The following is a 45,816-nucleotide window of genomic DNA, read 5'->3' on the forward strand; positions in this document are numbered from 1 at the left end:
TGTCTCGGCCGCCAGATGGACGATCGCGCGGGGCTTGTATTTGGCGAGCAACTCGTCCATTGCGGCGCGGTCGCATATGTCGGCACACACGAAAATATGCATTGGATTGCGCTGCAGTGATTTAAGCGTGCGCAAATTGCCCGCATAGGTGAGCTTATCGACATTCACCACGGGTTCATCGCAGATTTTCAGCCAGTCAAGCACGAAGTTTGCGCCGATAAAACCGGCGCTGCCTGTCACGAAGATCATGGATGCCCTCTGGAAGCCGCCCTCGCGCGATAGCGCGGAAGGGTCGATTGGAATCTGGCTGACATCCAGTGAATACTGCGGCCACAGGATGCCGATAAGCAGCGTTGGTATAGCTTTCATCGCGACTTCCATCGTCGCGGAGAGATGCACCAGCGCAGTGTAGGGTTCTAGAAATTTTGTTTCAGTGCGGAAAGCAACACAGGTGCCTTCGTGCGCGCTGACAGGTTCAGGAGTAAGGTTGAGGCGGTCAGCGCACGCTTGCCGTATTAGCGTTGCGCGCATCAAGACTACGCGATGCCGACATTATTCGGCCGCAAAGAAAGAACTATTTATCGTCTCGTGGCGTTCTGGAGCGTGCAACACATAATGCGCATACGAAAACGCCAATGAGTACGCCAAATAGGAAGCATAAGAAATGTGTCAAAACGCTGAACATTTGCCTGGTCCTTTCAATTGAGGCGAGATTGAATTTATAACGATTCACCTCCTTGGCAATTGACGGCGCACCATCACAGCCAAATGCAAAAACGTACAGGCAACGGCAATGGTATGACTGGCAGTCGTCGCGCCAAACATCATACTTTACTAGATTCGTAACCAGGGCGAAAAACAGGCACGACTGAAGCAGCACGCGAATGGCGTGGTATCGGATGCGACATCGATCTCATAGAGCGCGCGTGTGATTTCGCGGGCTGGGTCACTGCGTGGGACTGGTGGCCCGTATGAGCATGGCTAAGACGGACAACGGCGCGCTGCACTACGACGAGACGCGGAACCTGCACGCCGTCGCGGAATGGCAATTTGACAACCTGAAAGACGGCGAACGGTGGCATCCGCTCGCGCCATCCACCGGCGCAACGCCGGCCGGCCAGCAAGTCCCATTCGAGCCTTCCGCGCGACGGGCACTAACAGCATCACGCGAGCTGCTTTCTGCAAGGGGGAAAACACACGCTCCCCCCAATGCTCCCGGACTGGTGAGCCTGCTCAATCGTTCGCCAGCGCTTGGCCTTTTATCTCCAGACGCTCCTTCTTCTTTCGCTCCATGCGCCGCGGGTAATCGATCGCGGGCTTCTCGATGAAGCGATACGTCAGGCACGAGAGCGCCAGAGTTGCCGGCCAGAGAATCGCCAGATGAGCCCAACCTTCGATATTGGCCAATCCGATCAGATTCTGGACGGTCGGGTGCACCAGATACAGCGAATAACTTATCGTTCCGAGCCCGAGCAACGGCTTGAGTTGCATGATCGACTGCTCGCGTGCTGCGTAACAGCCGATGAACAGCAGATAGGCAATGCCCCACGAAACGAACACACATTGGACCGTTGTGATCTCAGGGCGGGGAAATACGCCAAAACCGACATAGATCCCCAGAACGATCGAAAGGATAATCGCTCCTACAAGAGCCAGAAACGCACGCTCGCCGAGTTCACGCGTATGCCGGCGATAAAACAGTAGACCCACGACGCAAGTCGCCATGATGCCGAAGCGGCCAAGCGGTATCCGCACGTGCAACACATACGACGCCACAGACAATGCGAGCATGCCCGCAACTGTGAGCATAGCCAGCAGGACACTGCGTCGATTCGCTCCCACTGCGAACGCGAACGACAACAGAATGTACCAGGCAAACTCCATGGACAACGTCCACGACGCGCTAACGAAGTTCGGTAGATGCGCGTAGTCCTGCAGAAAGAAAAGGTGCAACAGGAAGAAGTAGCCGAAGTTGTGCACGGAGCCAGGCGGGTAAGCGCCGTCGCCGATCAGATAGAGCGCGAACTCAAACGCGAAGATCGCGAGATAAAGCGGATAAATCCGGAAAATACGATGCTTCCAGAATCTACCCAGCGCATTCGCGCGTTCAAGGCTCAGCGGTATGACAAATCCACTGACAAGAAAAAATGTTAGAACACCGACCTGCCCAAAATTGACCCACGGACCAAATCCGGTTGTGACTGAAAACCAGCCGGCGCCCTCGCCGCCATGCTGAAAAATCACGAGAAGCGCGGCTACGCCGCGGAGAACATCGATGAAGGCGTAGCGGCCACTAGAGGTCGCGGCCCGTCCCGCGTTCGGCAACCTTACTTTTTCCGGCGTGGGCATCAGGTTTCCTCAAGACGGGTTGTCGCCGCAGTTTATCTTTGTGGAAAGTCGAGCAATGTACGCGAGCACACAAATGCGTCGCTACCCACCGCAGCTGACGATTCGGCCGGCCGATATATCCCCTCTCAGCGCGTCACTTCCATCGCACTGATACGCGGCAATAATCGGTCGAATTCCCGTCTGACGATCGCATAGCATTCGCAAGCCCGCGCCTCGAGTCCGATCCGATCGAGGATCTGCACGCGGCCGCGACTGTGATGGATCAGATCGGCATCGCAGAGCTTGCCAGACGCTTCAGTCACGCCTTCACGTCGCACACCGAGCATATCGGCGATCAGTTGCTGCGTGACCTGCAAATCACTTGTGCCCGAGCGGTCGATATCGACCAGCAGCCACCGGCACAGTTGCTCGTCCAGTCGATGGAGCCTGTTGCAGGCCGCGGTCTGCGCGACCTGGGTAAGCAGCGCCTGCATGTACAACAGCATCAGCGAGCGCAGAGAAGTGCAATTGCGCAACGCGTCGCGCAGGGCCGCTGCGCTGATTCGATACGCGAAACCGCGGCATTGCGCCTGAACGCTGGCTGGCATGGTGTCGCCGCCCGTCAGGATTGGCACACCTGTGGTACCGTCCCTGCCTATCGCGGCGATTTCCACTGAACTGCCATTTTCCATCGTCTGCAGCAAAGATACGATCGCCGTGGCGGGAAAATAGACCGTTCGTATGAGTTCACCGGATTTCGATAGCAATTGCCCCGGACTCAATTCGACAAGTTCGAGATGCGGAAGCAGTACTTCCCATTCATGGGTGGGGAGCGCTTCGAGCAGACGGTTACCACGGCGGTATGACTGAAATGTCGTCATCATTTCCCTCACGTAAGTATTGCAGCCGGCCAGGGTACGGCAGGCCTCCGCGCGATCCTAGGAGACAATGGCGATGCATTGCCCTGACTCACGCGGTGAGCAAACTGAAGCGGTAATGGAGACGATCAAAGCATCGCACTGGTCATCGCGTTGCGTTCGATGTCGCAGTGCAGCATAACCGGCAAAGATAGGCGCGCCAATAAGACTGGCGGAATTGCCCGCACGATCGGCGGAATTAAGAGGACTTATTTGCGATGAACGTTCGCTGGAACGCTGGACGCCCACGTCGCTTTGCTACACATCAAAACACAGTCGATATTAGTTGAAGTTACAACGGACAATAGTATGAAACCGCTATATGTCCAGTTCATTAAGGATGTCTATTTGACTGAATAAATCAGGCGAAACATGTCGGCTCAGCGGATAGGCTCCGGGCGTCAAGGTGGCAGTCAGACGATTTCGCGTCAGTCAGCGACGATGGTCGACTCGACCGAGACGGGGCCGCCCGCCGGCACGTCCTTCGTCATCCGCCGTTCCGATCATTTCAGCTTCCTGCGTCACGGCCCTCTCGGCCAGCGCCTTCAGAACACCCGTCAGAATCCGCTTGCCGATCTCGTGGTGAAAGATCCACACGCCATAGATTCGTCCGGTGAATGCGGCCTCGCTCCCGATCTCCGGGTCAGGTCGAAAGCCGGCACCGAGCCCGAATGTGAAGAGTCCGCTGACGACTTTGCCATTTAAATCGAGTGGACGGCCGAACTTGTCGACCTCGATGCCGCCCTGGCCAGACAGTAGCGGAATCGTCACTCCTCGATGATCCACCAATGCGGACATGTTGGGCCCGTAGCCTGCACTATGGACCACGCCACATGAGTGCATGAGACAGTTGCCGGCGTGAGAGCGTTCGGCTTCGCCGGACGCGGCATCGATCAGGGCAACTCTCGGCATGGTTCCGGCAACTCGTCCGTTTGACATCACCTGACACGCGATTTCGAATGCGCGGTAGCGCAGACCGCTCGAACGATTGACGCGCCGAGTGATTGGGCAAATATCGTTGATTGGATCGACCGTATAGCCCCATGCACGCGCTTCGTCCTCCGACTCGAAAAACAGCCGTATCGGCGAGCGATGAACGATGGCGATTTCATCGAGTCCCGCGCCGCCGAGATCGGTCGCAAGACGTTCTGTCATTGTGAATGCGCTGTGCGAACCGCCGATGATCGTGATCCGGTTCGTACGCCGTGCGGCCGCCGGGGCAAACATGGGCGCGAAGGTGTCGACGAGTTGCGTGCTCGTGAGGCGCAGCAACTCGTCCGACGTGCAGGCGATGACGCCACTGCCCGGCAAGGGAATGTCCAGCGTGCGACACAGATCGTCGACCTCTTCAACGCGCTGCGTCCCACCCAGATTCATCACGACCGTGTCGCTGATCACCTTGCGGCGCGCCGCCGGTCCGCGCGTGTCGTGATAAGCGATTTCGAAACGGCCGTCTTGCCCGCGACGAATCGCATCGATTTCGTGCCCACGCAGGACATCGACATCGAAATGTTCGACGACGTGAGCGATGAGCCGCTCGGCAGCCAACGTGAGCAGCTCGCCAACCTCCGAAAGTAGTGGCGCGCCGTCCGGATCCGCAGCCAATTTCCGGTGCAACTCGTTATATTCCCGGATGTCGCCGAACACTTCATCGAAGCGTTCGTGCTCGAGGCACGCAAGAAATGTTTTGGCAACCGAATTGCCCGTGACGTTCACATAGTCGCCGAGTTTGCCTGCACCGAGGCTCACGCGTTTGTCGATGATCAGCAAGCCGTTACTCGCCACTTCGGCCAGCTTGCCGCTCTTGAACGCATAGAACAAGAAGCCCATTCCTGCTGGGCCGGCGCCGCATAACACACACGAGTAATCGCTTGGCACGCTCCCGGAGCTATCCGGAGCTTCGGCTGAAAACCTCTGCATGACTTTGGGGTCCGATAGTTGTCCGCTGTGACTTGATCCGCACCATGCGCGGTGCCGGCGCCAACGCGTTTCTCGTGCGTCGGATTCAACACACAATATCCCTTAATGGGAACAATGGCTCTGTGCGCTCGCGCACGGACAATATTTCGCATCCTTACCGCAGGCCGCTGTTTTCCAAATATTTGGCTCTACGGAAAGATTTGCCGAACTCAATCCACATCGGGAGAAAGTTCCGCAAATCAACAGCCGACATACTATGAGGAAACACGAAACAGGAACGAGATCAGCTTATTTTACAAAAAATAACAATTAGGATGGCTGAATTAAATTTCCATCTCGCTTTTTATCCAGACCGGCGCTCTCGGGCAATACGAGCGCGGCCCCTTCTTCATCAAGCCATCTGAAATACCGCCACTGCGTCGCGCAATATCGTCGCCTGCTCCTCCAGCGATTTCGCCGCAGCAGCAGCTTCTTCGACAAGTGCCGCATTGTGCTGCGTGACTTCATCGATCTGCGAGACCGCTTTATTGACCTGCTCGATACCATCACTCTGTTCGAGCGCGGACGCCTCGATCTCGTTCATCACGCCGGTCACGCGTTCGACGGCGCTCATGGCTTCGTGAATCGTCTTTTGCGCGTCCGACACAAGCGAAGCGCCCTCCTGAACCTTGGCGGCCGATTCCCCGATCAATTCCTTGATTTCCTTCGCTGCCGCTCCCGAGCGCTGTGCAAGGCTGCGCACCTCCGAGGCCACCACGGCGAATCCGCGCCCCTGTTCGCCGGCCCGCGCCGCTTCGACCGCCGCGTTCAACGCCAGAATGTTGGTCTGAAACGCAATGCCTTCGATCATGCCGATGATTTCCGTCACCTTGCGCGACGACTCGCTGATTCCATCCATCGTTTCGGTGACTCGTGACACCACGTTACCCCCGCGTGTCACGGTGTCGAGCGCGCCATGCGCCAACCGGTTGGCCTGCTTTGCATTGTCGGCGTTCTGTTTCACCGTGGCCGATAACTGCTCCATACTCGCAGCGGTCTGCTGAAGGGCCGCCGCCTGCTGCTCCGTGCGCGAGGACAGATCGGCGTTCCCCGATGCAATCTCGTTCGCCCCCTGCGTGATCGCCGTCGTGCTGCCACGCACTTTCGACACTGTCTCGACGAGGCCGTCGCGCATCTTCGTCAGCGCTGACAGCAATTGACCCATCTCGTTGCGCGATTTGACCTTGATGGCAACCGTCAGATCGCCGGCCGCGATACGTTCGAAGTGCTTGACAGTCGCGTTGACCGGCTTGATCAGCGCCGCTGACAAACCGATGCGCGCCGCCACGCCGATCACGATCGCGATTGCGCCGATCGCGGCGAACAGCAGCGTCGCGATCTGGAACCGCTGCGCCGCCGTTTCAGCTTGCTGATGCTCGCTGTCTACCTGGGAACGCTCGAGCGCGTCGATCGCTTTCGAATAGGTGGCGTAAAAGCCGTTCGCCGTCTCGCCCTGAATGTTGCGGAAGGTATTGAAGTCGAAGTCGGCCAGCGCCTTGAACTCGGGCTCGATCGCCTTATCGACCAGCGCGCTGCGCGCCTGCTCCACGCTCTGCGCGAGCTTCCGTTCGTTGTCGTTGGCAAACGGACTGGACATGTAGGTGCGGAAGTCCTTGTTCGATTCGACCAGCACCTTGTGCGCGGCCGGCAACAGTTCATCAGTCTGCTTGCCGACGCTAAAGAGCGTCTGATAAGAACCCAGCGCAAGCTGGACTCGCAGCAGCTTTTCGGAACTGGCTTTCAGATGAGACAGCGCGGCCGCGCTGCGCTGCGTGTCGTCGAGGCTGCTGTTGGCGAGTTTGAGCGCGCCGTAGCCGACACCGATCACTGTCAGCAGGAAAGCGACAAATACGCTGATCACCAGCGTCAGGCCGCCACGAATTGTGATGTTATTAAGCATTGGGTCTCCGGAACGTCTTGCGATCGGCGGCGAAAAACAGGTTGGCAGGTGCATGCGCTGTTTTTTTACGCGTGAATGACACTTCGCCGCATCCAGGTTAACGACCTCCTGCAGCCCCCGCTAGATAGGTGAAATCCATGACTGGCGGGCGTTTGCGGGCAGTTTGCGCCTCACTATCTGGGATCGTCGCGCAATCGTGCCGAGCCGCCGCTTTTCAAGGCAGCGGGCGTTTCGTTTGTATAATTCGGCGTCTTCGCTCAGGCCCACTTTCATGCTTAGTTTTGCGCTCGGCTTTCTCGTTTCACTGCTGATCACGCTGTTGATCGTGCGCTATGCGCATCTGCATGAAAAATTCTCCACCGATACCGATCTGGCCGGCGTGCAGAAATTCCATGCGCGCCCGGTGCCGCGCATCGGCGGGACCGGGATTCTGCTCGGGCTGATCGTCTCCGCCGTGCAGTTGCATCACGCCTACCCGGCCGTGTCAGGTGGCATTCTCGGGTTGATTGCGTGCGGCATGCCGGCCTTCGGCTCCGGGCTGGTCGAAGATCTGACCAAGCGCGTGTCGCCGCTCGCGAGGCTCGTCTGCACGATGGCGGCCGCCGCGCTCGCCTATTTCCTCCTGAATATCGCCGTGACGCGCATCAGCGTGCCGCCGCTCGACTTCCTGCTCTCGTATGCGGTGATCTCCTGCGCGGTGACGGTGCTGGCGGTTGCCGCCCTCGCCAATGCGATCAATATCATCGACGGCTTCAATGGCCTCGCCTCGATGGTCGCGTTCATGATGTTCGCCTCGCTCGCCTACGTGGCGTTCCAGGTGTCCGATCCGATCGTGCTGTCCGCGTCGTTCATGATGATGGGTGCGGTGCTCGGCTTCTTCATCTGGAATTTCCCGGCGGGGCTGATCTTTCTCGGCGACGGCGGCGCTTATTTCATCGGCTTCATGCTGGCCGAACTGTCGATCATGCTGGTGATGCGCAATCGCGACGTGTCGGCCTGGTACCCCGTGCTGTTGTTCATGTATCCGATCTTCGAGACCTGTTTCTCGATCTACCGCAAGAAGTTTATTCGCGGCATGTCGCCCGGCATCCCCGACGGCGTGCATCTGCACATGCTGGTGTATAAGCGGCTGATGCGCTGGGCAGTGGGCGCGAGGACCGCGCGCGAGTTGACGCGGCGTAACTCGCTGACGTCGCCGTACCTATGGCTGCTGTGTCTGATCGCAGTCGTACCGGCCACGCTGTTCTGGCGGCATACGCTGCATCTGTTCTGCTTCGTGGTGGTGTTTGCGTTGACGTACGTGTGGCTGTACATGAGTATCGTGCGCTTCAAGTCCCCGAGGTGGATGGTTGTGAGGAAGCGAGGTCGTGACCGCAGGTAGCATGCCCGCTAGAAATCGCCCCGGCATGCTTACCTGCAGTTAGTGTCTTCCGAAGGCTCACCTTCGCCGTGATCAGGGGCGCGACTTCAGCGTCGCCATCCTTACTAGCCGGCAGCAAAAGGCACTTTGTAGCGGCCCCGAACTCAGATCGGCCGACAATTCGGATCACCCTTGACCGCGTGCGCGACCTTCCCGAATGCGTTGCCGGTGTTCTGCGAGGGCTTGTGGTCGCATGTCTGCATGCTGCCGAACCTTGTCGGCGACCGTGCGCACAGGCAACCGCCCCGTTCCAGTATGTGCAAATCGTTTCTGGCATATCCTCAGATGCCTGTAAAGTTCGCCACGCTCAAGCAATGCGGCGGGAAGCGCCGGATTCACCGTTCCTGCTTCGTGCGAAAACACGCCGAGACCTTCGACGTTCCACAACCGCGGCGGGAGCAACCCCCTGAGAAATCGCACCTTTGCCGCATTCTGCTTCATCGGCGATGTGCGGGCGAGTCGCTGTCCGTCAATCGCCGCGAGCATCAGCTTATCGTCGGTTTCACGCTGCATCTGTTCTATTTCGTGGTGGTTTTCGTTTCGGGCCATATGTCTGGCTCAACATGACTAACGTAAACTTCGAGTCACGGCCGTGGACGATTATTTGGACGGTCAAACGGCATCGAGTAAGCACTTGAAGGCGTGCTTTTCCTTTCACGCTGCAACGGGATAGCCCAATTTCCGTATGCGCTACCCTTGAGCCATTCGCCAATGCGCCGCACTTGGGCAACCGGTTATGCTGTCGGCGAAGATTAGTTCGCTGCACTTTCGACCGTTAGACTAGGACACTATTGCCAATGCAGGACTTCCATCAAGGCACAGTCGCCATCGTAATTCCCTGCTTCAACGAGCCGGCGACGATTGCCACCGTGATCCGCGATTTTCGATGCGTGCTTCCTGAGGCATCCATCATCGCGTTCGACAACAATTCGACGGACGACACGGCACGAGTGGCGCGAGAAGCGGGCACAGAAGGCATCGATGTGACATTGCAAGGCAAGGGCAACGTCGTGCGCCGCATGTTCGCGGACGTGGAGGCCGATGTCTACGTGATGGTCGACGGAGATGCAACGTACGACGCGTCCGTCGCCCCCGCCTTGATCGGCAAGCTGGTTGAGGAGCGACTGGACATGGTTGTCGGCTCGCGCGTCGCCGACGAACAGAGCGCTTATCGTCTTGGCCACCGCTTAGGAAACCTGATGCTGATGCAATACGTGGCTACGAGTTTCGGCCGCACATTCAAGGACATGCTGTCGGGCGATCGAATCTTTTCTCGCCGGTACGCGAAGTCGTTCCCGGACCATGCATCAGGCTTTGAGACCGAAACGAAATCGACAGTGCACGCGCTCTGCATACGGATGCCCGTCGCCGAACTGCCCACCCGCTACATCTCGCGCCCGGAGGGTTCCGAGAGCAAGCTCAACACCTATCGGGACGGCTTCCGCATCCTGATGACCATTCTCAAGCTGGTGAAAAACGAGAAGCCGTTTGCGTTCTTCACGGTCGGCTTCACGATCTGTGCACTGCTGTCCATTCCGGTGTTCAGAACCTACATGGAAACCGGGCTCGTACCGCGCGTGCCCACCGCGCTCCTCAGCACTGCATTGATGTTACTCGGCCCCATCCTAATGTTCCGCGGCCTTGTTCTTGACACCTTGACGCGTGGCCAAATTGAGGTCAAGCGACTGGTGTACCTCGTTATCCCCGCGCCACAAAAGCGGGAGCGAGCTTAGTCCATGCGCGCCCAATTTTTCAGGTTCGCCATCGCCGGCTCTATCGGTTTTCTAGTGGACGCCGGCGTGCTGTACGCGGCGTTAGCGATCGGACTTGGGGCTTACGCCGGTCGCGTCGTCTCGTTTCTTTGCGCGGCCTTCACCACCTGGCAGATCAATCGTCGGCTGACTTTCGAGGTCAATCGGACCGGCTCGCTCTGGCGTGAGTGGTTACGCTATCTCGCCGCCATGTCCGTAGGCGGCGTATGCAACTACGGGAGCTACGCGGTCGCTCTGCTGTTCCTGCCGAAGGTGACGATCGCCCCACTCATCGCCGTAGGCGCAGGGGCAATCGCCGGGATGTTCGTCAACTTTGCCTTCGCGAAGCTGTGGGTATTTCGTGCACAGCATTGACGCCAAGGCGCGGGCCGCCATACGACTTGCGCGTAGCCTATCGCCTATACTGCGTCTTGCTGCGCCGAGCCGCCGTCCAAACATGGCGGCGAGCCCCGTCGAGACGGGCACAACCTAGTCCAACACGGATATGGACTTCAAAATGGAGACTATCTGCTCGGCCGCAGTGCCGTCGCCGAACGGATTTTTTCGCACGGACAGGGCGTGATAGGCCACTGGGTAGCAGAGCAACCGCGCTGTATCGCCGAAAATCGTGCCGACATCAGTCCCGGCAACTTCGTTGACGCCGGACGCGACGCCGCCCCCCGTTCGGTCACGTCGCACATGGACAGAGCCGGCTTGTGCAAAGCCGGTCCCTCTACATTATTGCCGAGTGGATCCGGCAGGATGATATGGCTCGCGTTCGTGAGCGGCAGGAATGGCTTTAAGGTCAGCGGCTTTTCCGGATAAATCCTCGAGTGATGCCCGACACCCAATTGACCACTTCCCGGCCCCGCGGATTCACGTGCACCGGATGGACGATGCGCACGTCCGGGCGTCCGGGCGCGCCTCGGCGATCTTCGGCAGCGCGGATCAGTTGTTCTCCGATCCGGGCGCTAAACTCTCGCGACGATGCCAAGTCACCAAAGCGATCCGCTGGCCTCCGGCAAGCGCAGCCTCACCCCGCTACGGCAATGCGACAGGTTCGCTCTTCAGGCGCTCGAGCATCAGACACAGCACGGCAACCACAGTATTGCCCGTGACGAAAATACGCTGCGCAGGCACCTACTCGTTCAGCATGTTTTTCTGCGAAAGTTCCATGGATGCGAAATCGAGGTGAGCGACGAGACGCCACAAGTAAGTTCAGTTCTTCGGAAAACGCGGCGGCCACGCCATGACTGCGGAGCCCCGGCTTCGATATGCCCGCCCCGAACGCATTGGTAGAAGCCCGTCAATGCGCCCACCTGAACCGTAATCATTTCGCCCGAACGGGGACGATGTCGGGTGACCGCATGGCAAGACAGTCGTCGATCACGGCGAACAGATGGACACTCAGTTCCTGCAGCGTCGGATCCCGCGACATTACGTCGACAATCGCACCCGGCATCCTGCCGAAGTCGGCGAATCCCACATCAGCATCTCACGGAGTTGCCCGACTAAGCAAAGGCTGATGCCGAAATGGTCGTGCGCCGCGCGCAGCGTCTGCATCACCGAAATGACCTTGATTGCTTCCGGCCTCGTGTCGGCAAACATCACGACTTATTTGCTTTGCCATTCAGGAAGCCCGCGTTGCCGGTGCCACGCTAACCAACGCCGGCGCCGCCGCCGGCTGATACTCCGGCACCCAGCGCCGCAGATCGCGCCGGACCTCCTGGTCACTCGGCACGCGATGCTGCATCAGCCACGGAAGCAGTTCGTCGAGCAGGTTATCGGGCGCTTCACGCGCCTGCGCGATGCGCAACTTCGGATGCGGTGTACGCGTGGTTGCCTCATCGTCGGCGAGCAGTTCCTCGTAGAGCTTCTCGCCAGGGCGCAGCCCCGTAAAGACGATGCGGATATGTTCCTCGCTGAAGCCATACAGCCGGATCAGATCGCGTGCCAGATCGACGATCTTGACCGGCTCGCCCATATCCAGAATAAAGATCTCGCCGCCGTGACCCATGCTCGACGCCTGCAGCACGAGTTGCGACGCTTCTGGGATCGTCATGAAAAAGCGCGTGATCTCCGGATGCGTGACCGTCACCGGGCCACCCTTCGCGATCTGCTGTTGAAACTTCGGAATGACGCTGCCCGCACTACCAAGCACATTGCCGAAGCGCACGGTCTCGAACTGCGTGCGCGTACTGGTCTGCTGCAACGCCTGACAAGCCATTTCCGCGAGACGCTTGCTCGCGCCCATCACGTTGGTCGGATTGACGGCCTTGTCGGTGGAGATCAGCACGAAGTGCTTCACGTCATGACGAATTGCGGCGCGCGCGACACGGTACGTGCCCAGTACGTTGTTGCGCACCGCCTGCCAGGCGTTCAATTCCTCCATCAACGGCACGTGCTTATAAGCGGCCGCATGAAAGAGAATGTGCGGCGTGTAACGCGACAGCACCTGGTCGAGCAGCAAGGAGTCTTTTGCGTCGCCGATCACGGGCACGACGGAGAGCTTGGGAAAGCGCTCATGCAGTTCTTCGGTGAGCCGGTACATCGCGTATTCGGACAGATCGAAAGCAATCAGCTGGGCCGGTTCGAAGCGCAGAATCTGGCGGCACAGCTCGGAGCCGATCGAGCCGCCCGCGCCGGTCACCATCACCACGCGGCCGCTCAACAGCGCTTCCACGTGCGGCATGTCGATGCGCACCGGTTCGCGCCCCAGCAGGTCTTCCAGATCGATCTGACGAACACGCGAAAGAAACGCTTCGCCTTGTGACAGCGTGGTCAACGCGGGCAGCACCATGGCGCGCACGCCAGCGCGCACGCACAGCGTGGCTACACGGCGCTGCGCGTCGACCGACGCCGAAGGGATCGCGATGATCGCGTGCTCGACCTTCATATCCGTGGCCCAGTGCTGCAGGTCGCTAATCGGTCCCCAAACCTTGTAGCCGTAGATTTCGCGGCCCTGCTTGGCCGGATCGTCATCGAGCAGGCCCACCAGCCGCCATTCGCTCGAGCGAGACAGCTCGCGAGCCAGGTTCGCGCCCGCGTTGCCGGCGCCGAGCACCACCACGGGCTTGCCCTGCCCCACGAGGCCGCCGTAGAGATAGAACTCCTTGGATGCGCGATAAAGCGCGCGCGAACCGCCCATGGCAAGGAACAGCAGGAGCGGAGAAACAGCGAGTACCGAGCGCGGAATGATGGGATGCGGCTGGGCCATCACGGCCACCATCATCATGACGAAAGCGCCGGTGAGCACGGCTTTGGCGATGCGCATGAGGTCCGGCAGGCTCGCGAACACCCACATGCCCCGGTACAGACCGAAAATGCGGAACATCACCCCGTAGACGGGAAGGACCCAGATGAGTGTTCGAACGGCACCGGACCAGAACTCGACCGGTACGTAGCCATTGAAGCGAATCAGGTACGCCGCGAGCCAGGTGCCCGCGACCGCGCACAGGTCGAAGGCGAAGGCGCTAAATGATAGCCATGAGGCTTTGTGTCGAAACATCGGCGTCACACCTCAGGTTGTTCGGAATCTGCTATCCGGAATCGACGCCAGCGTGAATCGACTCCGATACCAATCAATACCAGCACGATCACCCAAGCGGCAACGCTACACCATTGAACGGCTAAAGGCCAGCCAAGCAGACTTACAGCAAGTACTATACCAGCCGCCATTACCGCGTACCACAGCAGGGCGGTCTTCGAATGCCCGAGCCCGTACTGGACCATGCGCTGGTAGTAGTGTTCGCGGTGTGCCTGCCAGATTTTCTCGCCGCGCAAAAGCCGTCGCAGGAGCGTGACCGACGCGTCGCCGATAAACGGCGCAAACACTAGCGCCGGAAACCAGATCGGCCAGACGCCCTCGCTCCATCCCCAATAGCCGAAAGCGCCAGCCAGAAAGCCGAGCGGAATCGATCCGGCGTCGCCGAGGAATATTTTTGCGGGGTGAAAGTTGAAGATCAGAAACCCCGCGGCGGCACCCGCCGCGGCGGCGGAAGCCAGGCTGAGCTCCGGCGAGGGATGGACGGCGATCGCGGCGCCGACCGCGTAGCCCGCGAAGCCGAACAGCGTCATGCCGCCCGCCAGGCCGTCCGCGCCGTCCATGAAATTGTAAAGATTGACGAGCCACAGCAGTAAAAATGACAGGCCTGCCAGCAGCCAGAGCGGCGCGGCCGCCGGGTGCGCCCAGACGAAGATCGCCACGGCGGCGAGGTGTGCCGCGAACCTGACCCGGGCGGGCAGTCCGCGCCGGTCGTCGACCTGGGAGACGGCGGCCAGCAAAGCGGCGCACAGCGCGGCAAGCCAGAGGTGCGGCGCGACCATCAGCGTCGCCACGACCACTACCGGGACGATGCCCCAGCCCCCGACGCGCGGCGTAGGCCGGGTGTGCAGCGAGCGGTCGTTGGGAATGTCGGTGGCAAGACGCCAGGCGAGGCCGGTTCTGAGCAGCGTCCACAGGATCGCCGCGCAGACGCAGGCGCAGCCGAACGCAATCAGGATCACGGTCGTCCAGTTCGGCAACGTGGAAAGGGACATCAGCATGCGCGCCTCAATGCGTGGATCGGTACCAGCGGGCTGTCGCGGCCAGCCCTTCATCGGTGGAATGGGGAGCCTGCCAGTCCAATACCGCGTGAATGCGCGCCGTATCCAGCCGCAAGGAACCCACCAGACGGTCCACCTGCGCCGTGCGGCCGCTCACGCGGCCGGCGAAGTGCAACCAGCTCGCGGGCACCGGCAACAAGCGGGCAGGTTTCTGCAGATGCCGCCCGAGGGAACGCGCGAGTTCCGTCACGGTGAGGGTGTCGCGATCGGCCACGTGGAACACCTGACCCGCGGCGCGGGGGTCGGTCGCGCAATGCATCAGCGCGTTCGCGAGGTTCTCGACATACACGAGGCTGCGGCGCGCGTCGATCGCGCCGAGCGGCAGCGGCACGCCCTTCCAGATCGCGTCCATCAGGCTCAGGAAGTTGGCGCGCACATCCGGGCCATAGACCAGCGGCGGGCGCACGATCACGATCTCGAGGCCGGTCTCCAGACCCAGGCGGATCAGCGCTTCTTCGGCAGCGCGTTTCGAGCGGCCGTAGGGGTCTTGCGGCGCTGGCAGATCGTCTTCACGCATCGGGCGACCCGGATCCGCTTCGGTCATCGCCTTGATGCTGCTGACAAAGACAAAGCGCCGCACTCCGTGCCGCCACGCGGCTCGCGCGACACGCAGCGTGCCATCGACATTGGTCGCACGGAAAGCCGTCTCCGGATCGGCGGCGTCCTCGAGTACGACATGCACACGCGCCGCCAGATGCACGACGCAGTCCACTCGCAGTGCGGCGGGCCAACCCACGTCAAGGCCGGTGAAATCCACGCTGGCATCGACCCATTGGTCAACATCGCGTTCTCGCTGCCACTCCCGCCGCACAAGGCCGGTGACCGTGTTTCCGGCGTCACGCAACGCACGGCACAGCGCGCGGCCGACAAAGCCGTTGGCGCCGGTAACGAGTACCCGGCTCATAGCCACTTCCAGCCGAAACGGTTAAAGAACTTGTACGCCGAAGACATGAACATACGGATATGCGCAGAGCCCTTGCGCGCGGCGCCGCCGCCGTGATGCAAAACGCGCACAGCGGGCGTGTAGACGACGCGGGTAACCTCATGCGCGCGAAGACTCAAATCATAGTCCTCGAAGTAGAGGAAATAGCGGGGGTCGAAGCCTGCGAGCTGTTTCAGCGCCGTCATGCGAAACAACATGAAACAGCCGCTGACGATCGGCGGATCCCACACGGTGTCACGCGCATTGATGCGGTCTCGCATCTCATAGCGCGCGAGTCGATGAACAAACAGCCGACGCAGGCCGGAAGGCAAAAAGCCGCGCACGAACAGATCGAGCAACGTGGGGTATCGTCGGCACAAAAACTGTTGCTCGCCGTGCTCGTCACCGATCCATGGGGTGATGAGACCCGCTTCAGGGTGCGCTTCGAAGAAGTCGAGCGCTTCGCGAAGCGCGTCGCTTGCCAGATCGATGTCGGGATTCAACACCAGGTGATAGCGGCTGGCACTGCTTTCGATTGCCAGATTGTGGCCCCTACCGTAGCCTACATTGCCCTGCCCCGCGATGATCGTACAAACGACGTTGCCGGCTCGGAGTGCGTCCAGCGAGGCCGAGATGTCGGGCAGGCCGCCGTTGTCCACCAGATATAGCGTCACCGGCAATTGGGGGCGGCCGATATGCAACGCATCGCACGCGGCCGTGAGCCCCGTGAGCGTAGACAACAACTGTTCTGTATCCGGGTGGTAGACCACCACCGACACGGACAACCCGTCGGACTCGGGATGCAGAGTGCGCGTTTCTTTCATGTGTGGAACTGCGTGCCTTATGGCGGGCACTTCGGGTGAGCACTTCAAAAAGCATTACGTTGCGTGCGCGCAACAAGCACGCAGTTTGCTCAAATTTTTGTTGTTCGGCAACCCGTCTTTCCCTTTGTTACGCTGGACGCGATTGAAGCAAGCCCTATTTATTTTGCTTTGCTTCCAATTATGTGCCCAACAAGGCGGACACTTCGTCTGTAAGGTTGTGCGCATTATCGCGGAATAGTAAAGTAACGCCGCCAAACTCCGACCGTTCGGTAATCGGGCGAAATCTCGCGCTTCAGTGCAGCGCCGCAAACGGCAGCCGTCCGCTCTCCACTTTGACAACAGCCCTCAGGGCAAAATGAATGCGCAGCAGACCACTCGTCGTCGACCTAGATGGCACATTGATTCGCTCAGACATCCTGATCGAGTCTGGATTTGCCTATCTGAAGGCAGCCCCGCAACGCTTTTACGAGCCGCTGCTCTGGCTCGCGCGTGGCGGCAAGCCAGGTTTGAAAGCGGGCCTCGCCGACGCGACGAACGTGGACGTCGCCGTGCTGCCCTACGACGCCACCGTCCTGCAATGGCTGAAGGGTGAACGCGACGCCGGTCGCTCGCTGGTGCTGGCCACGGCAAGCCACGAACGTTACGCGAAGGCCATCTCCGCCCATTTAGGCCTGTTCGACAAGACGTTTGCGACGAACGGCAGCGTGAATCTGTCCGCTCACAACAAGCGCGACATGCTAGTCGCTGAGTACGGCGAAAAAGGCTTTGACTATGCCGGCAATTCGCATGACGACATAGCGGTCTGGCAATCCGCCGACCGCGCGTACGTTGTGAATCCGTCCAACGGAGTGGAGCGCGCTGCACGTAAGATCGGCAATGTGGAGCGGGTGATTGAGTCGCGCCCTCCCGCAGCTAAAACGTGGGCCAAATCGTTGCGCCTGCATCAGTGGCTGAAGAATCTCTTGATCTTTTTACCGCTCCTGGCCGCACATAAGCTGTCTTCCCCTGAACTGACCATCGCTGCCCTGCTGGCGTTTCTTACGTTCGGCCTGTGCGCCTCAAGTGTCTATCTGCTCAACGACCTGCTCGATCTCGAGGACGACCGTCATCACCCCGTCAAACGCAAACGGCCGCTTGCGTCCGGTGCGCTGCCGCTCACATGGGGACTTGCACTCTTTCCCGTCTTGCTGGTGGGCGCGTTCGCCACGGCGTGGATTTTCCTGCCTTGGCAATTCTCCGCGGCACTACTCGGCTATTACGCATTGACGCTGGCGTATTCGATGTTCCTGAAACGCCAGGTCATGGTCGACGTGGTGGTGCTGGCTATGCTGTACACGATGCGCATCATCGCCGGCACGGCGGCGGTCGACGCACAGTTGACCTTCTGGCTGCTCGCTTTCTCGATGTTCATCTTCCTGAGCCTCGCGCTCGTCAAGCGATACGCCGAACTGCACTCGATGAAAGCGCGCGGCCTCGTCAAGACGCGCGGGCGTGGCTATGTCGCAAGCGACCTGTCGCTCATCTCATCACTCGGGACCTCTTCCGGATACCTGGCCGTGCTCGTGCTTGCGCTCTATATTCAGGACGCGAAGACCACCGGCATGTACCGCCATCCGCAGGTCATCTGGCTCGCCTGTCCGTTGCTGCTCTACTGGGTAAGCCGCACCTGGATCATTGCGCATCGCGGACTGATGCACGACGATCCGATCGTTTTCGCGGCACGCGACCGGGTCAGCCTCGCCGTCGTCGTGCTTTGCGGCCTGATCTTCTGGGCCGCGATCTAGGCGATGAGCAGAGTTCTGTCATGGGGACGTTACCCGCCTATACCGCAGGAAGCGCATGCAATTGCTTGGCGTGACGCCGCGCACGCCACGTGGTCGGACGCGGCCCGGGCACACGGCACCACGCTTGCCTTTGGTAATGGCCGCAGCTACGGCGACAGTTGCCTCGCCGCTTCGGGTCACGTCGTGCAAACGCTGCCGCTCGACAGGCTCATTGCTGCTGACTGGCAAACCGGTGTCTTGCGCGCGGAACCCGGCGTCACCCTGGAGCAGATTCTCGACGTCGCCATTCCAAGGGGCTGGATGCTGCCAGTCACACCGGGTACGAAATACGCGACTTTGGGCGGAGCAATTGCTAACGACGTCCATGGGAAGAATCACCATTTGCGAGGCACCTTCGGCCGGCATGTGCGCCGCTTCGCTCTTGCGCGCAGCGACGGCTCGCAGTTCGAATGCTCGCCGGACGAGCAGTCCGGGTTCTTTGCCGCCACGATCGGTGGGCTCGGGCTCACTGGGCTGATCCTGTGGGCGGAGATCCAGTTGATGCCGATCCGGTCGAGCCTGATCGACATGACGAGCATCCGATTCGCCAATCTGGATGAGTTCTTCGCATTGTCGGAGCGGCTCGACCCGTTGCATGAATACAGCGTGGCCTGGGTGGATTGCCAAAGCCGCGGCTCGGCGCTCGGGCGCGGCATCTTCATGGTCGGCGACCATGCGACAGACGGCCCGCTTGAAGTCACACGGCGAAAGAAACGCACCGTCCCATTCACGCTGCCGATTCCCGTGTTTAACCGCTTCACCTTGCGCGCGTTCAACGAGCTCTACTATCAGAAGCAGCAGCGCGGCGAAGTATTTGTGCAGGTCAATTACGACGACTATTTCTACCCGCTCGACAGCTTGTTGGAATGGAATCGAATCTACGGGCGAGCGGGCTTTCAGCAATACCAATGCGTGGTGCCGTCGGCCACTGCGCGTGACGCGACGCGCGCGATTCTCGACGCGATTGCCGAGAGCGGTACTGGCTCGTTTCTCGCAGTACTGAAACGCTGCGGTGATTTGCGCTCGCCGGGCCTTTTGTCGTTTCCGCTGGAGGGCACTTCCCTGGCTCTCGACTTCCCACAGCGTCACGCATTGAATACCCAGCTCTTTGCGAGACTTGATGCGATCGTGCGCGAAGCCGGCGGCCGGATCTACCCGGCCAAAGACGCGCACATGCCTGGCGCCGATTTTCGCGCCGCCTACCCTCAATGGCAGCAACTCGAAGCGCTGCGCGACCCCGCGCTACTTTCGCGTTTCTGGGAACGGACCACTCGAACATGAAAAACATTCTCATCGTCGGCGCTACGTCGGCAATTGCCACGGCTTGTGCACGCCAGTGGGCCACACAAGGCGCTCGCTTTTTCCTGGTTGCCCGCAACGGCGAACGCCTTCAGCAGGTGGCTGCGGATCTAACGGCGCGCGGAGCGCAACTGGCCGCCTGCCATGAACTCGATATCGATCGGCTGGATCTCCATGCCGGCATGCTCGAAAAGTGCGAGAAAGAACTCGGCGCGTTCGATATCGTGCTGGTCGCACCCGGCACGTTGCCGGACCAAGCCGCGTGCCAGGCGGATCCCGCGGTAGCCGTACGCGAATTCAACACGAACGCTGTTTCGGTGATCGCGCTACTGACGCCGATCGCCAATATCCTCGAAGCGCAGAAGCGCGGCGCGCTAGCGGTCATCTCGTCGGTGGCGGGCGATCGCGGCCGGCCCTCGAACTATCTGTACGGCAGCGCGAAAGCCGCGCTTTCGGCGTTCTGCGAGGGACTGAATGCGCGGCTGTTCAAAGCCGGCGTACACGTTCTGACCGTCAAACCGGGCTTCGTGGCGACGCCGATGACAGCCGGCCTGCCGTTGCCCGCACCGCTCGTCGCGACGCCCGATCAGGTGGCAAGCGATATCGTGCGCGCCGTCGAAAAGCGCAAGGACGTGCTGTATACGCGCTGGTTCTGGGCGATCATCATGCTGATCATCCGCTCGGTTCCGCGCTTCATGTTCAAGCGCGCGTCTCTGTAAAGGGAAGCCGGGACCATGAGTCGGCGAGAAACTTTCGGCAACTATGCGGTGTTCGCGCTGGGCGTCATGACGTTCGCAACGACGGTGTTTGCCGTTTGGCAGCACTTTTCGCCGCTACCGTACGGCGACTCATGGGACGGCGCGATTGGCTTCTATATGCGCGCCAAGGAGCATCCCTGGCAAGCGTTCTTCGAACAGCATAACGAACATCGCCTGACTTTCTCGCGACTGATCTTTTTCGTCGACATCCGTTATTTCGGCGGTCGAAACGTCTTCTCCCTCATTTCCAATCTCGTGCTCGCGGGTGTGCTTGCGGCCGCATTTTTTCGCATCACGATCCACTACCGTCCCACCCTCCCGCGGCAGATGCGCTTCGGACTGGCCGGCGCGATCCTTGTATTCGCCTTCTCGTGGCTGCAGAGGGAAAACTTCACGTGGGGATTTCAGAGCCAGTGGTTCGCCGTTTATTTCTTTGCGCTGCTCGCGTTCCACTCAATCGATCGTGCCGGCGAGGCCAATGCCGGCAACGAACCCGCAAGACGGTCCGGGTGGCTGACGGCAGCACTGGTCAGCGCGTGGTTCGCGGCATACTCGATGTCGAGCGGTGTACTGGTCCTTCCCGCACTCATCGTCCAGGCACTCTACGTGCGGCTGAAACCGCGCGAACTGCTGGCAATCGTCGCCGTGACCGTTGCCGTATGGCTTGCCTATTTCATCGACTGGCATAAGCCGGGGAGTAGCGGCACGCTGATAGCCGGCGTGCGCGAGCATCCCATTGCCGCGCTTCGCTATGTGCTGCTCTATCTGGGTTCGCCGGCTTTTCAGATTCGGACTGGCCTGGTGGGAGCCTATGTCGCGGGCGTTCTGGTGGTAGCGGCGCTCGCAGCAAACTGCTTAAGAGTCTTGCGGCCCGGTACCGATCGCCCGCAGGGTGTGGCCTTGCTTGTATTTGCACTATTCATCGCGGGCAATGCGATGCTGACGGCAAGCGGGCGGCTTTGGTTCGGGCTGGAAACAGCGCTGGCGTCCCGCTATACAACTGCCTCCCTGATGGGCTGGCTCGCACTGATCATCTTTACTGCGCTAAACAGCCGGACACCGGAACAACAGCGGCGCGTCGTCTTCGTTGCGGTGCTCTCAACCTTGGCCGTCGCTTCAGGTCAACGCTTCTTCGTTCGGGCCGATCGTGATGAGACTTACGCGCGCTTAGTCGCGGGCCTTGCGCTGCGGGCTCATGTCTATGACCCGGCGATCATCCGGCCGGTCTATCCGTTTCCGGACGTCCTGCCGACCACCGCACGGGCAGCCGAGGCGGCACAACTGACCATTTTCGCGCCGGATCAACCCGACTATCTGGTACCGCCGAATCAGGTCGACGCGCCTTTGCTTTGCGATGGCAGCATCGACGACATCTCAGCCACCACGCCCCCCGGCATGTTCCGGGCGACGGGCTGGATTTACGACCAGGCAGACAAGCGCACGCCGAGAGCGGTCATCGTTACCGACGCCGCCGGTGCGACGCTCGGAACGGGTGTCATCGGCGCTGAGCGAGGCGACGTCCGCAAGATATACGGACGAAACGCCACGTATAGCGGTTGGACAGCTTTCTTCAAGGCGCCGGCAAGCGGCGACATACGGGTCGATGGACAAACGGCTACGGGTGCGTATTGCACACTGAATACCGAAAAACCGATGCCCGCGGCCGCGACGGTCCACTAGGCGCGGCCAATAACGGCCGTCGATGGTTTCCGCCGTTTCTGGAGACGCTTCGGCTTGCTAGTATCATCTAGCCCTTACAAAGTTGCTGAACGCCCCATTCAAAGAGTTAACGCATGAATCAAACCCGCATCCTTCTTCCAGGCGGTGCCGGCCTCGTCGGCCAGAACCTCGTCGCGCGACTCAAAGCGCGCGGGTATGGCAATCTGGTCGTGATCGACAAACACAAGGCCAACCTGGAAGTGCTTCGCACGGTCCATCCGGACGTCACGGCAATTTACGCTGATCTCGCCGAGCCGGGCGGTTGGGAACAGCACTTCGAAGGCGCGGATCTCGTGGTGATGCTGCAGGCGCAGATCGGCGCCCCCACCCTCGAGCCGTTCATTCGGAATAACATCACGTCCACACGAAACGTGCTCGATGTGATCAAGCGCAATCAGATTCCGTACACCGTGCACATCAGCTCTTCGGTTGTGAATTCCGTCGGCGAAGATTTCTATACCGACACGAAGCGCGAGCAGGAGGAGATCGTGCTCGCCTCGGGCATCGAATGCGTGGTATTGCGGCCCACGTTGATGTTCGGCTGGTTCGACCGTAAGCACCTAGGTTGGCTGTCGCGCTTCATGCATCGCGTGCCGGTTTTTCCGATTCCCGGCAGCGGCAAATACATGCGTCAGCCGCTCTACGTCGGCGACTTCTGCAACGTGATCATCAGTTGCATCGAGTCACGCATCAAGGGCCAGGCATTCAATATCACCGGCCTCGAACGCGTGGACTACATTGACATCATCAGACAGATCAAGCGCGCCACCCGCGCACCGTGCGCGATCGTGCGCATTCCGTATGGTCTCTTTTACGTGCTGCTGAAAGTCTATGCCATGTTCGACAAGAATCCGCCATTCACCGCAGACCAGCTCAAAGCGTTGACGGCCGGTGACGAATTCGAAGTGATCGACTGGGAAGGTATCTTCAAGATCCGCGCTACGCCATTCGCAAAGGCGATGGACGAGACCTTCAACGATCCGACGTATAGCCACATCGCACTGGAGTTCTGAGTAGAGCCACGTTATGAGCGAACAACGCATTGCAGTACTTGGCGCCGGGCCAATGGGTCTCGGTGCAGCATACCAACTCGTCAAAGACGGGCGCAAACCGGTCATTTTCGAAGCGGACGACCGGGTTGGCGGAATGGCCGCATGCTTCGACTTCGGCGGCCTCTCCATCGAGCGCTACTATCACTTCCACGCGATTTCCGATCACGCTTTCTTCGAAGTACTCCGCGAGCTTGGCCTCGAAGAAAAAATGCAGTGGCGCGAAACGAAGATGGGCTACTTCTATCAAGGCCGCGTGCAGCCGTGGGGCAACCCGATGGCGCTCCTTAAGTTCAAAGGGCTGAGCCTGCAGGCCAAATTCCGCTATGGCTTGCATGCGTTTCTGTCGACCAAGCGCAACGACTGGAAGCCGCTCGATCACGTTGAAGCAACGGGCTGGATTCGCCGCTGGATTGGCGAGGAAGCGTGGGAAGTATTGTGGCGGCGTCTGTTCGACTACAAGTTCTACGACTACGCGTACAACCTCTCCGCAGCCTGGATCTGGAGTCGTATTCGCCGTATCGGCCGCTCGCGCTATAACCTCTTTCACGAAAAGCTCGGTTACCTCGAAGGCGGCTCCGATACCTTGCTGGAAGGTATGCGCCGTTATATCGAGGCCAACGGCGGGGAGTTTCGGCTTGGCACACCCGCGCAGAAAGTCGTAATCGAGAACGGCAAAGTCCAGGGTCTTGAAGCCGGCGGCGAGTTCGTCCCGTTCGACAAGGTCATCAGCACGATTCCGCTTCCCTATGTGCCGCGCGTGATGCCGGATCTGCCCACTGACATTCTCGATGCCTTCCGCAGCGTCAAAAACGTAGCGGTGGTGTGCATTATCGCGAAGCTGAAGAAACCGGTAACCGAAAACTTCTGGCTGAACACCAACGATCCGGAGATGGATATTCCCGGCATTGTTGAATACACAAACCTGCGGCCGCTCGATCATCACGTCGTCTACGTGCCTTTCTATATTCCGGGTGAACATCCGAAGTATCAGGAACCGGATTCGGCGTTCATCGACAAAGTGAAACGCTATCTGATGAAAATCAACCCGGCGCTGAAGCCGGACGATTTCATCGACGTCCGGGCGAGCCGGTATCGCTTCGCACAACCGATTTGCGAGCCAGGCTATCTCGACCGACTGCCTCCGATCCAACTGCCGGTGGAAGGCCTGCTAGTGGCCGACACGTCTTACTATTACCCCGAAGACCGTGGCATCTCGGAGAGTATTGGTCTGTCGCGCAAGATGGCGAGGATGATATGACCCGGGCGCATGCACTCGCCAAGCGCACCTTCGTCTCGAAGAGCTTTCTGCTGTTTCTGTTGACCGGCGGCTTTGCGGCCGCGGTCAATTGGGGCAGCCGGATCGTCTACAACATGTGGATGCCGTACTCGGCGGCCATTGTCATCGCGTATATCACCGGGATGATTACGGCGTTCATTCTGGCGAAGCTGTTTGTGTTTACAAAGAGCACACAGTCGACAGGGAGGTCAGTCTTCTTCTTTACGCTTGTCAATCTGGTTGCCGTCGTGCAGACCTGGGTTGTGAGTGTCGGGTTGGCATACTACCTGTTCCCACGGATGGCAATCACCTGGCATGCGCGGGATATTGCGCATGCCGTCGGCGTCGCTGTGCCGGTGTTCACGAGCTACGTGGGGCACAAGCGGTGGAGCTTCAAGCATTGAGAGGCACGTGTGACTTCAGCCACCGGGGGCTACTGCCTGGTCGCGCGATCCCTTGCAGGATTCGCTGCGGCGAATCGCCTCGCCGCAGCGCTTGAAAGGAGTGTACGTAAAGTAGACGATCTATGCGCACATACGATCAATGCAATGGTTTTACTTCTGCCCGGAACACATCCCCGGGCGGCGCGTGGACCAGGAATTCGCCGCCTTGCGTAGACACGATCTCGTAGGGATACCACGGAACCGCGAATCGCGATGCGCTGTTCACCAGCATCAGCAATAACAGCAACGCAGCGCCGTAGCGGGCAAGCGCAATTCTGCTTTTGGTAGCGACGATAACGAACGTCCACATGCACAGAATCAGCGGAACGAAGGTGTACCGCGCACTAACGCCTGACCATCGGACGGGCAACTCCGGCGCGTCACTCCGCACGACGCCGAGCATCCAGAACACGATGGCGAGCGCGAATGCGATCACGCAGGCGGTGCGCCATTTGCCTGGCAAAGCCGCCACACACGCCAGAACCGCAGCGAACAACGCGAATGAAACGTAGAACATCCACTTGCCCAGACCATTGATCCACCGATCCGCGAGCACGAAGTCGAGCACGAAATAGTGGAAAAACGCCCCGCCCCAACCAAAGTGCAAATATTCTATTGCTGCGTGCGCCGCCGGATGGTTTGGCGGGCTTGTCATTAACGTCACGAGTTGAATCAGGCCGCAGGCCATGACGACCAAAAGCGGCAACGTGCAGATGCGCTTTCCAGACCACTTCAGGTGAGCCATGATGCCCAGCGCGGCAACGGGCGAAAACAGAATACTGAACGGCCCCGTAAGAGAGAGCAGACCGATCGCGACGCAGCGGCCGAAAATCAATCTGGTGTCGGTGCGCTGCATGCAATCCCAAATCATCGCGATTAGCACGGGCGCGAGCACCCATTGAAGATTCGTGATGTTCAACCACGCCTCACCATTGTGAGGAATGAGAACGGGTGACAGGCCTATCAGATAGGCGCCGGCGCGCGGTAGATAGCGCGCAGCGATCACATACAGATACATACAGGAAGTCACGGTCGCGAACGTCGTTAGCCAGACGAACGCATGCGGCGTCGCCATGACTGGTCTGAACCACGTGCACACGTACACAAGAATGCGCGGAACCGCATGCAGGTATCCCGCATATGGCGTGATAATGGCTTGAGCGCCTAGTTCGAATCCTTCTTTAATGAAAATGGGCGCGTCTTCCGCCCACAGGTAACCGCGTGTCAGTCGACCGTGCATGCGGATGAAAAGCACGACAAGAGCCAGAATGATTACAAACACGCGGTCGGCTGACGACCGGCGTGACAGCATGTCGTTCTCGACGGTACGAACCGGGGCTATTTGAAACTCGGCCATCGTTATCGCAATACAAAGGAAGTAATCATCGACCAGCACTCGATTTGATCGATCATGGAATGTCGCTTTTACTTTGCGGACCCCGACTTGTCGGCCTCAGGCATCGTCTCCCGAATTTTCTGATGTGCATTCACATTGGCCGAACCCGAATTAATCGGAATTCTTGAGGGATCCAGCACGACGTGTTTGATCATTTTTCGCTTCCACGTATAAGTTATGTGGACCAATCCATCACTCGCCTGTATTACAGCCGGATATGAGAACTCCTGACCGGCTTCGTTCTCGAGATCGAGTACGGTGTGCCATTCCTGATGGTCGTCCGATACCAACACGGTAAGACGGCCGCGCCCCCTATCCTCTGCTAAAAGAGGCGTCGGGTTGAGAACCAAAAGATCGCGGCCATCGGACAAGGTCACCCCGTCGATCCCCGAGTTTGGATTCAAAATTGGTAGCCGCGTAATTTGCGACCAGTGACGCCCATAGTCGATTGACGACAAACTGACCACGTACCCATTGCGGGTTCTGCCCAACGCTTGAAGATGGCCACCATGATGGTTAAATATTGTCGGCTGAATTGCGTCCACGGGTTCTTGCGGCTTGGGCGGCTCAACCTCTTGCCATGAGTGGCCGCCATCATGAGACAACGCGAACCGGATTTGCCAACCGGATTTTTCCGTACTTCCCGGAGAGACGATCGTTCCGTCTTCGAGTTCAATAGGCTTATTCTTCGCTGGCCCTGTGACCCCATCGGGAAGGTGTTCCGGACTGGACCACGTTCGCCCGTGGTCGCGAGATACGATTCGCATCGGCCACCAATTCTGCGACGTTGCGCCCACGGTATAAAAAAGCGTAATAGGTCCATTACGAGGCGAAAAGAGAACGGGATTCCATACCGGAAGTCTCGTACCGTCCGACTGAACACCATTCGCGACTTCGATTGGGGTCGCCCAATGCCCTTGTGTTCTGCGAGAAAGCCAGATCCCCGTGTTGGTCGCCTGCTCTCGAGTGCCTCCAAACCACGCCGCAAGCATCCACCCATTGCCGGCGAGTACGGTTGAGGCGTGGCTGAAATTGGTAACGCAATGTGGGTTGACGCGCTCGCTCAAAACGACGGGCGAGCCGGTATGGAATTGCGACGCGGCAAGTGCACCGTTTGCCGCTTGGACCATACATAGAACAATTAACAACTTACTGGCCCGAGAAAACATATTGTCCCCTGCGCGATTGTTGGCGCTTGCTCGAAGAAGAACTCTGGGCGTAGGGCTCAAAGATGAATTCGGCTACCAATTGTAACCTTCTGTTACGACAAGATTGTGTCCGGTGAGCGGTTCCTGTCCGCGAAACACGGACTTTTCGCACTTCAGCGACTCCCACCGAGAAAGGCAAACGTAAATAAGTAAAGTAAAACTCATAGAATTCGTCATACCGGTCCGAGACAGTCTTGCGGAACTGCAGCCCGGTATGAAATCGTTCGCGGGGCCGCCTGCTGGCACATTACGGATAAAGGTTGCCGCCATCCGCAGAACATCGTGGCGTCTTCGGCGACAATCGGCGGCGCAAGATCCGGGCACAGTTTTGTGACGGCACCTCAACCAACCTGTTCATTACAAACGCAAGAACCAGTGCGCCACAAATCGTGGCGATCCAGACAGGAACCGGCCCGAAGCGCGTATATAGAATGACTAGCGAAACGCTCAGTATCACGTAGTGGTTGAGATATAGGCTGTAAGAGATTTTCCCCAACCAATGCCCAATCGAATAAACACGACCTTCTTTAATGGTGAAGGACAGCGCCATCAGCAAAAATGCTCCGATTGAAACCCCGAGGTCTCCGAAAATGCGTTCACCAATGCTCCAAGGATTGTCGAACGGATAAGCGAACAGAACCAACGCCGCGATCCAGCACATGGCGCGTGACTTTGGTTGCAATAAGACAACTCTGTCAACAATCTGATATCTACAGGAATAGAACCACGCACCTATGACAAAGAACGTACCGTAGTGTGTCGTCAGAAGCGCATCCTGAAGCGGCCAGGGAACGCGGGTAGGCGATCCAGCCAGCGCTGCAATGCCGATGAGCGTCGAACTCAGTACTGCCGCGATAACAGCCCTGAATCGAAAGCGGTTGACGAGAAAGGCAATGATCGGGAATGCTAACGACCATCTCATCTCATGCACAATCGACCACATGGGCGGATTTATCGCGCCAGTATCGTAGCTACCTATCATTTTCAGATGATCAAAGACCACCTGCTTATCAAGGGCGGGGTGCGCTGTGTACATCCAGCCGCGCTCCCAAACATAGCCCGCGTGACCGACAAGCCAGTAGAGCCCAACCGCTACCGCGAGCGACGCCAGGAATGGAGGGTAGAGCCGGACAACCCGCGCCGCTGCAAACGTAAGGTAACGGCGCGAACTCAGTTCGCCATACATATGCGCGAGCGCATAGCCGCTGAGCATGAAGAACACGATCACCGCCTGATGGCCGGCCCAGAAAACACGCAGAGGAGTCCATTTCAACCATCCCCACAGCGGCTCGACCTTGTAAAGCCCTGCCACCGTCGTATGTGCGAAAACGACGATCAAGGCCGCATAGCCCCGCAGCATGTCTAGCGACTGCGCTCGGTCCTTTCCTGCGTCCATCGAATCCACCATGAGTCGCCTCTTCCACCGCACATTTTCAAGACAACGATTTTACCAGTGATTATTCCGGGATTTCTCCGTTCCCTCGATTCAACGGGAGCGGAATCGCCCCTATGCAAGACGTCCATTGGTGGAGCGCGCCCCCGGCGCAAAACACTCTGCCGCGATTGCAGGTCGATTTTCAGATGCCGTACGACAAAGTGACCTCAACGCTTAGCGCGCCGTTTTGATGGTCGTCGCAAATGAATCGCTCGGCGGCGGCGATATCCGGTACGAAACGGCACCGCCGGTCACTAGCGACGTAATGCTCGTCGCGGGCCATTTCACGCTTGCAAAACCATTGACGCTGCAAATGCAAACCAGTAGCAGGAGCACGCTGGCTGCCAACTTTGCTGCAGCACCGTTCGCCGTTGAAAGGCCGATGACAAATGTCCAGAAGCAGAATATGAACGGTACGTAGAGATACCTCGATCCGCCCATCGACCATCGCATGGGGATGTCCGTGCGCCCAAACCGCGCTATGCCAAGCGCCCAGAAGAGGACGGCGAGAAAGAGAAGTGCGACACAGGCAAAACGATAATTCCTAGGCGTCTTGTATAACGCATATCCGCAACATGCGATAGCGACAAGCAACACGCAAATACGCAGAGCATTAGGCCATTTATCGTTCAGTGAAGCAGGACTTATAAAATCCAGAACGAAAAATCGAAGGAAAGAACGGATCCAATTAAAATCAGCCGGATTGAATTTGACCAAACCGCCTTGCGAGTTCGCGTGCAGCAAGCACGCAACCTGTGCCGTAATCGCCAATCCGTAAGCGACGAACAATCCCCACGTGCGGTGCGACCAATTACGCCGCCCTTTGATCCAGGCAGCGCCAATCACGAACACGCTAAACACCAGGCCGAACGGGCCAGTGAGAGCAAGCAGCACGATCAGCACCGAGTCGAGATAAAACACTCGCGCCGGAAAAACCTGTTCGGCCACGAATTCTCGCCAAAGCAGAACGAGAAGTAACGGGCCAAGGATCCATTGGAGATTAGTCACGGTTAGCCATATTTCGCCATCCTGAGGTACGACAGTCAGCGCAAGCGCGAAACACACGGCCGCAACCCGGCCGAGATGGCGATGCACAGCGGCAAATAGCAGCGTGGCGGCGCCGGCGAGCACGATCGCGCAGATCCACGCGAGGACTAGCGGTGCATGGGCAGGCGAGCCCACTGATGCGTACGCCGCGACGATCAGGCGCGGAACGGCGTGAAGATAGCCTGCGTACGGTACAAATATCGACCCCAATCCCTGGTCGTAGCCACCCTTGAGAAAGATGGATACGTCTTCTGCCCAAAGAAACCCTTGTGTCAGGCGCTCCGGCATGCGCGCGAAAGTCAACCCGAGAGTTATTGCGAAAATGGCTAACAGATAGATCCCATTGCATGCCTCGGCATTCATCGGCAGCCCATTCGAACTGGGCGTGATGGGCGCCCCCGCTGCCCAATTAGGATCTCTGGAATTCATAACTTTTTATTGGTCGATACGAGATGTGCACACGGACAGCAATTGCTGCAATGCAGGCGCATGCGGGCGAGCGCAACTTGATGCGCGACCCGCCACTACGGGTGCAATATTAACTAAGACTGAGCAAAGAATGCCTTCAAAATGGCCACAATCTGCGCGCCTGCCGTCCCGTCCCCAAACGGATTCCTACCAGCGGACATCGCCTGATAAGCAGCGGCATCGTCGAGCAACCGTGCGGTCTCGCGAACGATCGTATCGACATCCGTACCCACCAGCTTATTCACACCCGACTCGACGCCTTCCGGCCGCTCGGTGACATCGCGCATCACCAGAACCGGCTTGCCCAACGCAGGCCCCTCTTCCTGAATGCCGCCGGAATCGGTCAGGATGATATGACTCGCCGCCATGAGCCGCTGGAACGGCTTGTAAGTCAGCGGCTCTTCCAGATAGATGCCCGCCTGACCGCTCAACACGCGGTTGACCACCTCCCGGACCTTCGGATTCATATGCACCGGATAGACGATGCGCACATCCGGATGCGCCTCGGCGATTTTCCGCAACGCGGTGCAGATGTTTTCGAACCCAGGCCCGAAGCTCTCGCGACGATGCCCCGTCACCAGCACGATTCGCCGCCCTTCCGCGAGCGCGGCCTCGACGCGTTCCGGCAACGCGACATGCTCGTGCTTCAGGCGCTCGAGCATCAGATACAACGCGTCCACCACGGTATTGCCCGTCACGAAAATGCGGTCCGCAGGCACCTGCTCCGCCAGCAGATTCTTCTTCGACAATTCCGTCGGCGCGAAGTGGACGTCGGTCACGAGTGACGCCACGCGCCGATTGAGTTCCTCCGGAAACGGCGCGGCCATGTCGTGACTGCGCAGTCCGGCTTCGATGTGCCCGACGCGAATGCGTCGATAGAACGCCGTCAATGCGGCCACCTGTACCGTCATCGTATCGCCCTGCACGAGGATGATGTCAGGCGACTGCGCGGCGAGGAATTCATCGATCGCGGTGAAGAGTCGCGCGCTAAGTCCGGCCAGTGACTGATTCTGCGACATCACGTCGAGACTCGCGTCCGGCGTCACGCCGAAGTCCGCGAAAGCCTGCATCAACATTTCCCGGTGCTGCCCGACCGAACACAGGCACACGTCGAAATCATCCGGAGCCGCGCGCAGGGCCTGCACGACCGAAATGACCTTGATCGCTTCCGGCCGCGTGCCGGCAAACACCACTACTTTCTTCTTTGCCATGGTAGATATCCTTTGAAACCGGCAGCTTTAGACCACTTCGGGCCGCGCATCGGTCAACTTGAAGTAACGGCTTTGACGCTGCGGCAGATATGACGCATAGCGTACGCAATCGGCGTTCGTGCGAGCCAGGATAGCCGCGAAAATTTCCGCGTGCCGCGTGTAGGCTTCCGTCGGCGTCATGGACTGGAACGACTGCTGCAGACCCTCGCGCGGCTTGCGCACCGGCCGCTCTGCGTGTTCGACCATCGTTCTGGCCAGTTCGTCGCGAACCGCGGGCAAATCCCACTCGTTGGCGATGGCCTGATAAAACTCGGCGCCGTCCAGTGTCGACCAGTCGTCACGATAGGCGCGAATCACCGTGCTTGCGTCGCCAATCAACTGTTCGCGAGCGCCACCGACGTCGGTGGCGATGACCGGCGCGTTACGCTGCAGCGCCTCCGATATCGCCAGACTCCAGCCTTCGGTAAAGGACGGCATCACGACCGCGCGCGCCAGATCGACGAATCGATAGACGTCGGACCGGTAACCCGGCATCGACACCACGCCTTGCAGGCCATGATGCGCAATGCGCTCCTGGAGCCGCGCGGCGTAGCCGGCATCGGCGTGTTTGCCGAGTATCACGAGGCGGATGTCGGGCCGCTTCGCATGGGCGATCGCAAACGCGTCGATCAGCAAACCTTGCCCCTTCACCGGGTTGATCGAAGCGACGTTGACGAACACCGGACTATCCGCCGGAAAGCCGAGTTCCTCGCGCAGCGCGAGGTCGCGCTCCGGTTCGAGCAGGGGCTTCGCGCTGCCCGAGTCGCAGCCGTTGGGCACGACGATCATGCGATCCGCGCTCAAGCGCAGATTCACATCGGCGAACATGGCGACGTTGGCGGACACGCAGATATAGGCGTCCGTCACTTCGTCCACGCGACGCCACTGCTCCTTGCCTGCGGCGTCGAGCCACATGTACATGTTATGGACGGTCTGCACAAACGGGATGTTCAGCGAAGCGCAGATATCGCCGAGCGACAGCGAATAGTGCGCATTGACGAGCGCGACCCGCCGCTCGACCAGCACTGCGCGAAGCTCAGCGGGATCAGCCGGCAGACGCACGTAGTTAAATTGGCGTTGCTTGAGTTCGGCCTCGGCCTCGGCCGCGATTTCGCCGGTGACGCCGAGCATCGGCTGAAAGCCCATCTTGCCCAAACGTTCCAGCAGATCGAAGACGACACGCTCGAGACCGCCCACCATGAAGCTATCAACTTGCAACATGACGACCGGCGCGACCGACGGCTTGAAGACGGCAGCATCCGGCACGATCAGCGACTGCGTGCTATTGATCGCCTTCCAGAAACGGCGTGCGGAATCGACGATATTCGCGGGCGCTGCCTCGATCACCATAGGGTGCAGCAACGCCAGTCCCAGGAACACCTGATGGTCGAGCGCGATACACAAGTCCACATGATCGTAGACCTCACTGCGCAATGCGTACGGATTGTCGCCGGCCTCGAACACCACGACGACAACCACGCCGGGCGGTTGCGGCGTCAAAGACGGCACATCGGCGGCGGCGATGATTTTCAGTTGCGTATCAATGGCGTTCAGGTCGCTCGCGCCACGCTCGCCTGCCGGCAAAACGGACGAGAGCGTTTCACTCGACGCCCAGCGCGGCGCGTCCGTGTCGAACTGCCCGAGCCACTGCGCGACGCGCCGTTCGTCGAGCAGCAACGGCGCATTGGGAAAGCGCTTGACGGGCGCCGGGGCCGGTGGAGGAGCCGGCGCCGGAGCAACCGGTGCGGGCTGACGTGACCGGCCCGCTGCGCCGAGCCGCCGCGAAAGCGCACGAAACGCGCGGCGCAACCGGGCCTTCAAGGTTCGCGCAGCCAACGCACGCAGCGTCTCGCTAATGAGTTGTTGATCCGCCAGCGCCGATGCGAGGCGAGACTTTTCCGTTTCATCAGCAGCAACGATCTGTCTGAGAGCAGCCACTTCCCTATCCCTCTCGCTAATCACGCCTTCGAGGCGATCCAGTTGAATCCTGCCTGCGTGGATCACGCCTTCAAGACGATCCGCCTCGTGCCTACCCGCCTGAATCACGCCTTCCAGGCGAGCCGCCTCGTCTTTACCAGCCTGGATCACGCCTTCGAGGCGAGCCTCCTCGCCCTTGCCTTGCTGAATGACGCCTTCCAGACGCTGTGTCTCACCGTACAAGAAGGTATTTCGCTCCAGCAGGACTTCGATCTGCGTGTCCTTTGCTTCGAAAACACGCTCATAGAAGCCACGGTGCTCACGCCATACCAGCCCCGGCCGATATTCGGCATCGGCGAGATAATTCAGAAGATAAGCACACCGCGCACCCAATTCGGCCAGTTGGGAAACTTCCGGCAGCCCGAAGCTCAATGGCTTCGCGAGGTCGCCGAGAATGTTGACCCAGTCGCCCGACAGCACCCGCTGGACTTCCTGCACCGCTCGCTCGAGACACCGGCGCGCGGCCTCATAGTCACGGCGAATCACGGCGAAGCTCGCCGCCAGGTCGAGCGCGGCAACCGTCTTGGTCGCCAGCAGCGGACTAAAAGGAACCGGGTCCAACGCGGCGCACTTCAACGCCCACGATTCGGCCCCCTCCAGATCGCCTACCGCCTGCAAGAGTTTTGCCGCCACGTAACTCTGCGAGATCGACCATCGCAAATACTGCGCGTCGCCCTTGTTCGTATCGACGTACGCCTGAATTTCCGCCACACATGTGCGCACCGTTTCCGCCGAAGCCCGCGCCGCGAGCACGCGATACGCGTGGCCACAAAGCGCCGCGCCGTAGTCGGCGGTGTCGTGCGGAGCCTGCTCCAGGACTCGCGCTTGCAGGCTTCCCAATTCGGCGTCGTTATTCATGCGCGTGCCCATGGTCACCATGCTCCTGAAGAGCCATGGATTCACCATGCTGCGCCCGTCCGGCAGTACGTTGAACGCGGGCGAATCGGCGTGCTCGTACATCGTATCGACGAATGCCGAGGCGTCCGCGCCGACGGGATCGCGCATCGAGACGACGATCAGGTGGCCGTCACCGGCTGCGGTGCGCTCGTCGAGTGCGATCTTGCGCCATGCGAAGTCCGACGGCGCATCCGGCGGCGAAACAAACGCGCATTCCGGCAGCCAGTCTGTGTGAGTCGAACCTGTAGCCGAACGCAACAGTTCGACAGGAGACTGCGTTTCGACTGAAGCGTCGCCCACGCTTTCCAGCGCGCGAAGCCCCAGAATCAACCGCCCACCGGGCCGCACGATGTCGGCGAGTCGCGGCCAGTCGAGCGGCGCGAAACGACGAAGGTCGCGGCAAATCACCACGTCGAAAGAATGGCGTGCAAGACCGCGCAATTCCTCACCGGACCACGGCCTGAAATCGACACGTCCGGCGACGCCATATTGAGTCAACGCATAGCCGCACCGCAGCGCGTCCGGCAAGACGCCCAGCACGTGGCGCGCAGTCGAGTTCTGCGCGACGATGTAGGCGCCGCTGCCGGCCATATCGTCCAGCACGAGAACGGTGTCGCCGACCCGAACGAAACTGTCGATCTGCGTCACTTCGGCGACTGCCGTTCGCGACGCCCGGTCGGTATGCCGCAAGGCATCTTCGGCTAGCGCCGGACTTTGGTCCATCGACGCGTTCGCAGCACGCTCGAACGCGCAGACTTCATAGCCGCCCAACGGGGGCAGCGGATAAGTCAGCCGCGCGAAACTCAAACGGGCGTGAATGCGGAACCCGAGTTCGAAGGCGCGTTTTTTAGTGCGCTCGGCGGATGGAGCGTCGATCCCGCCCTGCGTGACCGGGGCCACTAGCGCGACGTTCGCGATACCCGCATCCGCGATCAGCTTGAGCCAAAGCGCCGCGTCGGCGGCCTGGCCGTCCGGCGGGAGAACCACGATTGCCGCGTCGAAAGATTCGCGCTGGGTCATGTCGAGAGCGGGCGCCGTAGCGGACGCCGCCTCGATCCGATTGGACACGAACCGATGATCGGCTTGCGCGCCGCCATCCGCGTCGAGCGAAAGCGCGTGCGGGTCGGTTCCCGCGGCCAGCAGGAAGTCGAGTGCGAGAGCGGCGTGCGCGCCCACGTACAGGATCTTGCCGTGCCCGAAACAGGTTACGCACTGGCGCAAGCATGCTCGCACATCGTGGCTTGAAAACACGGTCATACAGTCAACACCAAGGTTTTGTACGGCGAGCCGTTTTGTCGAAGAACGTCAGTCGCACCGGTTGGCGCGCTGACAGGCGTTGACTTACGAGGCTTCGCCGGTGGGTGCTTCAAGTTCGGCGCGCATGTGCAGATCGCAAACGCCGCCGAAGAAATGCGTGTCGACACGCGCGCGGACCATGAAGAAGGCCGCCTCGTCGATCCAGTGCAAGATCGCCTGGTCGGAGAAATTCATCGACTCCTGGTGAATCAGCGACGCCTGCACTTCGTAGAAGTTTTCGCCGAGCGCGCAGCGGTCCATCGTAAAGACGACGGAATGCTCCTCGCCCGCGCGAAACTTCCGGTTCCAGAAAATAAAGCCGTCCTGCTTCGCCGCGATCAGTTCAGCGTCCTGGTTGAATGTCCCCCAGGAATACATCTTGATGCCTTCCTTGTTGCGGATACGCAGATTGACATAGAGCTTGTCCATGTCCTGACGGATCGAGAACTTCACCACGACCTTGATCGTGTCGCCCGTGTAAAACGTGGTGCATTGCTCGCCCGCGCCGTCCAGTACGGAGACGTCCGTAATCATCGCTTCCAGGCTGCCGAATTCGAATTTGCCTCCTTCGTTGCGGGCCTCGCTTTCCACCTGATCCGTTGCGTCCGCGACATCCGACACCGCTTCCGCGAGATGTCCCTCCGCGGCTGCGGCCGCGAGCGGTTGCGCCGCTTCGGCGGGCGCAGCGGGCGTGGCGGGCGCATCAGGCGCGGCCGGCTCCGCGGGCGCGGCCAGCGCCTCAACCTTCGCGGCTGTGTCCGCTTTCAACGCCTGCTTGTGCTCGGCGATCTCCTTCTGCTTCGCGAGGTTTTCCTCGTCGTGCAACAGCTTGCGATAGGCCAGCACGACTTCGCCCGACGGCCCTGCCGCCATCACCTCGCCGTGGTGAAGCAGAATCGCGCGGTCGGTAAACGTCCGGACCGATTCGATGTCGTGCGACACGAACAGAATCGCGACGCCACGATCGCGAAGCTGGCGAATGCGTTGATAGCATCGCTTCTGGAACAGCGCGTCGCCCACCGCCAATGCCTCGTCGACGATCAGGACATCCGGGTTCAGTTGCACCTGCACCGCGAACGCGACACGCACCATCATCCCGCTCGAGTAGTGCTTGACGGGCTGGTCGAAGAAATCGCCGATCGCCGCGAAGCGGATGATCTCCGGCATCGCCGCGTCCATCTCCTTGCGCGTCAGACCGAGAATCGAACCGTTCAGGTACGCGTTCTCGCGGCCCGTGAACTCCGGATTGAAGCCGCTGCCCAGTTCGAGCAGGGCCGCTACCCGGCCATGCACCTGCACGTCGCCCTGCGTGGGCGACAGCACGCCCGCAATGATCTGCAGAAGCGTCGATTTACCGGCGCCGTTGCGGCCCACGATACCTACCGCTTCGCCCTTCTTCACGTCGAAGGAGATGTTGCGCAGCGGCCAGAATTCGCCGAAGAACTGACGACGGCCACGAAGGAGCATCTGCGCCAGCCGATGATGAGGCTTCGCATAAAGTTCGTAACGCTTGCTCAGCTCGCGAACGTGGATAGCTATATCGTCCAAGACCACTCTCTTTGTTGATGAACAGCTTTAAAGCAAGCTGTAATCGGAAGCCAGCCGCCCTGCGTGCGCGGCGGCCCCGGTTGAGCCGACTAGGTCAGCGCCTCGATGAGTTCCTTCTCGCCGGTGGCCTTCTGCTCGACCAGCCGCTCGCAGATCTGCCTGTTATGCGCGGCCATTTCCATGCGCGTCGCCGCGTCGGGAATGCGCCCCTTGGCGAAATCCTCGACACTCACGTAACGCATGCCATACGTGTTGAAATCGCCGATATTGGGCGTATCCACGATGGGAACGATGCCGAATGCCAGATACTCGATCAGCTTGGTCGGGCAGGACACGTGGTTCACCACCATGTCGTCCCGCAAAATGAAACCGAAATGGCACTGCTGATAGACCTGGTTGAGTTCAGCACGGGTCGCACTCGCCACATGGAAGTTCGGGTGGGCCTGAACCTCGGGTGACGCCGCGTTTCGCATCACATCGATATCCGGCGTGTACATCCACCAATCGGCGCGATCCAGGGCTCGCGCAATCACGTTCAGCATGGCGGGTACGTTTTGCCACTTCTGCGTGCCGCCGGCATAAATGACTGTAGGTCGGCCGTCCTTGTAAGGCCGCGCGGCTTCGCTGCCCTCTTCCAACGCGAAGATGGGCAGTACGATGACTTTTGCCCGCAGCAGTTCGCGATACTTGTGCGCGAGGTAGTTACCCATTGCCTGCGAAACCACGATCACGCGGTTCGCTTTCTCCGCAGCCATCCGTTCACAGTCGTCATGAATGCGCGCGGAGAAGAAATCATTGTGCATCCGAAACTCTTCGGGTACGACACCATGCACATCGAGCACCCATTTCAGGCCCGGTACGCGAAGCGCCGCTTCCGCCGCGGCATTCGGCATGCGCAACACGCTGTGGAAATAAGCGCGCTTGAAGCGACGTGCCAGCAGCGCCACGACGCGGCGCTGATTGACCGACGACAACGAGATATTCAGGACCCAGGCGTTATGGGCCGCCCGCTCGATAAAGGGCTTCGCCTCCGGATGGTCCCGCACATCGCAATACACCCGGTGCTTTGAAGGAAACAGCGAGTCGATCGCCTTGACGCGCTGAAAGTAGCCGTCCCGCTCGCGCTCCTTGGTCGGATACGGTGCGAAGAAAAGAATTCCGTTGCTGTCGAACAGCAGTTGCAACAGTTCGTATCCGCGGACCAGCTTGCTCACCTTTGAAGTGGGGAACTGCGCCGCGCGCGCCAGCCGGTTCATCGCACGTTGCATCAGACCGAGCGGCTTGTCTTGCGTCCTGGCGGCTTGTATGACCGTCAGTTCATGGGCCATTCCCGACGTTCTCGCGACCAGCGCGTCCAGATCACGAGCCAGCGTTTCGAAGCGGACCGCCATGCGTTGCGTGATTTCGGGCGAGACACCTTCACTTTCCGCCGACAGGTATTGCTCGATGTCCGCGGCAATGGCGCTGATCGCCGGCAGCAACGAGGCCGCCGACGCAGGCTCATCGACCTGCCTCCCCATCACCATTGAACGCAGGTCGGTCAACTGCTCCGCCTGGTTGCGCGCAATCTCGCCGCTGAGGTGTCTGGAATAGGCTTCGAGGCCCTCCACGAGGGTGCGCATTTGCGTGGCGTACAGGTGATGCGTTTCGAGGTGAATCGGAAAGCGCTTCGGCGAGGCGATCGCAAACAACGAATCCTGCATCCAGGCGGTCACGGACAGGCGCGTGCGGTCCTTCCATGCGCGGCCGTGCTTCTCTTCGAAGCGGGCGCGGTTCTGCGCTGCGAAGCCCTGCGCCTCGACGACATCCAGCTTGCCGAACGACGCCGATCCCCAGTGATGGATATACACGTCGCGGGCCACGTGCATCTTGAAGCCACCTTCGAGGATGCGCACGCAATGGTCATCGTCTTCGTAAGCGCCTGGAAAGAAGCGCTCGTCGAGCCTGCCCACGCGCTCGATCAGTTCGCGGGAAAACAGCACACAGTAGTAGCTCAGGAAGTCGCTATCGACCGTCAAACCGAGCCAGCCTTCCCGCCGGCGGATCGCGAATTCGGTGAGCGCCGGCATGTCGAGCACGGCGCTGCCCTCGCCCAGCCTGTTGCGGTCGCCAAGCTGGTAAGGAATGGGGATTCCCTGCTCGTTGTTCGACGCATTCGTCAGCGGGCCGATCGCATCCTTATCAGCCGCGACCAGGTAATCGAGCCAATGGTCGGTGACGATGACATCGCTATTGAGCAGGCAGATGTGCGTAATGGTCGGATCCGCCAGACAGTACTCGATGCCGATGTTGTTGCCACCGGAGAAACCGAGGTTCTTGTCCTGCTGAAAAAACTGACCTTGCAAGCCATGCTGTGCGACCGCGTTCTCGAACGTGGCCTGCACGGCGGCGCGTTCAGCCGGCCGCGATGCGTTATCGATCGCGGCCACCACGAATTCCGTATCGCTTCGGGTCTTGATCAGACTCTCGATCGCAAGCGCGAACACCTCCGCCGAGTTGAAGGTGACGACAACGATACCAACACGCGCCTTCTTGCTATTCATTATATTAATCCAATGCCTGCCGACGTTAATTCGACTTATATCTTTTGGCGAAACGTTTAAAGCACATCAGGAAATCCCTTTTTGGATTTCATGAAAAACCAGTAACATGCGCTTAGAAAAGCAATGGACACGGCCAGTTGAATAATCATTCCCACCGGGTCCGGCCATTCGCCAAAGAAAAATACGTGCCGAACATTTTCCAGTACCGGCGTAAAAGGATTCATCGCGACCGCGAATCTGAGGATTTGCGGCACCATATCGAGCGGGTAGAAGACCGGGCTCAGATACATGATCGCCATGGAGAGCGGCGGGACCAGCAGCTTGATATCGGGCAGATACACGCCGAGCGACGCCAGCAGATAAGTCAAACCCAGCACGGCGAAAAACATCGGCAGAAGAACCACCGGCAGCGCAATCGAGGACAGCGGCGGCAAGCCGACGAACACCAGATTGAACACGAGCAGAAGGCCGTAGCCGATCGCGGCGTTCACGACCGCGGACACGGTAATCGCGAGCGGCAATACTTCGAGCGGGAACACGACCTTTTTGATAAAGTTCGGATTCTCCCGCATCAGCATCGGCGCGCGCAGAAAACACTCCGAAAAGAACGTGTAAGTAATCAGTCCACTGAAAAGAATCAATGCGGAAGCCTTACTGTTTAAGGTGCCACCCGACCAGCGCGCCTTAAACACCACGCTAAAAACAAAGAAATAGACCAGCAATGTGAGGATTGGCGTAACGAGCATCCAGACGGAGCCAAGCGCCGAGCCACGGAATTTAGTCGCAAGGTCACGGCGGACAAAATCCCACAAAAGCGACCGATGCCGCAAAACTGAAATTTGCATTGATAGATTCCGACAAACCGTTCGCGCCTCGATCGTCAAACCGATGCAAACGGTGCTAAAAATTCCGGCGGCGTGTTTGCGAGCGCGCCGGAACGTAATGAATATTTCTGGATACAGCCGCCGTCATCTTAACCCGGCATTCTGCCGCAGCGAACTGAACCCAGTCAAATCAGGCCTTTACCGCAGCCCCGCCCCGCGCGCCGCCTGGCCGACGCGCCGACGCAAGCGTGCGTGGGCGCCACTATTCGAACTGACCGATGCGTGGCGGCGACGCGAGCGTAAACGGCAGAACCTCGCAGCTGAGCGACAGATTGGGGTTGTACGCGGGGTCCCGTTCGAACCAGCCTTCCCAACGTGCCTCCATGCGGCGAATTTCGCTCAGGAAACGTTCGTACTTGGCGGGGTCATGGTCCGAGCCGCGGGTCGCCGATTCGTGGTGGTACAACTCGGCGTACGGCGTCCAGATATTGCGGTAGCCCGCTTTGACGAGCTTCATGCAGAAGTCCACGTCGTTGAAGGCGACCGCCAGATCTTCTTCCAGACCGCCCACTTCGTCGTAGACCGACTTCTTGACGACGAGACATGCGGCAGTCACGGCCGACAGATTCTGCGTCGCAACCGCGCGGCCGAAATAGCCGAAATGCCCGCGCTTCATCATGTGATGCATATGGCCGGCAATACCGCCAAGACCGATCACCACGCCACCGTGCTGCAACGCGTCATTCGGATACCACAAACACGCACCCACCGCGCCGGCACGCGGCAAATGGGCAAGACTGACCATTTCATTCAGCCAGTCCGGCGAGATAACTTCAATATCGTTATTCAGCAGACACAAATACTCACCGGTCGCCAAACGGGCTGCGTGATTATTCAGCGCGGAGAAATTGAACGGCGATTCATCGCGTAAAACACGCACATTGGGACGCTGCGACACCTCATCGAAATATCTCAGCGTTTCTGGCCTCACACTGCCGTTATCGACGATGATGATTTCAAAGTTCTGATAGAGCGTGCGCGCGAAAATACTGTCGATACATTGCTTGAGCAATGCGAGTCCATCGCGGGTCGGGATGATAATCGACACTTTGGGCTGTGGACTCGGCAGCGTATAACGCACGCGCAGCACGCCGAGCGTTTCGATCGGGTGCTCGACCGTCGCGCTGATGTTCGCCCGCTTCAAGTGGTCTTCCAGAGCGCGAATGCCGGCAACCAGCGCATAAGGCTTCTCGCTGCCGCTGCCCGCCGTACTGCCGGGAACGATTCTCCAGTGGTAGAGCACATGCGGAATGTGAATCACGCTGTCGTCGCCGGCAAGCTCGACGCAACGCAGAGCCAGGTCGTAATCCTGGCTGCCTTCGAAACCCTTTCTGAATCCGCCCGCTTCCCGCACCAGCTTCGTCTCGAACACGCCCAGGTGCGAAAACATGTTCTGCGTGAGGAACATCTGCGGATTCCAGTCGCACTTGAAATAAGGCGTGGTCCGCTTGCCTTCCGTGGTGAGCTTGTCTTCGTCGCTATAAAACATCCGCCCTTGCGGATGCAGATTGATGTAGCGCGCCACCATGTAGAGCGCGTGCGGCGGCAGCAGGTCGTCGTGATCCAATAAGGCCACGTATTCGCCCGTGGCGAGCGCGAGCGCACTATTGCTTGCTTCGGAAATGTGGCCGTTCGTCTCGCGGAAGACGACCTTGATGCGGCTGTCGGCCGCGGCGAACTCCTGCAACACGGCCTTGACGTGCGGCTGGGTCGACGCGTCGTCGGCGATGCATAGCTCCCAGTGCGGATAGATCTGCGCCTGAACCGAGGCGATCATTTCGCGCAGCAATCGCTCGTCGCTATTGAACGTGGGCACGACAACCGAGATCAACGGCTTGCGCGTCAACCGATCGAGCTCCGCTTCGATTTCGGTTCGCTTGGCGGGTGTGACGGTGTCATACATGCTGATCCACTCATGGTAGATCTCGTCACGCGGCGGACCGTCGGCGAAGCCGCGACCGCTCTTCAAGCGGCGCACGCGCGCCACGACGCCCGGCAGGCCCTCGCGCCATATCACCGATGCGTAATAGCCCAACGCACTGCCCAAGCCGCCCCTGACCTCGGCTTGACGCTCGATGGTGCTGAAAGCGAGCCGCACCGCCAGCCCGACACGCGAAACCGACCGCAGCGGCGCCGTGAGCCGCCACGAGGTCGAACTACGCAGCGCCGTATTTTCGACTTCCAGCTGCAGAATCCGATTGTTCAACTTGGCGATCGACTCACCGTCGCGCAACGCGTCATCCAGCAGTCTTTCGAGCAAGGCCACGCGCCCCTGAAGGCGGCTCACATCGGCGGTGACATTCGACACCGGCTCGCTCTGGGAAAGGTCCTGACGGACCCCATCCTTCTGCTGCTCATCCAATTTTGTATTCATGCATTTTCCTTCCTGCGCATCCGACGAGGATGACTGCCACCCATAGGGCGCCTGACCAATGGCACCGGCTGCTGCCGAACCGCGTTTCTAAAGCCTGCCCAGGCGCCCGCGAATGCCATCCCATAGTCCGCGCAAGGCCATTTTCAAATGAGCCATCCGCTGTGAGGGCATGAGCGAATAAATCACCAGCCTCACGGGAAATTTGACCAGCTCGGACGACTTCCAGGTCCAGGGGACATACGAACGGCCGATCAGCACGACGGCGTTACGGAACAGGTAGTAATGGCGCAACGGGCTGTGCATGGGATACGCCCGGCCCAGTACGCGAACCGGTTCGCCCCCCAGTTCATGGCTCATGTGCACCCACGGCACGCCCAGCACCCGATACCCTTTTTGCTTGGCACGCACACACCATTCCAGGTCGACGAAATCGATGAAAAGCGCGTCGTCCATCGGGCCAATACTCGACCACCAGCGAAGGTTGATGCACGACCCGGACGAAATCAGAAAATCGACGTCGATGGGCCGATCGCCCTGCGGCGCAATCCTTTCGAGCGTGCCCCACTTGAAGCGCACGAACGGCGCGAGGCCACGCAAGCGCGCATCTTCGTAGGCCGGGCCCGCCAGCGCGACGCGCTCGCCCGAAGCATTCGCCTCGGCGATGACCTTCGGCAATTCGGTGAACAGCGACGCGGGCGGCTCGCTGTCCTGATCGAAGAGGATCGCCATATCGAAGCCGTCGCGAAGCAGCGCCTCGACACCCTGATTGATCGCCGTCGCGATGCCCGCATTCTCACCGTTGGGCAGATAGTCGATGGAGCCGGCCAGTCCCAACTCGCCCGCTGCGCGAATGCCCGGCGTGTTGTCGACCACCACGCAGTGCATCCTCGCCGCGAGCCGGTTCGCCCGCTCGATACAAGCCGCATCCGGATTGTAGAAAACGACGACAGCACCCGCGCGCGATGTCTGCGCTATGTCGCTCAACGCTCGGCCAGACAAAGTTGCAAGGCGTCGCGCCAATCCGGCGCCTCTACGCCGAACGTCCGCGCCAGCTTGTCATTCGACATGCGCGAATTGCCGGGGCGTTTTGCCGGCGTGGGATAGGAAGCCGCCGGAATCGGTTTGACGATGGGTGTTTTCGCAAGGCCGGACAATTCAAAAATAGCCTGCGCAAACCCATGCCACGACGCCGCGCCCGTCGCGGTCAGGTGATAGACGCCAGAATGCGCCTGCCACCAGTCGCTCTGGCCCGGTGCCACGGCCTGCGCGAGCACGTTCGCGCTCAGCGCGGCAATGGTTTTCGACCAGGTGGGCGCACCGATCTGATCTGCGACCACGCTCAGTTCGTCGCGCTCCGCGCCGAGGCGCAGCATGGTCAACAGGAAGTTCTTGCCTCGCGTGCCGTACACCCAACTCGTCCGAAAAATGAGATGCGCGCAACCGCTCGCGGCAATAGCCTCTTCGCCGGCGAGCTTGGTGCGCCCGTACGCGTTTTGCGGATCTGTCGGATCGTCTTCGACGTAGGCGCCTTCTTTCTCGCCGTTGAATACGTAGTCGGTCGAATAGTGAACCAGCGCCGCACCGAGCTTTTTCGCTTCTTCGGCGAGTACGCCCGGCACTTCGCCGTTCACGCGCATGGCGAGATCGAGTTCCTCTTCCGCCTTGTCGACCGCGGTATAGGCCGCGGGATTGACGATCAGCGTCGGCTGAATTTTCCGAACGACGGCACGAACCTGATCCAGATCGGACAGATCCATGGCGGCACGGTCGACAGCGACCACCTTGCCGAGCCCTTGCAGCGTACGTGCAAGCTCGAAACCCACCTGGCCGTTTACGCCGGTGATGAGGATCGTCCGCCTGGCATCATGTGCGCTCATGCGACAACCCCTTAAGCGAAGACTTCGGCATCGGCGAGACGCTTGGCCGCCGCGTCTTTCGCCGCGAGCAACGGGTCGGAGTCGATCGGCCATTCGATGCCGATCTCCGGATCGTTCCAGAGGATGCTGCGCTCGTGCTCGGGATACCAGTAGTCGGTGGTTTTGTAGAGGAATTGCGCGGACTCGGACAACACCACGAAACCGTGCGCAAAGCCAGGCGGCACCCACAATTGCCGATGGTTGTCGACAGACAGCACCACGCCGACCCATTTGCCGAAATTCGGCGAGCTCTTGCGGATGTCGACCGCGACGTCGAACACTTCACCCTCAACCACGCGCACGAGCTTGCCCTGCGCATTCTGGATCTGATAGTGCAGCCCGCGCAGCACGCCTTTCGCGGAGCGCGAATGGTTGTCCTGCAAGAACTCGACGCCGGGCTCGACCTGTTCGGCGAATTCCTGCGCATTGAAGCTCTCGAAGAAAAAGCCTCTCGCATCGCCGAACACTTTCGGCTCGATGATCTTGACTTCGGGCAGTGCGGTAGCGGTTACTTGGATGGCCATGCCACTTGATCCGTAAGAATGTTTTGCAGATATTGCCCGTAGGCATTCTTGGCGAGC

At 59.7% G+C, this 45,816-nt stretch carries 34 protein-coding genes; 10 read left to right on the forward strand and 24 right to left on the reverse strand.

The features are described from left to right. The 5 genes from P0D70_RS27365 to P0D70_RS27385 all read right to left on the reverse strand — a co-directional run. Positions 1–531 (reverse strand): GDP-mannose 4,6-dehydratase (locus P0D70_RS27365; RefSeq protein ID WP_408186760.1); only part of this gene is annotated, 531 nt, incomplete at its 3' end. A 702-nt stretch (positions 532–1,233) separates the two neighbouring features. Continuing rightward, a complete protein-coding gene (locus tag P0D70_RS27370; RefSeq protein WP_408186761.1) occupies positions 1,234–2,349 on the reverse strand; it encodes an acyltransferase family protein in 1,116 nt (371 codons plus the stop codon). Between the two features lie 125 nt (positions 2,350–2,474). Continuing rightward, positions 2,475–3,209: a Crp/Fnr family transcriptional regulator gene (locus P0D70_RS27375; protein ID WP_408186793.1), complete on the reverse strand. Its 735-nt coding sequence runs from the start codon at positions 3,207–3,209 to the stop codon at positions 2,475–2,477. Between the two features lie 468 nt (positions 3,210–3,677). Further along, on the reverse strand, positions 3,678–5,075 hold the full coding sequence (locus P0D70_RS27380) for a hypothetical protein (RefSeq protein ID WP_408186762.1): 1,398 nt from the start codon (positions 5,073–5,075) through the stop codon (positions 3,678–3,680). A 481-nt stretch (positions 5,076–5,556) separates the two neighbouring features. Continuing rightward, positions 5,557–7,104 (reverse strand): methyl-accepting chemotaxis protein, encoded by a 1,548-nt coding sequence (locus P0D70_RS27385; RefSeq protein ID WP_408186763.1) that lies wholly within the window; start codon positions 7,102–7,104, stop codon positions 5,557–5,559. 271 nt (positions 7,105–7,375) lie between these two features. On the opposite strand from P0D70_RS27385, the gene P0D70_RS27390 reads away from it, so the two are divergent. After that, on the forward strand, positions 7,376–8,485 hold the full coding sequence (locus P0D70_RS27390) for an MraY family glycosyltransferase (protein WP_408186764.1): 1,110 nt from the start codon (positions 7,376–7,378) through the stop codon (positions 8,483–8,485). Positions 8,486–8,650: 165 nt separating this feature from the next. Here the strand turns inward: P0D70_RS27390 and P0D70_RS27395 are convergent, their stop codons facing one another. Beyond that, positions 8,651–9,073 (reverse strand): hypothetical protein, encoded by a 423-nt coding sequence (locus P0D70_RS27395; protein WP_408186765.1) that lies wholly within the window; start codon positions 9,071–9,073, stop codon positions 8,651–8,653. Positions 9,074–9,321: 248 nt separating this feature from the next. Here P0D70_RS27395 and P0D70_RS27400 point away from each other — a divergent pair, with 248 nt between their 5' ends. Further along, entirely contained in the window at positions 9,322–10,257 is a 936-nt protein-coding gene (locus P0D70_RS27400; RefSeq protein WP_408186766.1) for a glycosyltransferase family 2 protein, read from the forward strand. Positions 10,258–10,260: 3 nt separating this feature from the next. Beyond that, positions 10,261–10,650, forward strand: coding sequence for a GtrA family protein (locus tag P0D70_RS27405; RefSeq protein WP_408186767.1), 390 nt, complete (start codon positions 10,261–10,263; stop codon positions 10,648–10,650). A 1,062-nt stretch (positions 10,651–11,712) separates the two neighbouring features. On the opposite strand, the gene P0D70_RS27410 is transcribed toward P0D70_RS27405, so the two are convergent. The 5 genes from P0D70_RS27410 to P0D70_RS27430 are packed head-to-tail and all read right to left on the reverse strand — an operon-like array spanning position 11,713 to position 16,626. Continuing rightward, positions 11,713–11,886, reverse strand: coding sequence for a hypothetical protein (locus tag P0D70_RS27410; RefSeq protein ID WP_408186768.1), 174 nt, complete (start codon positions 11,884–11,886; stop codon positions 11,713–11,715). Between the two features lie 19 nt (positions 11,887–11,905). Further along, positions 11,906–13,783 (reverse strand): polysaccharide biosynthesis protein, encoded by a 1,878-nt coding sequence (locus P0D70_RS27415; protein ID WP_408186769.1) that lies wholly within the window; start codon positions 13,781–13,783, stop codon positions 11,906–11,908. A gap of 5 nt (positions 13,784–13,788) precedes the next feature. Continuing rightward, positions 13,789–14,820, reverse strand: a complete 1,032-nt coding sequence (locus P0D70_RS27420; RefSeq protein ID WP_408186770.1) for an MraY family glycosyltransferase — start codon at positions 14,818–14,820, stop codon at positions 13,789–13,791. 7 nt (positions 14,821–14,827) lie between these two features. Beyond that, positions 14,828–15,784, reverse strand: coding sequence for a UDP-glucose 4-epimerase family protein (locus P0D70_RS27425; RefSeq protein ID WP_408186771.1), 957 nt, complete (start codon positions 15,782–15,784; stop codon positions 14,828–14,830). Next, positions 15,781–16,626: a glycosyltransferase family 2 protein gene (locus tag P0D70_RS27430; RefSeq protein WP_408186772.1), complete on the reverse strand. Its 846-nt coding sequence runs from the start codon at positions 16,624–16,626 to the stop codon at positions 15,781–15,783. The genes P0D70_RS27425 and P0D70_RS27430 overlap by 4 nt, the downstream gene beginning before the upstream one ends. Before the next feature lie 359 nt (positions 16,627–16,985). On the opposite strand from P0D70_RS27430, the gene P0D70_RS27435 reads away from it, so the two are divergent. The 7 genes from P0D70_RS27435 to P0D70_RS27465 all read left to right on the forward strand — a co-directional run bounded on the left by P0D70_RS27435 (position 16,986) and on the right by P0D70_RS27465 (position 24,957). Beyond that, entirely contained in the window at positions 16,986–18,410 is a 1,425-nt protein-coding gene (locus P0D70_RS27435) for a UbiA family prenyltransferase (protein WP_408186773.1), read from the forward strand. Between the two features lie 3 nt (positions 18,411–18,413). Further along, positions 18,414–19,730, forward strand: a complete 1,317-nt coding sequence (locus P0D70_RS27440) for an FAD-binding oxidoreductase (RefSeq protein WP_408186774.1) — start codon at positions 18,414–18,416, stop codon at positions 19,728–19,730. Beyond that, positions 19,727–20,467 (forward strand): SDR family oxidoreductase, encoded by a 741-nt coding sequence (locus P0D70_RS27445; RefSeq protein ID WP_408186775.1) that lies wholly within the window; start codon positions 19,727–19,729, stop codon positions 20,465–20,467. The genes P0D70_RS27440 and P0D70_RS27445 overlap by 4 nt, the downstream gene beginning before the upstream one ends. A gap of 15 nt (positions 20,468–20,482) precedes the next feature. Next, entirely contained in the window at positions 20,483–22,186 is a 1,704-nt protein-coding gene (locus tag P0D70_RS27450) for a hypothetical protein (RefSeq protein ID WP_408186776.1), read from the forward strand. Positions 22,187–22,299: 113 nt separating this feature from the next. Beyond that, positions 22,300–23,238 (forward strand): NAD-dependent epimerase/dehydratase family protein, encoded by a 939-nt coding sequence (locus tag P0D70_RS27455; RefSeq protein ID WP_408186777.1) that lies wholly within the window; start codon positions 22,300–22,302, stop codon positions 23,236–23,238. Positions 23,239–23,251: 13 nt separating this feature from the next. After that, entirely contained in the window at positions 23,252–24,535 is a 1,284-nt protein-coding gene (locus P0D70_RS27460) for an NAD(P)/FAD-dependent oxidoreductase (RefSeq protein ID WP_408186778.1), read from the forward strand. Then, positions 24,532–24,957 carry a GtrA family protein gene (locus P0D70_RS27465; RefSeq protein ID WP_408186779.1) on the forward strand — a complete coding sequence of 142 codons (426 nt, stop codon included), beginning with the start codon at positions 24,532–24,534 and terminating at the stop codon, positions 24,955–24,957. Before P0D70_RS27460 ends, P0D70_RS27465 begins: the two co-directional genes overlap by 4 nt. 136 nt (positions 24,958–25,093) lie before the next feature. On the opposite strand, the gene P0D70_RS27470 is transcribed toward P0D70_RS27465, so the two are convergent. The 13 genes from P0D70_RS27470 to rfbC all read right to left on the reverse strand — a co-directional run bounded on the left by P0D70_RS27470 (position 25,094) and on the right by rfbC (position 45,759). Beyond that, positions 25,094–26,392 (reverse strand): hypothetical protein, encoded by a 1,299-nt coding sequence (locus P0D70_RS27470; RefSeq protein ID WP_408186780.1) that lies wholly within the window; start codon positions 26,390–26,392, stop codon positions 25,094–25,096. 29 nt (positions 26,393–26,421) lie between these two features. Next, positions 26,422–27,561 (reverse strand): sialidase family protein, encoded by a 1,140-nt coding sequence (locus P0D70_RS27475; RefSeq protein ID WP_408186781.1) that lies wholly within the window; start codon positions 27,559–27,561, stop codon positions 26,422–26,424. 286 nt (positions 27,562–27,847) lie between these two features. After that, on the reverse strand, positions 27,848–29,008 hold the full coding sequence (locus tag P0D70_RS27480) for an acyltransferase family protein (RefSeq protein WP_408186782.1): 1,161 nt from the start codon (positions 29,006–29,008) through the stop codon (positions 27,848–27,850). A gap of 201 nt (positions 29,009–29,209) precedes the next feature. Continuing rightward, a complete protein-coding gene (locus tag P0D70_RS27485) occupies positions 29,210–30,445 on the reverse strand; it encodes a hypothetical protein (protein ID WP_408186783.1) in 1,236 nt (411 codons plus the stop codon). A 179-nt stretch (positions 30,446–30,624) separates the two neighbouring features. Continuing rightward, positions 30,625–31,761 (reverse strand): non-hydrolyzing UDP-N-acetylglucosamine 2-epimerase, encoded by a 1,137-nt coding sequence (gene wecB / locus P0D70_RS27490; protein WP_408186784.1) that lies wholly within the window; start codon positions 31,759–31,761, stop codon positions 30,625–30,627. Positions 31,762–31,788: 27 nt separating this feature from the next. Then, a complete protein-coding gene (locus P0D70_RS27495) occupies positions 31,789–35,895 on the reverse strand; it encodes a glycosyltransferase (RefSeq protein ID WP_408186785.1) in 4,107 nt (1,368 codons plus the stop codon). Positions 35,896–36,015: 120 nt separating this feature from the next. After that, positions 36,016–37,518 (reverse strand): ABC transporter ATP-binding protein, encoded by a 1,503-nt coding sequence (locus P0D70_RS27500; protein WP_408186786.1) that lies wholly within the window; start codon positions 37,516–37,518, stop codon positions 36,016–36,018. A gap of 89 nt (positions 37,519–37,607) precedes the next feature. Further along, positions 37,608–40,061, reverse strand: a complete 2,454-nt coding sequence (locus tag P0D70_RS27505) for a glycosyltransferase (RefSeq protein ID WP_408186787.1) — start codon at positions 40,059–40,061, stop codon at positions 37,608–37,610. 56 nt (positions 40,062–40,117) lie between these two features. Beyond that, entirely contained in the window at positions 40,118–40,906 is a 789-nt protein-coding gene (locus tag P0D70_RS27510) for an ABC transporter permease (protein WP_408186788.1), read from the reverse strand. A 241-nt stretch (positions 40,907–41,147) separates the two neighbouring features. Further along, on the reverse strand, positions 41,148–43,319 hold the full coding sequence (locus P0D70_RS27515; protein ID WP_408186789.1) for a glycosyltransferase family 2 protein: 2,172 nt from the start codon (positions 43,317–43,319) through the stop codon (positions 41,148–41,150). An 87-nt stretch (positions 43,320–43,406) separates the two neighbouring features. Beyond that, positions 43,407–44,303 carry a glycosyltransferase family 2 protein gene (locus P0D70_RS27520; protein WP_408186790.1) on the reverse strand — a complete coding sequence of 299 codons (897 nt, stop codon included), beginning with the start codon at positions 44,301–44,303 and terminating at the stop codon, positions 43,407–43,409. After that, positions 44,300–45,196, reverse strand: coding sequence for a dTDP-4-dehydrorhamnose reductase (gene rfbD / locus P0D70_RS27525; protein ID WP_408186791.1), 897 nt, complete (start codon positions 45,194–45,196; stop codon positions 44,300–44,302). The genes P0D70_RS27520 and rfbD overlap by 4 nt, the downstream gene beginning before the upstream one ends. Positions 45,197–45,207: 11 nt before the next feature. Continuing rightward, positions 45,208–45,759, reverse strand: a complete 552-nt coding sequence (gene rfbC / locus P0D70_RS27530) for a dTDP-4-dehydrorhamnose 3,5-epimerase (protein WP_408186792.1) — start codon at positions 45,757–45,759, stop codon at positions 45,208–45,210. Positions 45,760–45,816 lie beyond the last annotated feature (57 nt).

The sequence above is a fragment of the Paraburkholderia sp. RL17-381-BIF-C genome (assembly GCF_046026435.1).
Taxonomy (GTDB): domain Bacteria; phylum Pseudomonadota; class Gammaproteobacteria; order Burkholderiales; family Burkholderiaceae; genus Paraburkholderia.

Coding starts and splice junctions, on each gene's coding strand:
- P0D70_RS27370 (WP_408186761.1), bottom strand. CDS start 2,349: ATGCCCACGCCGGAAAAAGTAAGGTTGCCGAACGCGGGACGGGCCGCG.
- P0D70_RS27375 (WP_408186793.1), bottom strand. CDS start 3,209: ATGACGACATTTCAGTCATACCGCCGTGGTAACCGTCTGCTCGAAGCG.
- P0D70_RS27380 (WP_408186762.1), bottom strand. CDS start 5,075: ATGGGCTTCTTGTTCTATGCGTTCAAGAGCGGCAAGCTGGCCGAAGTG.
- P0D70_RS27385 (WP_408186763.1), bottom strand. CDS start 7,104: ATGCTTAATAACATCACAATTCGTGGCGGCCTGACGCTGGTGATCAGC.
- P0D70_RS27390 (WP_408186764.1), top strand. CDS start 7,376: ATGCTTAGTTTTGCGCTCGGCTTTCTCGTTTCACTGCTGATCACGCTG.
- P0D70_RS27395 (WP_408186765.1), bottom strand. CDS start 9,073: ATGGCCCGAAACGAAAACCACCACGAAATAGAACAGATGCAGCGTGAA.
- P0D70_RS27400 (WP_408186766.1), top strand. CDS start 9,322: ATGCAGGACTTCCATCAAGGCACAGTCGCCATCGTAATTCCCTGCTTC.
- P0D70_RS27405 (WP_408186767.1), top strand. CDS start 10,261: ATGCGCGCCCAATTTTTCAGGTTCGCCATCGCCGGCTCTATCGGTTTT.
- P0D70_RS27415 (WP_408186769.1), bottom strand. CDS start 13,783: ATGTTTCGACACAAAGCCTCATGGCTATCATTTAGCGCCTTCGCCTTC.
- P0D70_RS27420 (WP_408186770.1), bottom strand. CDS start 14,820: ATGCTGATGTCCCTTTCCACGTTGCCGAACTGGACGACCGTGATCCTG.
- P0D70_RS27425 (WP_408186771.1), bottom strand. CDS start 15,784: ATGAGCCGGGTACTCGTTACCGGCGCCAACGGCTTTGTCGGCCGCGCG.
- P0D70_RS27430 (WP_408186772.1), bottom strand. CDS start 16,626: ATGAAAGAAACGCGCACTCTGCATCCCGAGTCCGACGGGTTGTCCGTG.
- P0D70_RS27435 (WP_408186773.1), top strand. CDS start 16,986: ATGCGCAGCAGACCACTCGTCGTCGACCTAGATGGCACATTGATTCGC.
- P0D70_RS27440 (WP_408186774.1), top strand. CDS start 18,414: ATGAGCAGAGTTCTGTCATGGGGACGTTACCCGCCTATACCGCAGGAA.
- P0D70_RS27445 (WP_408186775.1), top strand. CDS start 19,727: ATGAAAAACATTCTCATCGTCGGCGCTACGTCGGCAATTGCCACGGCT.
- P0D70_RS27450 (WP_408186776.1), top strand. CDS start 20,483: ATGAGTCGGCGAGAAACTTTCGGCAACTATGCGGTGTTCGCGCTGGGC.
- P0D70_RS27455 (WP_408186777.1), top strand. CDS start 22,300: ATGAATCAAACCCGCATCCTTCTTCCAGGCGGTGCCGGCCTCGTCGGC.
- P0D70_RS27460 (WP_408186778.1), top strand. CDS start 23,252: ATGAGCGAACAACGCATTGCAGTACTTGGCGCCGGGCCAATGGGTCTC.
- P0D70_RS27465 (WP_408186779.1), top strand. CDS start 24,532: ATGACCCGGGCGCATGCACTCGCCAAGCGCACCTTCGTCTCGAAGAGC.
- P0D70_RS27475 (WP_408186781.1), bottom strand. CDS start 27,561: ATGTTTTCTCGGGCCAGTAAGTTGTTAATTGTTCTATGTATGGTCCAA.
- P0D70_RS27480 (WP_408186782.1), bottom strand. CDS start 29,008: ATGGTGGATTCGATGGACGCAGGAAAGGACCGAGCGCAGTCGCTAGAC.
- P0D70_RS27485 (WP_408186783.1), bottom strand. CDS start 30,445: ATGAATGCCGAGGCATGCAATGGGATCTATCTGTTAGCCATTTTCGCA.
- wecB (WP_408186784.1), bottom strand. CDS start 31,761: ATGGCAAAGAAGAAAGTAGTGGTGTTTGCCGGCACGCGGCCGGAAGCG.
- P0D70_RS27505 (WP_408186787.1), bottom strand. CDS start 40,061: ATGAATAGCAAGAAGGCGCGTGTTGGTATCGTTGTCGTCACCTTCAAC.
- P0D70_RS27510 (WP_408186788.1), bottom strand. CDS start 40,906: ATGCAAATTTCAGTTTTGCGGCATCGGTCGCTTTTGTGGGATTTTGTC.
- P0D70_RS27515 (WP_408186789.1), bottom strand. CDS start 43,319: ATGAATACAAAATTGGATGAGCAGCAGAAGGATGGGGTCCGTCAGGAC.
- rfbD (WP_408186791.1), bottom strand. CDS start 45,196: ATGAGCGCACATGATGCCAGGCGGACGATCCTCATCACCGGCGTAAAC.
- rfbC (WP_408186792.1), bottom strand. CDS start 45,759: ATGGCCATCCAAGTAACCGCTACCGCACTGCCCGAAGTCAAGATCATC.